Here is a 55,271-nt window from a genome sequence, read left to right on the forward strand (position 1 = left end):
CGAAAAACGAAAAGGCCGCGCCTCGGTGAGGAGACGCGGCCTTCGATCCGGAGCGGTCGCCCGCCTACCAGAAGAGGTCGTAATAGACGCTCAGCACCTGGCCCGACCAGACGTCCACGAGGACGGCGTCGCCGCCGACCCGCACCCATTCGCAGCCGATCGGCGGCATGGGCAGGCCATAGCGGAACCAGTCGAGGTAGTACGAGCTGCCGTACCAGCCGCCCGGCAGGTAGTCGCCGAAGCTCCAGCGGTTCACGTACCAACCGCGCGGATAGCGATAGGCCGGGGCGCGGTAGCGCTGGGGCGCGCGGTAGCTGGGCCGCCAGCGACGCTGGTCGTACTGGGGCCGGCCGTTGTCCCGGTCGCGCCAGCGCTGGTCGCCGGGACGCGGGCCGGGTCGATCCCAGTCGCGATCGCCGCCCTGCCAGCCGCCGCCGGGACGGCCGCGGTCGGGACCACGATCCCCGCGGTCGCCTTGCCAACCGCCATTGGGACGGTCGGGGCGGTCGCCGCCGGGACGGTTGGGACGGTCATTGCGGTCGGGGCCGCGATCACCGCGATCCTGACCGCCCTGCCAGCCGCCGCTGGGACGGTCGGGCCTGTCGCCACCGTTCGGACGGTCGCCACGATCGGGACGGGCGCCGCCCGGGTTGCGATCCTGGCCGCCTTGCCAGCCGCCGCCGGTGGGACGGTCGGGGCGCTCGCCCCTGCCCTGCCAGCCGCCGCGATCTCCACGATCGCCGCGATCGGCCTGCGGAACCGAAGGCGCTTGCGGCGCCGGACGGGCTTCTGGGGCGCGCGGCGCCTGGGGCGCGGAATCGTTCACGCGGCCGCCGCCGCCGCGCCAGCCGCCTTCCTGGCGGTCGCCGCGGTCGGCGCGCGGGCCACGATCCGGGCGGTCGCCGCGATCACCGCGGTCGCCGCGGTCGTTCTGCTGCTGCATCGCCAGGACCGTCGCGGCGGAGCCGGCCTGGGCCGCCGCGCCGCCCGTCAGCGACAGGATCATCGCGACGGTGATCAGACGTTTCATCTCTTGCTCCAAGGGGCCTTGCGCCGGCCCGTAGCTCATCCCTTGATCACAGTGTCGCGCTTGGCGCATGAACCGCAATTGAACGAAACCCGCAGGAGAAGGCCATGGCCGCCCGACCGCAGGACATTCTGGGCTTCTGGAGCGAAGCCGGCCCCAAGAAGTGGTACGAGAAGAACTGGGCGTTCGACGAGGCCATCCGCCTGAAGTACGAGCCCACCCACCACGCCGCCGCCCGCGGCGACTACGACGCCTGGGTCGAGACCGCCGAGGGCTCGCTGGCGCTGATCATCGTGCTCGACCAGTTCCCCCGCAATCTCTACCGCCGCAGCGGCCATGCCTTCGCCACTGACGGGAAGGCCCGCGCCGTGGCCCGCGCCGCCATCGCCAAGGGTCACGACACCGCCGTCGCCCCCGAGTTGCGCTATTTCTTCTACCTGCCGTTCGAGCACTCCGAATCCCTGGCCGACCAGGAGCTGTGCATCGAGCTGTGCGCCGGCATGCAGGCCGACACCGGCGACGAGGACGCCATGAAGTGGGCCATCATCCATCGTGACATCATCGCCAGGTTCGGCCGTTTCCCGCACCGCAACGTAGCGTTGGGCCGTGAAACCACTCCGGCCGAGCAGGCCTTTCTCGACGAAGGCGGGTTCGCCGGCTAGGCGAGCTTGGCTTGCGTGCAATCGATACTGTAGTGTCCGCCCGAAATTCGAAGGGGCCTGGAGGGCGCTGTCTATGTCGATGAAGAAACTCATGCTCGCGGCGAGCGCGATGATTTGCGTCGCCGTCCCGGTCGAGGCGTTCGCTCAAGCCAAGCCGACCAAGGCCCAGCAGATGCAGGCCCAGGCGCAGGCCGAGGTGCCGCGCTGCACCCGCAAGCTCGGCACCCTGTCGATCATCGACGGCGACGATCCGCGCGGCTGGACCCAGTATAACCTGGCCTCGCCGCAAAAGCTGCTGCGCGCCATCGTCCAGAAGTCGGGCTGCTTCAACCTGGTCGACCGGGGCGCGGGCCTGAACGCCGCCCAGATCGAGCGCAACATCGGCGGCAACCTTGGCCTGCAGCGCGGCTCCAACGTCGGCCAGGGCCAGATCAAGGCGGCCGACTACGTGCTGGTGGCCGAAGTGCAGGCCAGCGACAGCAACGCCGGCGGCGGCGCGGTGGCCGGCGCCATCGGCGGCCTGATCGGCGGTCGCGCCGGCGGCCTGATCGGCGGCATCAAGACCAAGAAGCTGGAAGCCAACACCGTCCTGTCGCTGACCAACGTCCGCACCACCGAGACCGTGGCCGTGCAGGAAGGCTACGCCGTGAAGAACGACATCGGCTGGGGCGCGGGCGGCGGCATCGGCTTCGCCGGCGCGGTCGGCGGCGGCTACGAAGACACCGAGATCGGTCGCATCATCACCCTGGCCTTCATCAACAGCTACTCCAAGATGGTCGGCGAACTGGGCCTGGTGGGCGACAGCGCCCAGGCCGCCCAGGCGGCTCCGACCAAGTCCTTCGTGGCCACCCGCGTCGTCAACATGCGCGCCACCCCGGTCGCCGCCGGCAAGCTGATCCGCGCCCTGCCCGCCGGCTCGATCGTCTACCCGACCGGCAAGAAGCAAGAGCTGTGGTGGGAAGTGGCCGACGAGAACGACAACGTCGGCTGGGTGCTGAACACCGGCCTCGAGCCGGGCAAGTAAGGCGCTCCGCCACTTGAACGAGAACGCCCCGCCGGCTCGCCGCGCGGGGCGTTTTTCGTTGCGGCCCGACCCGCACGCCGAACCGCGCGCATGGCAGCGGCGTTCTAAGAATCGCCCCACAGTGACTGTTCATAACTCCACAGGAATTGTGGACGGCGAACCGTAACTCGGGGGCTCATCGGCCGCGCCTCTCGCGCGTGCGGAGGGGCTGCGGCAAGTGCATGGAACAGCCGTCCTTGGTGCGCCCATGAACATCCACGTCCCGACCAACGTCCATCCGACCGACCACGCCGAGTGGCAGTACCTGGATCTCCTGCAGGACATCCTCGACAACGGCGTCGAGCGCGGCGACCGTACGGGCACCGGGACCAAGGGCGTGTTCGGCCGCCAGATCCGCTTCGACCTGGCCAAGGGCTTCCCGGTGCTGACCACCAAGAAGCTGCACCTGCGCTCGATCATCATCGAGCTTCTGTGGTTCCTGAAGGGCGAGACCAACATCGCCTATCTCAAGGACAATGGCGTGCGCATCTGGGACGAGTGGGCCGACGAGAACGGCGAGCTCGGCCCGGTCTACGGCAAGCAATGGCGCTCGTGGGCGGCCCCGAACGGCCAGTCGATCGACCAGATCGTCAATCTGGTCGAGGGGCTGAAGACCAATCCCAACAGCCGCCGGCATATCGTGTCGGCCTGGAACCCGGCCGACGTCGAGGACATGGCCCTGCCGCCCTGCCACTGCCTGTTCCAGTTCTTCGTGGCGGATGGGAAACTCAGCTGCCAGCTCTACCAGCGCAGCGCCGACGTCTTCCTGGGCGTGCCGTTCAACATCGCCAGCTACGCCCTGCTGACCCTGATGGTCGCCAAGGTCGTCGGCCTGGAGCCGGGCGAGTTCGTGCACACCTTCGGCGACGCCCACCTCTACCTGAACCACCTGGACCAGGCCCGCGAGCAGCTGACCCGCGAGCCCAAGCCGTTCCCGACGATGAAGATCGCCGACAAGACCGACCTCTTCGCCTTCGAGTACGAGGACTTCACGCTGGAAGGCTACGAGGCCCACCCGCACATCAAGGCGTCGGTCTCGGTCTGAGCTTCCGCTAGCGACGGCGGGCCGCTAAGACTCGCCGTCATGACCGCCCCCATCCTCACCGTCGGCCCCGTGGCCCGCTCGCTCAACGGCGTCATCGGCCGCGACAACGACCTGCCCTGGCGTCTGAAGTCGGATCTTCAGATGTTCAAGGCCGCCACCCTGGGCAAGCCGGTGATCATGGGCCGCAAGACCTGGGACAGCCTGCCAAGGAAGCCCCTGCCCGGCCGCCTCAACATCGTTTTGACCCGCGACCACAAGTTCGAGGCCGAGGGCGCGGTGGTCTGCGACACCTGGTCCGAAGCCGTGCAGATCGGCAAGGAGCAGGCGGCCGAGGACGGCGTCGAGGAGGTCTGCGTGATCGGCGGCGCAGCCCTGTTCGAGCTCGCCCTGCCGCGCGCCAAGCGGATCTACGTCACCGAGGTGCAAGCCGAAGTTCAGGGCGACGTCGCCTTCCCCGCCTTCGACGAAAGCGCCTGGACCGAGGTGCGCCGCGAGGAGCGCCCAGCCGGCGAAGGCGACGACTTCCCGTTCGTGTTCCGCGTGCTGGAACGCAAGTGAGCGCCCTGCTGGCCGCCCTCGTCCTGGCCCAGGCGGCGTCATCGACGCCGCCTCAGGCCGTTGACGCGCGCCAGCACGCCCGCGACAAGGCCGCCGAGATCGTCGTGCTTCAGGTCAAGCACGTGGGCGTGCCGCGCGGCGTGCGCGGCGCCTGCTTCGTGGCCGCCACCGTGGTCCGCGCCGAGCCGGGCGTGAAGCTGAAGGTCGGCCGCAACCTTCGCCTCTCGGTCCCCTGCGCCGCGCCCGGCGCGAGCGGCTCGGACGTCGAGCACGGCGTCGACCAAGCCGCCCTGCAGCGCTCTAGCTACGGCCGCGCCTTCTTCGACGAGCGCCTGAAGCTGATCGCCTACGACCTCTTCGACCTGAACTGACCGCGGAGCCCCGCATGAGCGCCTGGACCGACCGCCGGCTGATCGACCTGCTGGGGATCGCCGCCCCCGTCCTCCAGGCCCCGATGGCCGGCGCCACCACCCCGGACATGGCCATCGGCGCGGCGCGCGGCGGCGGCCTGGGTTCGCTGGCCTGCGCCCAGTACACGCCCGACCAGGCCCGGGCGGCGATCGCGCAGTTCCGCGCCGCCGTCGACGCGCCCCTGAACCTGAATTTCTTCGCCCACACGCCGCCTAAGGCCGATCCGGCGCGGATGCTGGCCTGGCGGGCGCGGCTGGCGCCCTACTATGTCGAGGCGGGGCTGGATCCGGCCCCGCCGCCGCCAGCGGGTGGTCGCGCGCCCTTCGACGAGGCCTTCTGCGCCCTGGTCGAGGACCTGCGGCCGCAGGTGGTCAGCTTCCACTTCGGCCTGCCGCAGGCGGCTCTGCTCGACCGCGTGCGGGCCACCGGGGCGAAGATCCTGTCCTCGGCCACCACCGTCGCCGAAGCGGTCTGGCTGGAGGCGCACGGCGTCGACGCCGTCATCGCCATGGGCGCCGAGGCCGGCGGCCACCGCGCCACCTTCCTGCCGGGCTACGGCGAGACCATCGACAACCGCCTGGACACCGCCAGCCAGCCGGGCCTCTTTTCCCTGCTGCCGCAGGTGGCGGCCGCCGTCGCCGTTCCGGTGATCGCCGCCGGCGGCATAGCCGAGGCGCTCGGCGTGGCGGCCGCCCGAGCCCTGGGGGCCGCCGGCGTGCAGGTCGGCACGGCCTATCTCTTCACGCCCGAGGCCAAGATCCCGCCGGCCCATCGCGCCGCCCTCGACCAGGCCCGCGACGACAATACCATGATCACCGACGTCTTCACCGGCCGTCCGGCCCGAGGCGTCTCTAACCGCCTGATGCGCGAGGTCGGACCGATCGGCGGCCAGGTGGTGCCGCCCTTTCCGCTGGCGGGCGGCGCGCTCGTTCCCTTGCGCCAGGACGGGGCCAACGGCGACTTCACCAACCTCTGGGCCGGCCAGTCCGCGCGCCTGGCCCCGCGCGGCCTCAACGCCGAAGACCTGACCAGGCTGCTCGCTGACGCCTGAGTAAGTTGCGGACCAGTTCAAACGATCGTTTACTCCACTTCCAGGCGTTCAGAGAGACGCCCATCAAGCGTGACAGCCGAAAGTGTGAGCGGTTTCGGCGCCCGTCACGCGAAAAGAAATGGGAGCGAGACGACATGGACCTGACCCTCGTCGCCGAAGGCCTGCAGTTTCCCGAAGGCCCAGTCGCCATGGCTGACGGCTCGGTGCTGCTGGTCGAGATCCAGCGCCAGACCCTGACGCGGATCGCGCCCGACGGAACCCGAACCACCGTCGCAGACCTGCCCGGCGGCCCCAATGGCGCGGCGATCGGCCCGGACGGCGCGGTCTATGTCACCAACAACGGCGGCAGCTTCCAGTTCTTCGACATGGGTGGGCTGAACATCCCCGGCCCGACGCCCGCCGGCTACGAGGGCGGCTCGATCCAGCGGGTGGACCTGGCAAGCGGCGCCGTGACCACGCTGTACGAAGCCTGCGACGGCAAGCGCCTGGTCGGGCCCAACGACCTCGTCTTCGACCGTCAAGGCGGCTTCTGGTTCACCGATCACGGCTGCTCGACGCCGGACGGCCGCAGGTACGGAGCGCTCTACTACGCCAGGACCGACGGCAGCCATATCGTGCGCCTTCGCGACCACCTGATCTCGCCCAACGGCGTGGGCCTGTCGCCCGCCGAGGACGTCGTCTACGTGGCCGACACCATGCTGGGACGCCTGTGGGCCTTCGACGTCGTCGCGCCCGGCGAACTCGCCCCGCCGGCGCCGCTACAGCCCGGCCGGGTGGTCTGCAACCTCCCGGGCTACCAACTGCTCGACAGCCTGGCGGTCGAGGCCGACGGCCGGGTGTGCGTTGCGACGATCATCAACGGCGGGATCACCGCCTTCTCGCCGAACGGTTCGACGCAGCACGTGGCGGTTCCGGACGTGATCACCACCAACATCTGCTTCGGCGGGACCGACATGCGGGACGTGTGGATCACAGCGTCGGGAACGGGAAAGCTCTGGCGCGGGCGATGGGAGCGGCCGGGGCTGAAGCTGAACTTCGGCGCATGAGACCCTCCCTGAAGGGGGAGGTGTCGCCGAAGGCGACGGAGGGGGAAGCAGGAACACTTCAGCCGGCGAGAAAGCTGAAAACGTCCCCCCTCCGGCCCTCCGGGCCACCTCCCCCAGACGGGGAGGATCTGTCGCCTAGTACAAAACCCCCAGCGCCTCGCGCGAGAAGCTCTTCAATTCGTCGTTCCGTCCCTCGCGGATCTTCACGACCCACTCGGGATCCTGCAGCAGCGCGCGGCCCACGCCGACCAGGTCGAACTCCCCGCGGTCGAGGCGCTCGAGCAGGCCGTCGATCGAGGCCGGCTGGCTGCCCTCGCCGCCGAAGGCCGCGATGAACTCTCCCGACAGGCCGACCGAGCCGACGGTGATGGTCGGCGCGCCGGTCAGCTTCTTGGTCCAGCCGGCGAAGTTCAGGTCGGATCCCTCGAACTCCGGCTCCCAGAACCGGCGCTGCGAGCAGTGGAAGATGTCGGCGCCGGCGTCGGCCAGGGGCTGCAACCAGGCCTCCAGCAGTTGCGGCGTCTCGGCGTTCTTCACCGCATAGTCCTGCTGCTTCCACTGCGACAGGCGGATGATGACCGGATAGTCAGGACCGACGGCGGCCCGGACCGCCTTGAGGATCTCCGCGGCGAAGGCGCTGCGCTCGGCGATGGTCGGACCCCCAAAGCTGTCGCCGCGCAGGTTGGTGCCGTTCCAGAAGAACTGATCGATCAGGTAGCCGTGGGCGCCGTGCAGCTCGATGGCGTCGAAGCCCAGGCGCTTGGCGTCGGCGGCGGCCGTGGCGAAGGCGGCGATGGTGTCGGCGATCTCGGCGTCGGTCATCGGCTCGGTGAACGGCGAGCCGCCGGCCTTGGACACGCCCGAGGGACTGTCGATCTTGCCCAGCACGTCCTTGCCCTTGGCCGAGCCCACATGCCACAGCTGCGGCGCGATCAGGCCTCCGGCGGCGTGGACGTCGTCGACGACCTTCTTCCAGGCCGCCAGTTCCTTTTCGCCATGGAAGCGCGGGATGTTGGCGTCATTCAGCGAAGCGGCCCGGGCCACGCCCGTCCCCTCGGTGACGATCAGGCCGACCTGCCCCGCCGCGCGGCGGGCGTAGTAGGCGGCCACGTCGTCGGTCGCCACGCCGCCGGGCGAGAACGAGCGGGTCATCGGCGCCATCACCACCCGGTTGGGCAGCTTCAGCGACTTGAATTCGAACGGCTTGAAAAGGGCGTCGAGGGCCATGGGGGCGCTCCGAAAGCGATAAGACTTGCGAACAAGTTAAACGGTCGTTTCCAACCTCGCGCCATGCAGAAAAACTGCAACGGTTGCGGTTATCCGGCATAGGCCGGGGGACTTGAAAACGCCCCCTACTCCACCGCGTCGAGATATTCGATCTCGGGACGGCCGGCCAGGAACGGCGCCATGGCCGCGCCGGCGGCCTTGAAATAGTCGGTCCCGCCATGGTGCTTGAGGGCGTCGGCCGAGGCGTAGAGCTCCAGCACCTTGTAGGCGCCAGCCTCGGTTTTCGACCTGGTCAGCTGGTAGACGATCGCGCCGGGTTCGTTGGCCTTCACCTTGGCCGAAAGGTCGAGGAACACCGCCTCGAACTCGGACGTCTTGTCCGGCTGCACCTTCAGGGTCGCCACCACGCCGATCATGCTCATCCTCCCAACATTTGTTTGAACGGAAGGTTGGACGACGACGGCCGGCGAAGGCAAGCGTTTTGACACTCCCTCTTTTCCACCCCTGGGCCAGACCTTAAGCTTGGCCGCATGCTGTGGTTTTTCGATCGCTGGAAGCGCCTGGCCTCAAGGATCGACGAGATCGCCGGCCTGCTGCGCGCATGGAGAGCCGTCCTGGGCCAGCGACTTGCAAGAGATGGCTCAACGCGTGCGAGGACGTGACTATTACGGCCTGGACCGGTTCCTCCGCTGCTTCGGAGGGCCCGGGACGCTGAACGATCTCGTGCTGATGAGGAATGAAAGGACGCTGCCCCGGGCCAACGCGCGGTTGCGGCGACTGATGTCCAAGGCCTCGGCCCGGGCGTCACGCCTCAAGCGCGACATGGACCGGTCTAACGTCCGCTAAGTAGGAAGCCTATCGCCGCTCGTTCCAGCCGTAGGCGACCCAGGAGTGGCCGCCGACGTTGCGGGCCTCGATCAGGTTGGGATCGGCCGACGCCTTGGCGCGGGCCTGGCGACGGCCGCGCAGGGCGAAAGCGGCCAGGCCGAGAAGCGCAGTGGCCATGAAACCCACGACCACCAGGGTCGCGGCGAACACCACCGCCACGATGGCGGCCACCGAGACCGCGATCGCCGTGGCCACGCCGCCGACCACCGCGGCCAGACCGCGCCAAGCCGAAGAGTGCGTCGCGCCGATGTTCGCGCCCAGGGTCATGGTCATCGTCGTCCTCGATCGGCGCCGGGGCGCCCAGAATCTCCGTCCTCGCCCCTTAAGTTGGCTCTGGAGGTCTGAACGTCAACTGAACACCCATTGGGTTCAATCACAAAGACTTTTCCGTTCAACCCGCGGCGGCCAGTCCCAGTTCCCGGCGCTCGCGCATGACGGTGCTGAAAGCCGCGTTGATCGCGGCCGCCTTGGCCTCGGCCACCTCGATGAACTCGGCAGGCAGGCCGCGGGCCCGGGCGCGGTCGGGGTGGGCGTCCGACAGGGCCGACTTCCAGGCCTTGCGCACCACCTCGTCCTCGGCGTCGGCCGGCACGTCGAGGATCACATAGGGGTCGTCCGCGCCCGCGCCCAGATGGGTGGCGCTGAGACGGCGGAAGGCCAGCGGCGACAGGCCGAACAGCTCGGCCACCCGATCCAGATAGTCGAGCTCGTCCTGGGTCACCGCGCCGTCGGCCTTGGCGATGTGGAACAGGCCGTCGAGCACGTCCTCCAGCAGCTGAGGGCACGAGCGATAGCGCTTGGCCAGCCGCTTGGCGTAGCTCTCGAAGCCGTGCGTGGTCTGGCGGGCCAGGTCGTACAGGCGATGGATGTTCTGCTCGGAGGCCGGGTCCGGATGGAAGACCTGCGAGAAGGCCTCGAACTCGTGACCGTCGGCGCTGCCGTCGGCCTTGGCGAGCTTGGCGCCCAGGGCCGTGACGGCGGTCGAGAACGCGGGATCCTGCCCCGGCGGGCCCGGGGGACATTCAGCGCATTCCGCCAGGTCCAGCCGACGGGCCGCGATGCTTGCGATGTTGCGCCAGAAGGTCATGCGGGAATTCTAATGTCGGCGGGTCTCGGAAGATACGGATCCGGACAGCGCCAGGATGCCGCACCGGAAGGGCCTTCTAGCATACGCATCGCACGCGACCCACCCGGCGAATGCTGCATCGCACATGTAAACTTGTTCAGAATTGCCGCCATCTTCGGAGCCATCCGGGGTCTGCGTCGTTATGGCTGAGCTTGGCGCGGGACTTTGACCATTCGGCGCCATGCTGAGGTCCCAATGCGGCCCGAAATGATCTAGTCAGCTCTACTGACGCTACCGAAAAGGATTCCCGGCCGTATGGCGACCGCCCTTCTCTTCGCTCTCGCCCTGATGGCGCAGGACGCGCCCGTGACCACCGCCGCACCTCCCCCGCGCACCCAACCGGCCGCCACGCCGCCCAGCGACGAGTACGGCTACATCGCCTGGTGCTACGGCGCGCTCAGCGGCTATGTCGACCTCTACGACAAGGTCATGCCCGAGGTGACGCGGATCGAGAAGGCCTTCCCCGGCCCCGACGGCGCGGCCGCCGCGCTGAAGGAATATCCGGCGATGCGCATCCAGGCGCGCACGGACCTGAAGGCCTACGCCTCGGCCATCACCGCCGCCGAAAAGGCCAGCCCGCGCCCGATCTCGGAATACGGCGCCGGCGCCATGAAGAAAGGCCGCTCGATCTGGGGCGGCTCGGAAGCCATCGACAAGGCCCGCCTGGCGCAGGTGTGGATGAGCTGGTCGCCGCCCGGCGACTGCGAGACCCGCGCCAAAACCCTCGAGACCAAGTCCAACCTGCTGGGCCAGGCCCTGAACTACAACGTCAAGAGCGCCCTGCCGGTCGAGCCGGAAGCCGCGCCGGCGCCCGAGCCGGAAGCCCCTCCGCCTCCGCCGCCCGTCGAGACGCCCGCCCCGGCCAAGATCGAGACCTCGGCCCCGACCGCTCCCGCGCCCAAGCCGGCCGTGCAGAAGCCGGTCGCCAAGCCGGCGGCGAAGCCCGCCTCCACGGCCGCCAAGCCGCTCGCGCCGATCGGCTCGACCCCGGCCAAGCTACCGGCCAGCCGCGAGATCATCATCGATCCGGCCAATCCCCAGGCCTGCGCCGGCAGCCTCGTCCCCGCCAAGCGCGGCGGCAAGGACGTGCTGATCTGCAAGCCGGACTGACCCCCTCAGCACCCAATCTCCCGTCATTCCCGCCCTTGTGGCGGGAACCCCTCTCTCGGCCGCAGGTGCGGATGGGGCGGATCGCTGGCGATCCGCTTTCGCCTCACGTGCAAGCGGATCGCCAGCGGTTCCCGCCACAAGGGCGGGAATGACGGGAGGATAATGGCTTCGTCTACGGCGCCGTCGGCAGGACCCCGCTGCGGGCCAGGCCCGCATACCAGCCGTACGAGGCCTTGGGCCTGCGCTCGCCGCTCGTGCGGTCGTGGCTGACCAGGCCGAACTTCGAGCGATAGCCCAGCGCCCATTCCCAGTTGTCGACCAGGCACCAGGCGAAGAAGCCCTTCACCGGCGAGCCGGCCTCCATGGCGCCCTTCACAGCCTGCAGGTGGCGGCGCAGGAACGCGATGCGGAAGGTGTCGGCCTGGATCGCCCTGCCGTCGCCGAACGGATCCGAGCAGCCGTTCTCGGTGACGAACACCGGCGGATTGCCGTACTCGGTGCGCAAGCGAGCCAACACCTCCAGCAGACCCGACGGATCGATGTGCCGCCCGAAAGCGTCCAGTTCCACGCCGCGCGGCGGATCGGCCGGCTTGATCCGCCCCGGCGACAGCGGCGCCAGGCGCATATAGGCCGGCGCGTAGTAGTTCACGCCCATGAAATCGACCCGCTGGCGGATCGTGGAGAGGTCCTCCGAGCGCACCCGGTCGCCCAGGAACTCGTCCATCTGGTCGGGATACTCGCCCTTCAGCAGCGGATCGAGCCAGGCGCGGTTCCACAGGGCGTCGAGACCATCCGAGGCCAGCCGGTTCCAGAACGCCAGGCCGCCGCCGGCCGGCCGGCAGGGCTGCAACGCCAGGGTCGTACCGATCGACAGGTCGCTGTGCGCGGCGCGCAGGGCCTGGATCGCCATCCCCTGTCCCAGGTTCATGTGATGGGTCACGGGGCCCAGCAGGGCCACGTCCTTCAGTCCCGGCGCGTGCTCGCCGGTGACATGGCCGAACACCGTGTGCACGGCCGGCTCGTTCAGCACGATGATCTTCTTGAGCCGGTCGCCCAGCCGCTCGCCGATCAGGGCGGCGTAGTCGGCGAAGGCCTTGGCGCTGTCGCGCGCCGCCCAGCCGCCGCGGTCTTGGATCGCCTGCGGCAGGTCCCAGTGGAACAGCGTGGCGTAGGGCGCGAGGCCCTTCTCCAGCAGCCGGTCGACCAGGCGGCTGTAGTGGTCGACTCCCGCCTGGGCGACGGCCCCCGCCCCGGTCGGCAGCACCCGCGACCACGAGATCGAGAAGCGATAGGCCCCCATCCCCGCCCCGGCCACCAGGTCGACATCCTCGGCCCAGCGACGATAGCTGTCGGTGGCGACCTTGGCGTTGGAGCCGTCGATGATCTTGCCGGGCTGGTCCTGGAACACGTCCCAGACGCTGGGCCCGCGCCCGTCGGCGGTCGGCGAGCCCTCGGTCTGGAAGGCCGCGCTGGCCGTGCCCCAGACGAAATCCTTTGGAAAGTCCCGCGACCGGGGCCGCACCTCGCCGCCCTTGGGTCCGGCGCACCCCGCCAGCCCCGCCGCCGCTCCCCCGACCGCCAGCGCGCCCAGCGCACGGCGGCTGATGCCGCTCCCGTTCATCGCCCACTCCCCCAGGCTCTTTTCTTGAGTGGAGGATGACCTGAAAGCGAAGGACTTGGCCAGAGTCGCCAGATCCTCCCCCTTCAGGGGGAGGATCTCAGGCTCAAGCCGCCTCGCCTCGCGCCCGGGCCAGCGGGTCGTAGTTGAGGATCGGCGACAGCCAGCGCTCGGTCGTGGCCAGGTCCCAGCCCTTGCGGCGGGCGTAGTCCTCGACCTGGTCGAAGTCGATCTTGCCGACCCCGAAATAGTGGCTCTGCGGGTGGCTGAAATAGAGGCCCGACACGGCCGCGCCGGGACTCATGGCGAAGCTCTCGGTCAGGGCCATGCCGGTGGCGGCCTCGGCGTCGAGCAGCCTGAACAGCGTGCCCTTCTCGGTGTGATCGGGCTGGGCCGGATAGCCGGGCGCCGGACGGATGCCCTGGTACTTCTCGGCGATCAGGCGATCGGCGTCGAAGCCCTCTTCCGGCGCGTAGCCCCACAGTTCCACGCGCGCCTTGTGGTGCAGCCACTCGGCGAAGGCTTCGGCCAGGCGGTCGGCCAGGGCCGAGGCCATGATCGCGCTGTAGTCGTCGCCGGCGTCCTTGAACTTCTTGACGATCTCGTCTTCGCCATGGCCGGCGGTGACGGCGAAGCCGCCGACATAGTCGGCCGGGCCGCCCATGGGCGCGACGAAGTCCGAAAGGGCCAGGTTGGCCTTGCCCTCGCCCGGCCCCTTGTCGATCTGCTGGCGCAGGGTGTGAAGACGGGCGATCTCGACGTTACGAGTCTCGTCCGAATACAGCACCACGTCGTCCTCGACGGCCTGGGCCGGCCAGAAGCCGATCACGCCCTTGGCCCCGAACCAATTCTCGGCGATGACCTTGTCGAGCATGGCCCGGGCGTCGCGATAGAGATCGCGGGCGGCCTCGCCGACCACGTCGTCTTCCAGGATCTGCGGATAGCGGCCGATCAGCTCCCAGCTGGCGAAGAACGGCGACCAGTCGATGAACGGCACCAGCTCGGCCAGGCTCGGCTCGAAGGTCCGCGCGCCGGTGAACAGCGGCTTGGGCGGCGTATAACCCTTCCAGTCGATGGCGTACTTGCGCTTGCGAGCCTCGCCGATGGCGGTGCGGGCCTTGACCGTCTGGCCGCGCGCGTACTGCTCGCGCACCTTGACGTACTCGGCGCGGGTGTCGGTCACCACGCGCTCCTTCTCGGTCGGCGACAGCAGCGAGGAGACCACGCCCACCGCCCGGCTGGCGTCGACGACATAGGTCGTCGGGCCACGGCGATAGGCCGGCTCGATCTTCACCGCCGTGTGGGTGCGGCTGGTGGTGGCGCCGCCGATGAGCAGCGGGATGTCGAAGCCCTGGCGCTCCATCTCGGCGGCCACGAACACCATCTCGTCCAGCGACGGGGTGATCAGGCCCGATAGGCCGATCATGTCGACCTCGTGCTTCTTGGCCTCGTCGAGGATGCGGTCGGCGGGCACCATGACGCCCAGGTCGACGACCTCGTAGTTGTTGCACTGAAGCACGACGCCGACGATGTTCTTGCCGATGTCGTGGACGTCGCCCTTGACGGTGGCCATCAGCACCTTGCCGGCGGCCTTGCGCTCCTGGCCTTCCTTCTCGGCCTCCATGAACGGCATCAGCCAGGCCACGGCCTGCTTCATGACGCGGGCCGACTTCACCACCTGGGGCAGGAACATCTTGCCCGCGCCGAACAGGTCGCCGACGACGTTCATGCCATCCATCAGCGGGCCTTCGATCACGTGCAGCGGACGTTCGGCCGCCAGGCGCGCCTCCTCGGTGTCGGCCTCGATGAACTCGGTGACGCCGTTGACCAGGGCGTGGGTGATGCGCTCGCCCACCGTGCCCTCGCGCCAGGCCAGGTTGATCTGCTGGGCCGCGCCCTTCTCGCCCTTGTAGCCGGGCGCCATGTCGACCAGGCGCTCGGTGTTGGACACGTTGGTCCGCTGCGGACGATTGAGGATCACATCCTCGACGGCCTCGCGCAGCACCGGGTCGATGTCGTCATAGACCGGCAGGTCGCCGGCGTTGACGATGCCCATGTCCATGCCGGCGTTGATGGCGTGGTATAGGAACACCGAGTGGATGGCCCGGCGCACCGGCTCGTTGCCGCGGAAGCTGAACGAGACGTTCGAGACCCCGCCCGAGATCCGGGCGTGGGGGCAGCGAGCCTTGATCTCGCGCGTGCCCTCGATGAAGTCGACGGCGTAGTTGTCGTGCTCCTCGATCCCCGTCGCCACGGCGAAGATGTTGGGGTCGAAGATGATGTCCTCGGGCGGGAAGCCGACCTTGTTCACCAGGATGTCGTAGGCCTTGGTGCAGATCTCGATCTTGCGGGCGGCGGTGTCGGCTTGGCCGACCTCGTCGAAGGCCATGACCACCACAGCCGCGCCGTAGCGCAGGCACAACTTGGCCTGCTCGATGAACTTGGCCTCGCCTTCCTTCATCGAGATCGAGTTGACGATCGCCTTGCCCTGCACGCACTTCAGGCCGGCCTCGATCACCTCCCACTTGGAGCTGTCGATCATCACCGGCACCCGGGCGATGTCGGGCTCGGCGGCCATCAGGTTCAGGAAGGTGATCATCGCCTGCTCGCTGTCGAGCAGGCCTTCGTCCATGTTGACGTCGATGACCTGGGCGCCGGCCTCGACCTGCTGGCGGGCGACCGACAGGGCTTCGCTGAAGTTCCCCTCGACGATCAGCTTCTTGAACTTGGCCGAACCGGTGACGTTGGTCCGCTCGCCGATGTTGACGAAGACAGGTCTCATTGGGATGCGCTCAGGATATTTTGCAGGCTGGCGATGTGGGTCAGCCACGCATCGTGCGCGTCGCCCTCCTGCCAGAGTTCGTCGATTTCGGAAGCGGGGGCGACCACGCGGGCCAGGGCCGCGCGCGCCAGGCGCACGGCGCCTTCGGGCGGCGCGCCCAGGGCGTCCTTGAGGCCCAACTGGTCCTCGGGCAGCACGGCGACGTCGCCGACGCAGGCCGCGACGATGGCCGCGGCGGCCACGGCCATCTCGCCCTCGGGCGCTTCCAGATAGCCCGCGGCCTTGGTCACGTGCTCGAGGATGCGCACCACGGTGCGCCAGTCCGGCGCCTGCGCCAGGTCCTCGATGAAGTCGGCCGCCTCGTCGTTGTCGAACGGTCCGTTGTCCCAGGCGCTCATAGTCAGGCCGCCGTCACGGTTTGTTTGGCGCGAGCCTGCGCCAAGGCCAGCTGGCCGCGCAGGAACTCGCCGAACTCGATCCCCTGCGCCTTCAGCGCCTTGGGATACAGCGACGAGGCCGTCAGGCCCGGCAGGGTGTTGGTTTCCAGATAGACGAGGCCATGCTCGGAAACGATGAAGTCCGAGCGCGAATAGCCGCGGCAGCCCAGGGCCTTGTGGGCCTTCAGGGCCTGGTCCTGGAGAGCGGCGTTGACCTCCGGCGCGAAGGTGGCCGGGCAGATCTCGACCGTGTCCTTGGCCAGGTACTTGGACTTGTAGTCGAACTTGCCGGCCGACGGACGGATCTCCACCGGCGGCAGGGCGATCAGCTCGCCGCTGGCCAGTTCCAGCACGCCGCAGGTCGATTCCAGCCCCTGCACGAAAGGCTCGATGACATAGGCCTGCTCGGCCGCGGCCTTGCGCGCCGCATCCAGGTCAGCCGGCGTATCGACGAAGATCAAGCCGTAGCTGGAGCCGTCCTCGGAAGGCTTGGCGATCAGGCGGCCGTACTTGGCGAAGGCCGCTTCGGCCTCGTCGAGGCCGATGTTCTGCGGAACCGAGACGCCGGCCTGCTCGACCACGTCCTTGGCGCGCGTCTTGCTGAACGCCAGCCAGCTGGCGTGCGAGCCCGAACCGGTGAAGGCCACGCCGCGCGCTTCGCACAGGGTTTGCAGGCTCCCGTCCTCGGCGAAACCGCCGTGCAGGCCCAGCAGCAGCACGCGCTCCTCGCGGGCGGCGACGTCCAGGGCCGTCTCGATGTCGCCGATCGGCTCGCCCTCGGTGGGCAAATCGAGCTCGAACGGATGGTCATGGCCCAGCAGCACGGCCTGGCTGGCGGCATAGACCTGGCCGTCCGGCGCCCAGAACCACAGCTCGGCCTCGGGCAGCACGCGGATCAGGCTCTGGGCGCTGGCCACGGCCACGAGACGCTCGCGGCTGGGGCCGCCGAAAAGGATGGTGGTGCGCATCGTCTCGTACTCGATCAGGCCAGTTCGAAAGGTTCCAGGCCCGCCAGGCGCATGGCCTTCGGGCGTTCAGGAATAGCGCGAGGTTGAACGCCGCGCACCTCGTCCGCCACGTGGCGGATGTGGTCGGGGGTGGTGCCGCAGCAGCCGCCCAGGATGTTCACGAGGCCATCCTTGGCCCATTCGTGCAGGGCGTGGCCGGTCTCGTGCGGCTCCTCGTCATACTCGCCCATGGCGTTGGGCAGGCCGGCGTTGGGATAGGCCGCGACGAGCGTGTCGGCGATGCGGGCCATCTCGGCGATGTGCGGGCGCATCAGATCAGCGCCCAGGGCGCAGTTGAACCCGACGGCGAAGGGCTTGCAGTGCTTGATCGAGTTCCAGAACGCCTCGGCCGTCTGGCCCGACAGGGTGCGGCCCGAACGGTCGGTGATCGTGCCGCTGATCCAGATCGGCAGTTCCTCGTGGCCCTCGTCGCGCCAGTCGAGGATCGCCTTGATGGCGGCCTTGCAGTTGAGGGTGTCGGTGATGGTCTCGATCAGGAAGAGGTCGACCCCGCCCTGGTACAGCGCGTCCACCTGCTGGCGATAGGCCTGGTAGACCTGGTCGAAGGTGACCTTGCGCGCGCCCGGATCGTTCACGTCCGACGACATCGACAGCATGACGTTCAGCGGACCGATCGAGCCGGCGATGAACTTCGGGCGGTCGGGGTTCTGCGCGTTCCAGCGGTCGGCGACCTGGCGGCCGATCCTCGCGCCTTCCAGGTTGATGTCCCAGACGTCCTGTTCGCCCAGGCGATAGTCGGCCTGGGCGATGGTGGTGCCCGAGAAGGTGTTGGTCTCGGAGATGTCGGCGCCGGCAGCGAAATAGGCGTCGTGAAGCTCGGCCACGAGATCCGGCCGCGTCAGGCACAGGATGTCGTTGTTGCCCTTCATCTGGCCGTCGAAATCGGCGAAGCGCTCGGCGCGATAGTCGGCCTCGGTCAGCTTCTTCTTCTGGAACATCACGCCCCAGGAGCCGTCGAGAATGAGGATGCGTTCCTTGGCGGCGGCCTTGAGGGCGGCCACGCGGTTGGCGCGAATGGAAAGGTCGGTCATTTGGCGGCTCCCTGCTGACGCGCCAGTTCCTGGTTGAACCGGGTCTCGTAGCCGTCGACGAAACGGGTCAGCTCGGTGGGGTCGATGAAGGCGTCGGCGTCGCCGCGCAGCTGCTTCTGGCGCTTGGCCAACAGGTCGCCCTGCTCCTCGTGGCTGGGCAGCATGACGTCGGTCGGGATGGCCCGCAGCGCCGCGAAGCTGGCCCGATAGTCGGCGACGATCGACTTGTGGGTCTTGTTGCCGACCAGCACGTTGCCGGCCACCGACAGCGAGCACGGGAAGGTCACGTTCAGCAGCCGCCCCCTCTCGACCACCTGGGTGGTCCAGCTGGTGCAGCCGATGGTGTGGCCGGGCGTCAGGTGGGCGACCAGGGTCGCGCCGCCCATCTTCAGCTTCTGCTCGTCGCCGAAGGTCTTGTCGACCTTCACGGCGGGAAAGGGCGTCAGACCGTTGGCGTTGTCGCCGAAGTGCTGGCCCTTCTCCAGGGCCGGCTTGTCGGCGCGCGAGGCCCAGACCTTGGCGCCGGTGTCGGCCTTCAGCTGGGCCAGGCCCCCGGCGTGGTCGTAATGGGCGTGGGTGTTGATCAGCACCTTCACGTCCGACAGCTTGAAGCCCAGCGACTGGATGCTGCGCTCGATCAGCTTGCCGCCTTCCGCCGACGGACCGCCGTCCAGCAGGACATGGCCTTCCGAGGTCGTGATCAGCCAGGCCGACAGCCCCTCGGAGCCGACGTAGTAGATGTTGCCCGCCACCCGGTACGGCTTGGTCGGCCGCGTCCAGTTGGCGTTGTCGTCGGCCTGGGCGACGACGCTGGTCGAGGCCAGGCCCAGCGCCAGGGCGAGGACGAGGGCCTTCATGCGGCGGCCTCGTGGGCCGGCGCGGTCTCGCGCACGCCCAACACCCGGCAGATGGCGTAGACGAGGTCGGCGCGGTTCAGCGTGTAGAAGTGGAAGTCGTTGAAGCCCTGCTCCTGCAGCTTGGCGCACATCTCGGCGGCCACCGAGCAGGCGATCAGGCGGCGGGTCTCCGGATCCTCGTCCAACCCCTCGAACAGGTTGGCCAGCCACGACGGCACCGAGGTCTGGCACGCGGCCGACATCGTCTTGAGGCCCTTGAAGTTGGTCACCGGCATGACGCCCGGCACGATCGGGATGGTGATCCCGGCGGCGCGCGCCTTGTCGACGAAGCGCAGGAAGGCGTCGATGTCGAAGAAGAACTGGCTGATGCCCAGGGTCGCGCCAGCGTCGACCTTGGCCTTCAGCACGTCGATGTCATGGTCCAGCGACGGGCTTTCGGGGTGCCTTTCGGGATATACCCCGACCAGCACCTCGAATGGCGCGATCCCGCGCAGCGCAGCCGTCAGTTCGGTGGCGTTCTTGTAGCCGTCCTCGCGCGGCACGTAGACGCCGCCGATGCCGCCCTCGCCCGGAGGCGGGTCGCCACGCAGCGACACGATGTGGCGCACGCCGATGTTCCAGTAGTCGTGGATCACCTCATCGACCTCGGCGCGGCTGGCGCCGACGCAGGTCAGGTGGGCGGCCGGCTTCAGGCTGGTCTCGTCGAGGATCCGCTTGACGGTGCGGTGCGTGCGCTCGCGGGTCGAACCGCCGGCGCCGTAGGTCACCGAGACGAAGGCCGGATCCAGAGGGGCCAGGCGGGTGATCGCCTCCCACAGGCTGGCTTCCATCTTCTCGGTCTTGGGCGGGAAGAACTCGAACGACACGCGCGGCCGGGCGGCGCCGACGGGACGCTCGCCGGCGCGGGCCACCGGCCCGATCACGCGGCGGGTGGGCGGCAGGGTCATGCGGCGGTCCTTTCGGCGAGGGCCGCGCCGGGGCGCCGGGCGGTCCAGATCTTGACGGTCAGGCCCTCGGCCGTGGTCGGCGGCAGGGCGATGTTGGTTTCGGGGACCAAGCCCGCGGCCTCGATCCACGGCAGGATTTCGTCGTCGGCGAAGCCCAGGCGGCGATGCTGGTGGGCCTCGCGCAGGAACTCGTGGTCGTGGGGGGCGAAGTCGGCGATCAGCAGCAGGCCGCCCTTGCCCACCAGGCGCGCGGCCTCGGCCACGGCCGCGGCGGGGTCGCCCAGATAATGCAGCACCTGGTGCACGGTGACGAGGTCGGCGCAGCCGCCCGGCAGGCCGGTGTCGAAGATGTCGCCGTGGCGCAGCTCGCAGGCCGTCAGTCCGGCCTTGGCCACCTCGTCGCGGGCGATGTTCAGCATCTGCTGCGACAGGTCCAGGCCCAGGGCGTTGACCGCCCGTCCGCCAAGAAGCGTCAGCATCCGGCCCGCGCCCGCGCCCAGGTCGACCATCTCGTCGAAGGGGCCCTCGCCGGTCGCGCGCAGGATGGCCGTCTCGACCTCCTTCTCGTCGACATAGAGCGAGCGGATCTCGTTCCAGCGCGCGGCGTTGCGCGCGAAATAGGCCTGGGCCCCGGCCGAGCGCTCGGCCCGCACGGCCGCCAGTTGGCTCGCATCGCCCTGCACCACCTCGTCGTCGGCGCCGATCAACGCCAGGGCAGCGGCGACCACCGCCCCGCCGCCCGAGGTTCCGGCCAGGCGATAGAACACCCAGGCCCCATCGGGAAAGCGTTCGACCAGCCCGGCCTCGGCCAGAAGCTTCAGATGGCGGGAAACACGCGGCTGGCTCTGGTCGAGGATCCGGCACAGCTCGAGCACCGAAAGCTCCTCGACAGCCAGCAGCGCGAGGATGCGCAGACGGGTGCTTTCGCCCGCCGCGCGCAGTACGTCGACAACCTGTTCGCTCGCTAGCGCCATAGGGATATAAAGATATCTTTATGTCCGATTTGGCAAGCGAATTCTGTGACGGTGGGCCGCTCCATACCCCGCCGCCCAGAGATCAAAAAGCCCCTCGATGCGACCCTGGTGATGGGATCGGGGATAAATCTTCCAATCCTCAGCCTTCGGCGGCCGGCTGCCACAGCTCGACCTTGAAACCGGCGGGATCCACCAGCCAGGCGAAGCGGCCGTACTCCTCGTCCTGACGCCCCGTCGGCTCGACGCCCTCGGCCGCGGCCCTGGCCAGCACGCCGTCCAGATCATCGACGATCAGATTGATCATGAACGGCGCGGTCGAAGGCTCGAAATAACGGGTGTCGGCCGGGAACGGCGACCAGTTGGTCATGCCGACCTTCGGGTGCGGGAACATCGCCCCGCCCCAGTCCTCGACCTTCATCCCCAGCACCCGCGCGTACCAGGCGGCCAGCCCCTTGGGGTCCTCCGCCTTGAAGAACACGCCGCCCAGACCCAGCACCTTGGCCATGCGATCCCCTTCCCTCTCCCCGAGAACCGAGCGTCAGGCCGCCACGGGGCTGGCCAGCGGTTCGCCGTGGAAGTAGCGGCGCAGGTTCTCCAGGGTCAGGTTGACCATGGCCGGGATGCTGTCCAGCGTCGCGCCGGCCATGTGCGGGGTCAGCACGGTATGGGGCACGTCGACCCAGCGCGCCGGCGGGGTGGGCTCCTGCTCGAACACGTCCAGGGCGGCCATGCCCAGGCGACCGTCCTTCAGCGCGGCGACCAGGGCCTCCTCGTCGACCAGCGACCCGCGCGAGACATTGACCAGCAGGCCGTGCGACCCCAGGGCGTCGATCACCCCGGCGTTGACCAGGTGGCGGTTGCTGGCGTCGGGACGCGCGCAGACCACCAGGATGTCGCTGTCGCGCGCCAGGGCCAGCAGGCTTTCGGCGCGCGGCCAGTTGGTCTCCTTGGGGCGCGGCCCCCACCAGGCGACTTTCACGTCGAAGGCTTCGAGACGGCGGGCGACGGCTTCGCCGATGTGGCCAAGGCCGATGATCCCGGCCTTGCGGCCGCGCAGGCCGTGGCGAGCCCCCATACGATCCATCGAGGTCCAGCGCCCGGCGCGCACCCGGCGATCGCCCTCGGCGATGCCGCGCCACGCGCTCAGCAGCAGGCCCAGGGCGTGGTCGGCCACGTCGCCGGCGTTCAGCCCCACCGAATGCGTCACCGCCAGGCCGTGGGCCCGGCACCAGGGCACGTCGACGCCGTCATAGCCGGCGCTGACGCAGGCGATCAGGCCAAGGCGCGGCATTTCCGCCAGCAAGTCGCGCGGCAGCACCATCTCGCCGGCATGGACGATGGCCTGCACCTGCTTGCCCGGCCCCTCCAGGAAGGCCAGGCGATCGGGATAGTCCCACAGGCGATGCACCTCGTATGCGCCCTCGAGCAGCGGCTGCATCGGCAGCAGCATCTCGTGGGACAGGACGATGTGGGGCTTCACGACGGGGGTCTGCGACATACGGCTTCTCCGGTCCCGGCGCGCGGCGGAATGCCTCCGCCGCCGATCCGCGGGACGATCGTTCTTGCTGGGGACAGGCTACTCCTCTGACGCCCGCGCGCCAGCACTCAACACGCGACGCACGAACATCTGAAGCGCCGTTCTCAACCCGTCATGGGCGGCGACGGTTCCGTTCGCAGCGAAGCTGTGAACGCCTTGACCGCGAAGGGGTTTTATCGACTGGCGCCGAGAACGGCGCTTTAGGGAGAGCTCCCATGTTCACGAAAACCCTCCTGGCGGGCGCGACGCTCGCCCTGGTCGCCTCCGGGGCCGTCTGCGGCGCGGCCGTCGCCAACCCGAAGATCAAGGCCTCGGCCGCCGTGGCCAGCCCCAAGCAGCCGATCCCCTACGGCCAGCTCGAAGCCTACTCCAAGGCCTCGGCCAAGCAGCGCGCGACCAAGGACTGGTGGGCCGGCGAGGCCATGGTCGGCACGTCGGCCGACACCTCGGCGACCCTGCCGCCCGCCGCCACGAACGGCTCGATGTCGGGCGACGCGGCCGCCAGCACCGCGGTGAACCCGCCCACCACCGACGCACCGCCCTCGATGCCGGTCACGCCGCCGACCAACACCCCGCCCGACGACATGATGGCCCCGAACCCGGGCTCGAACCTGCCCGGCTCGGATCCCGTCATGCCGCCGAAGGAACCCAAGTAGGCGCACAAGCAAAAGGGGCGGCCCCGATGGAGCCGCCCCTTTCTTTTCGTCTTCGACCGAAGAACTCCGCTTAGCGGGCGAACTTCTGGAACTTGATCCGCTTGGGGATCAGGCTGTCGGCGCCCAGGCGGCGCTTCTTGTCTTCCTCGTACATTTCGAAGTTGCCTTCGAACCATTCGACGTGGCTGTCGCCCTCGAAGGCCAGGATGTGCGTCGCCAGACGGTCCAGGAACCAGCGATCGTGGCTGATGACCACGGCGCAGCCGGCGAACTCTTCGAGCGCCTCTTCCAGGGCCTGCAGGGTTTCGATGTCCAGGTCGTTGGTCGGTTCGTCGAGCAGGATCAGGTTGCCGCCGGTGGCCAGGGTCTTGGCCAGGTGGACGCGGTTGCGCTCACCGCCCGACAGCAGGCCGACCTTCTTCTGCTGGTCGCCGCCCTTGAAGTTGAAGCTGCCGACATAGGCGCGGCTGTTGATCTCGCGCTTGCCGACGACCATCACGTCGGTGCCGCCGCTGACTTCTTCCCAGACCGTCTTGTTCGGGTCGAGGGCGTCGCGCGACTGGTCGACATAGGCCAGCTTCACGGTCTCGCCGACCTTGACGGTGCCCTGGTCGGGGGTCTCGCGGCCGGTGATCAGCTTGAACAGGGTCGACTTGCCGGCGCCGTTGGGGCCGATGACGCCGACGATGCCGTTCGGCGGCAGGCGGAACGACAGGTCCTTGAACAGCACCTTGTCGCCGTACTCCTTCTCCAGGCCGTTGACCTCGAGCACCAGGTTGCCCAGGCGCGGGCCGGGCGGGATCTGGATGTGGGCCTGGGTCTGGGCGGCGCGGGCGTTTTCCTGCGCGGCGACCATTTCCTCGTACGAGGCCAGGCGGGCCTTCGACTTGGACTGACGGGCCTTGGGCGAGCTGCGCACCCATTCCAGTTCGCGGGTGAGCGCGCGCTGGCGGGCTTCCGATTCCGACTGCTCCTGGACGACGCGCTTCTGCTTCTGCTCGAGCCAGCCCGAGTAGTTGCCCTCGTAGGGGACGCCCTTGCCGCGATCCAGTTCCAGGGTCCACTTGGTGACCTGATCCAGGAAGTAGCGGTCGTGGGTGACAAGGATCACGCAGCCCGGGAACTCTTCCAGGTGGTGCTGCAGCCAGGCCACCGACTCGGCGTCCAGGTGGTTGGTCGGTTCGTCGAGCAGCAGCATGTCGGGCTTGCTGAGCAGCAGGCGGGCCAGCGCGATGCGGCGCTTTTCACCGCCCGACAGGCTTTCGATGTTGGCGTCGTTGGGCGGGCAGCGCAGGGCGTCGATCGCCATCTCGATCTTGGAATCGATATCCCACAGATCCTTGGCGTCGATGATCTCCTGGAGCTTGGTCATCTCCTCCATCAGCTCGTCGGTGTATTCCTCACCGAGCTGGGCCGCGAGTTCGTTGTACTTGTCGAAGACCTTCTTGTCCTCGCAGTCGGCGATGACGTTGCCCCAGACGTCCAGGGTCGGGTCCAACTGCGGCTCCTGCGGGAGATAGCCGCGCTTGACGCCGTCGGCGGCCTTGGCCTCGCCCGAGAATTCCTTGTCCAGGCCGGCCATCACCTTCAGCAGGGTCGACTTACCCGAGCCGTTGACGCCGACGACGCCGATCTTGGCGTCGGAATAGAACGACAGCCAGATGTTCTCGAAGACCTTCTTGCCGCCGGGATAGGCCTTGGTCAGGCCCTGCATCTGGAAAATGTATTGCTGCGCCATGAGGGGCTTTTCGTCTCTCGGGTCGGGTTCGGGGATCGGCCGCTCAAATAGCGGCTGGGGCGGGTTTGCGCAATCTCGGCCCCTTCACAGGTTCGTCGCCGGACTGTCGGCGAGGCGACAAATAACCGTCGCAGCCACGTCGCCGATCCACGTTAGGCGAACAGCCCCAGACGCGCCCGGCGGCCTCCCCGCCCTCGGCGCACTAAGGGATAGTCCAATGAAGTCCGCCCTCCTGCTCAGCGCCGCCCTCGGCGCCCTCCTGTTCGCCGCGCCCGTCATGGCCGCCGAAAACCCCGCGCCGGAACCCGCGCCCGACGCCGCCGCCGAAGTCGAGGCCGTCGTCGTCATCGGCCAGGGCCAGAGCCGCCAGGTCCAGGTCCTCAACGAGGAAAGCATCGCCACCCAGGCCGCCGGCACGAGCCCGCTGAAGGCCATCGACAAGCTGCCGGGCGTCTCGTTCCAGTCGGCCGACCCGTTCGGCGCCTACGAATGGTCGACCAGCCTGTCGATCCGCGGCTTCAACCAGAACCAGCTGGGCTTCACCCGCGACGGCGTGCCGCTGGGCGACATGAGCTACGGCAACCACAACGGCCTGCACATCAGCCGGGCCATCGCCAGCGAGAACATCGGCAAGGTCGAACTGGCCCAGGGTGCCGGCTCGCTGGGCACCGCCTCGACGTCCAACCTCGGCGGCACGCTGCAATTCTATTCGCGCGATCCGTCGGAAATGATGGGCGGCCAGGTCAACCTGACCGGCGGCTCGCAGAACATGCACCGCGTGTTCGCCCGTTTCGAAACGGGCGCCCTGGAACAGCTGGGCGGCCTGCGCGCCTTCGTCTCGGTCGCCGACCAGAAGACCGACAAGTGGAAGGGCGGCAGCGAGCAGAAGCAGCGCCAGTACGACGCCAAGGCCGTCCTGCCGCTGGGCGAGGGCTCGCTGACCGGCTTCTACACCCGCTCGGAACGCCGCGAGCAGGACTACCAGGACATGTCGTTCGAGATGATCAAGCGTCTCGGCCGCGACTGGGACAACCTGATCCCCAACTGGAACCTGGCCGTCGCCGCGGCCCGCGCCTATCAGACCGGCACGGCCCTGCCCGCCCCGTTCGCCACGGTCGACGACGCCTACTACGCCGGCGCCGGCGTGCGTGACGACGACCTCTACGGCGCGACCCTGGCCCTGCCCTTCGGCGACCGCGTCGACTTCAAGGCCACCGCCTACCAGCACAAGAACAAGGGCCAGGGCCTGTGGTACACGCCCTACCTCGCCAGCCCCGGCTTCGGGACGGCCGGCTCCGACGCCGCCCCGCTGTCGATCCGGACCACCGAGTACGACATCGACCGCGGCGGCCTGACCGCCAGCCTGTCGGTCGACCTGGGCGCCCACAAGCTGAGCGGCGGCTTCTGGACCGAGACCAACCACTTCAACCAGGCCCGCCGCTTCTACGCCGAGACGATCTCCCGTCCGTCGCGCGATCCGCTGGACTTCCAGCAGAACCCCTTCGCCACCCAGTGGCAGTACCGGTTCAAGACGCAGACCCTGACCGGCTACATCGAGGACAGCTGGGCGATCACCGACGCCTTCAAGGTCAATTTCGGCTTCAAGGCCCTGAAGGTCGAGAACAGCGTCGAGACCGTGGTCGGCAACCCGCTGGCCGGCACGATCAAGAGTGAGGAAACCTTTCTGCCGCAGGTCGGCGCGGTCTACGCCTTCGACGGCGGCCTGGAAGTCTTCGGCGGCTACACCGAGAACATGGCCGCCTATGTCTCGGCCGCCACCGCCGGTCCGTTCGCCTCGCAGAGCCAGACGGTGGTCAACTACGTCGCCAAGACCCTGGAGCCGGAAAGCTCCAAGACCTGGGAAGGCGGCGTGCGCTATCGCAACGGCCGCTTCCAGGGCGTTGCGGCGCTGTATGACGTGACCTTCGAGAACCGCCTGCTCAGCGCCTCGACCGCTTCGCCGATCCTGGGCCTGCCCGCCGTGCTGTCGAACGTCGGCTCGGTGAAAACCCAAGGCGTTGAGCTGGCCGGCGAGTTCCGCCTCACCGACGCCTGGTCGGTCTACGGCTCGTACACCTACAACAACTCCGAATACGAAGACGACGTCATGAACGGCGACGGCACCATCGCCGCCCGCACCGCCGGCAAGACGGTCGTCAACACGCCCAAGAACCTGTTCAAGGGCGAGGTGAAGTTCGAGCAGGGCGGCTTCTTCGCCCGCCTCGGCGTCAGCTACACCGGCGAGCGCTACTACACCTACGAGAACGTCGGCGGCGAGGTCGACGGCTACACCGTGGCCGACCTGACCTTCGGCTACCGCTTCGACGGCGAGGGCTGGAGCAAGGGCCTGGAGATCCAGGCCAATATCACCAACCTGACCGACGAGGACTACATCTCGACCGTCGGCTCGGGCGGCTTCGTCAACCGCGACACCGCCGGCACAACCATGACCCTGCTGCCGGCCCCGCCGCGCCAGGGCTTCGTGACCATCAAGAAGGCGTTCTGATCAAGCCTCCTCCCTTCCCCCTCGATGGGGCAAGGGCCGGGGTTGGGGGTGACGCGGCGCTGGACAACAAGCGCTGCTTCACCCTCTCCTTCCGCAGGACACCCCCATCCCAACCCTTCCCCCATCGAGGGGAAGGGCTTTTTCGTGGAGGTTCACGCCCGTGACCGACCTCTCCCGCCGCTCGGCGCTCGGCCTGTCGGCCGCCGCCCTGGCCGTCGCGCCGGCCGCCGCCCAGACCCCCAAGGTCCTTGGCGTGGACGCGCCCCACCCGGCCCTCGACAAGCCGCTGACCCGCATCGCCTTCGGCTCCTGCGCCAAGCAGGACAAGGACCAGCCGATCTGGGAGGCGATCTTCGCCACCAAGCCCGACCTCTTCATGTTCCTGGGCGACAACATCTACGCCGACACCCGCGATCCCAAGGTGATGGCCGCCAAGTACGCCATGCTGGCCGCCAAGCCGCACTTCAGGCGCCTGCGCGACGAGATCCCCGTCGTGGCCATCTGGGACGACCACGACTTCGGCGAGAACGACGCCGGCGGCGACTATCCGATGAAGGCCGAGAGCCGCCGCCAGTTCTGCGACTTCTGGGGCGAGCCGGAAAACTCCCCCCGCCGCACGCGCGACGGCGTCCATGCGGCCTATGTCTTCGGTCCCGAGGGCCGGCGCGTGCAGATTCTGCTGCCCGACCTGCGCTGGAACCGCACGCCGCTGGCCGAAAAGACCTTCAAGGGCGGCTACAAGGCCTGGGCCGTGGCTCGCGGCCTGCAAGGCAAGGAGACGCCCGGCCCCTACGACCGCATCGCCGACCAGGACGCCACCATGATCGGCGAGCCGCAGTGGGCGTGGCTGGAGGCCCAGCTGGCCCAGCCTGCCGACCTGCGGATCTTCGGCTCCAGCCTTCAGGTGCTGGCCGACTTCGCCGGCTGGGAAAGCTGGATCAACTACGCCCGCGACCACCAACGCCTGTTCGAGGCCATCCGCCGCCAGCGCGCCGAGCGCCTGTTCTTCGTCAGCGGCGACACCCATTACGCCGAGGTCTCAAGGCTCGACCTCAACGTCCCCTATCCGATGTGGGACGTCACTTCGTCGGGCCTGACCGAGGTGTGGCCGGTCACCCCGCCCAACGCCCTGCGCGCCTCGGCCGTGCTGCGCGAACGCAACTTCGGCCTGATCACCATCGACTGGTCGCCGTCCGCGCCCAAGGTCACGGTCGAGATCCGCGACGAAAAGGGCCAGGTGAGGATCAGCCAGGCGATCGACGCGGGCACGCTGCGGATGGGGTGAGCGGCTCTTCGTCCCCTCTTCCATAGGGAGAGGGAGGGGCCCGCCGCGAAGCGGTGGGAGGGTGAGGGGTTTCACCGTCTGCAAGTAAATCGGAAAAGGGCGACCACCCGCGAAGCGCCGTTGCTCGAACGCCGCGCTTCCTGCCGCGAGTCTGTTACCTCTCACCCTCCCACGCCTGCGGCGCGGGCCCCTCACTCTCTCAAAGAGAGAGGGTTTTCACTACTGCGGCCGCTGCATCAGCCGTTCAGCGCGCCTGCGCATGGCGGCGGCCAGTTGCAGCAGGGCCAGGGCCGAGGCCTCGTCGCGCTCGGCCGCCCGCATCGAATAGACCCGGGCCAGCACCAGCAGGGCCTCGGCGCGGTCCAGACCCTCGGCGCCGAACATCTCGGCGATGGAGTTGTCGAGCTCGGCCAGCTGATCGTCGGTCAGCAGGTTCAAGAGGTCGTCGTCGGTCAGGTCTTCGGGCGTGGTGCTCATGCGCACGCACCATAACGGGAATCGTGGCCTCTAGGCGACCTCGACGGGACGGGCCTTGGCCAGCAGCGGGTTCAGGAGGCGCGCGAAGCTGTCGTACGAGAAGGCGCCGGCCTTGGCGTGGCGCACCACGCCTTTGCGGTCGATGACGAAATTGGTCGGCACGGCGTTGTCGATCTTGCCGTAGCCCTTGCCCGCCAGGCGCCGTCCGACCGGGAACGACAGCGCGCCCGAAAGGTCGCGCATGGCCTTCTCCGGCGGCGAACTCTCGATGTTGACGGCGTAGATCCGCAAGCCCTTGCCGGCCTTCTCGCGCATGAACTGGTCCAGGGCCAGCATCTCGGCCCGGCACGGCGCGCACCACGACGCCCAGTAGTTGATGACCACGACGTCCCCGCGCATGTCGGCCAGGCGATGGACGCCGCTATTGACCGTGGAGATCGAGAACTCCGGAGCGACGTCGCCGGCGACCGCGTGCTTGGGCTTGGCCAGCACAAGGCTCGGCGCCGCCAGCCCCGCGACCAGTCCGCCCGCCATCAGTTCCCGCCGCCGCATGCCGCTCGCCCCCGAATTCTAGCCCTTCAGCGCGTTATCGCCCAGGTTGCCGTCGGTCAAGCTTGCTCACGGCCTTCCGCCGACGAACAAAGCGCCGTTCACACGGACAAGCAAAACGCCTAGGCTCGCGCCATGGACCGTCACGCTTCACTCGCAGCCATGTCCTCCATCGGCCGTCGCGGCCTCTATCGCGAGGTCGAGCCGTTCTCCTTCGGCTGGCTGCCCACCGGAAGCGCCCACGAGATCTATTACGAGGAATGCGGCGCGCCGCGCGGCAAGCCGGCGGTGATCCTGCACGGCGGCCCCGGCGGGGCGATCAACCCGACCATGCGGCGGTTCTTCGATCCGTCGCGTTGGCGCATGACCCTGTTCGACCAGCGCGGCTGCGGCCGCTCGCGGCCCAACGCCAGTCTCGACGACAACACCACCTGGAGCCTGATCGCCGACATCGAGCGGCTGCGCGAGCACCTGGGGATCGAGAAGTGGACCGTGTTCGGCGGCTCCTGGGGCTCGACCCTCGCCCTCGCCTACGCCATCAAGCACCCCGACCGGGTCGAGGGCCTGGTGCTGCGCGGCGTCTTCCTGCTGACCGACAAGGAACTGGCCTGGTTCTATCAGGACGGGGCCTCGATGCTGTTCCCCGACGCCTGGGAACGGTTCCTGGCCCCGATCCCGCCCGAAGAGCGCGGCGACCTGATGGCCGCCTACCACAAGCGCCTCGTCCACCCCGACCGTCGCGTCCAGGCCGAGGCCGCCAACGCCTGGAGCCAGTGGGAGGGCGACACCATTTCACTGCGCGGCCCCGAGGCCCGGCCGCCGAAGTTCAACGAGGAAGACTTCGCCATCGCCTTCGCGCGGATCGAGAGCCACTTCTTCGTCAATCGCGGTTTCTTTCCCGAAGACGGCTGGATCCTCAACAACATCGAGACGATCCGGCACATCCCTGCCTGGATCGTCCAGGGGCGCTTCGACGTCGTCACGCCCCTGGCCAGCGCCTGGGCCCTGCACCGCGCCTGGCCCTCGGCCCATTTCGAGATCGTCTGGGACGCCGGCCACGCCTCGACCGAACCCGGCGTCATCGACGGCCTGATCCGCGCGACAGAGGCGGCGTACGGGCGGTAGACGCCCCTCAACCGCCCGCGCGGTCCTCGTCCTTCGACAGGCTCAGGAAGAGGACCATTGAAAGCCTCGGATCTAGAAAAACCTCATCCTGAGCTTGTCGAAGGACGAGGTTTTCGCCCCAACGCGGGGTGTCGCACGCCCCCTAAACCGCCTCCTCCATCAGCTCGCGCACGTCGATCGCCTTGCAGCCGGCCGCCGCGGCCGCCTGCAGGCCCTGGATGCTGTCCTCGAACACCAGGCAGTCGCCCGGCGCCACGCCCAGCCGGCGAGCGGCTTCCAGGAAGAGGTCGGGGGCCGGCTTGGCCGCCGCCACGTCCTCGACCGTGACGATGGCGTCGAACAGGACGTCCAGACCCCGCGACTTCAGGCTCAGCCGCACGAAGTCGGACGGACCGCTGGAGGCCACCGCCATGGGCAGGCGGCCGTGGAAGGCGCGGGCGATGGCGGTGACGGCCGTGATCTCGGTCAGGCTGTCGATCCCGGCGCTGTAGGTCGCCCATACCGCCTTCATCACCTGCGCCCGGTCCAGCGTCTGGCCGACCTCCTGCTCGAAGGCGTCCATCAGCATGTCGCCGGAAAAGCCGCCGCGCTCCAGGTACCAGGACGCCTCCATCGCATGGCCCGTGGACCGCAAGCCGGCCGGCCATGCGACGGCATAGAGGCCCAGGCTGTCGACCAGGGTGCCGTCGCAGTCGAAGATCAGGGCCCTGGTGTCGGGGAAACGCTCTTTGATCACTGGAAGTCCCGGTTGCGGCCGCGCGGGGAGGAAGGCGGCGCCTATGGCGCGACCCTATAGACGAGTCTTGCGGCGCCGTTGCGGCGTCATGTCAGCCGCGCAGCTGATGCCCGCGCCACCGTATCGCCAGGCTCTCCCAGGCCCCGACCAGCACCAGCACGCCCGTGGTCAGCAGCGACAGCACCAGGGGCGAGACCAGAGGCGAAACGGGGATCAGCAGCAGCAGCGCCGCCATGCCAGCGCCGCGCGACGGCGACCAGATGCGGAACACCGCCCGCTTGAACAGCACCCCGCCTAGCAGGAACAGCAGCGGCCCGCCGATCAGGGCGGCCGAGATCTTCGGATCGGCGTGGCCCACCGGATGGTGGATCACCCACTCGTCGCCGACGGCGGCCACGATGATCCCCGCCACCGGCAGGAGGTGGCTGTAGGTGTAGGCGATGCGCGCCACCCGGCCCGGATCGTCCGAATGGCTGATCGCCTCGCTGGCCGCCTCAGCCGTGAACGAGAAGTAGATCCACCACATGGCGATGCTGGCCACGAAGGCCGAGGCGAACGAGGCCGCCACCACCGGCGTCCAGGCCATGCCGGCCGCGGTCGCGCCCATCACCAGGATCGACTCGCCCAGGGCGATGATCGTGAACAGGGCGCAGCGCTCGGCCAGGTGCGCCCCCTCCACCGTCCAGTCGGCGGTCCTGCTGCGGCCAAGGCCCGGCGTCCAGAAGCCGGCGGCCGGCGAGGCGTATTCGATGGCGATCGCCGCCGCCCAGCAGGCCAGGCGCGCCTCGTTGTGCAGCAGGCCGCCGCTGATCCACAGCACGCCAGACACCACGAGCCAGGCGGTGATGCGCAGGAAGTTGAGCTTCAGTCCGCTGTCTTGGCGCACGCTCCACGCGGTGAACAGGCTGCGCCCCACCTGGATGCCCACATAGGCCAGGGCGAACAGCAGCCCCCGGCCCTCGAAGGCCGTGGGGATCGACATGGTCATCACCATGCCGGCGGCCATGACCAGGAACAGCATGATCTGGACGGGCGGCCGCTCGGGATCCAGCCAGTTGGTGACCCAGGCGGTGTAGATCCAGGCCCACCAGACGGCCATCAACAGCAGGCCCGTCTCGACCACGCCCAGCAGGCTGGGGTGGCCGATCAGCCCATGCGACAGCTGGGTGATCGCGAACACGAACACCAGGTCGAAGAACAGCTCGATATAGGTCACCCGCGCGTGGCCGCCCTCGCGGATCCGCAGCAGGCCGCCGCCCCTGGTCTTGCTCATGATCGCTCGCGCCCTTCCGCCCGGAATCTGCCCCCAGCCTAGAACGAATCTCCGGCTCGAACGCTATCTGCACATGAAGCCGCTCGACCTCTTGAAGACCCGGGCCGCCATCGTCGGCCTCCCCGTCGCCCTGACCCTCGGCGCGATCGCCGGCGTCGCCATGCAGATCGGCCCGCAGGAGCGCGAGCCCCAGCCCTACGCCGAAGTCCAGGGCAGCCAGTACGCCGAGGCCGCCCCCATGGTCTGGCCCGCCGGCAATGTCCCCGACTACGTCATCGGTCAGGATTTCCTGCACCCGCCGGTCGACGAGACGCCGGTCGTCCTGACCTCGGCGGACATGGCGCAGATGGGCCTGATCGAGCCCGCCAGCTATGAGCCCGATCCCGCGGACGCCGACATCGTCTCGGCCTCGGGCGCGACGACCGTGGCGCTGGACGACCAGCCGGCCGTGCCCACCGAACCCGCCGACGCCCCGCCCCGCAGCTTCGCCTCGACCAGCGGCGACATCCTCGACACCCGCCTGCCCGAGGAGCTGGTCGCCGGCCCGCCGGCTCAAGCCCCCGTCCCGACCGAAGTGGCGCTGCGGTACTAGCGATCCTCCCCCTCTGGGGGAGGTGGCCCAAAGGGCCGGAGGGGGGCCGTTATCAGCTTCCGCGGCATCGGCCGATTTTCTCAAAACTCCCCACCGATCGCTGACGCGATCGCCTCGCCCAGAGGGGAGGTTCCCTGATTTCCGGCCTCCCCCTTGCAGCCTCCCGCCAATGCGACCGGTAACTGTGCCGTTTCGCGCCACACGGGAACGCGCATGGACGCTGCGGCGCCAGACAGGATCGAGGAGGAAGGCGGGCTCTTGCGCACGCTGGAGGCCTGGGCCTGCGGCTTCGTGCTGTTCATGCTGTCCAACGCCCTGATCGGGCCGTTTCTCGATCCGGAACAGGCCGGCGGCGAGGACATGCCGATCCTTCGCCTGATGTGGCTGCCGGTCTATGCGCTGATCCTGGCCCTGGTGCTGTGGCGCGCGCCCCGGCTGATGAAGTTCTGGCTGCCCGCCAGCCTGCTGAGCCTCTTGGTATTCTGGGTGTTCGCCTCGGCCTCGTGGTCGTTCGACCCGGGCACCACCAACCGTCGCGCCCTGGCCGCGGCCTTCACCACCCTGTTCGGCTTCTACTTCGCCGCCAGCTTCGACGGCCGCCGCATGGCCGAGATCCTGGCGACCACCTTCCTGGTGCTCGGCGCCGGCGGCCTGCTGGCCGCGATCGCCTATCCGAAGATGGGCGTGCAGCACGACATCAACGCCGGCGACTGGCGCGGCCTGTGGTTCGAGAAGAACCAGATGGGCGCGATGATGGTCTACGGCGCCCTGGGCGCCATGGCCGCCATCCTGGCCGGCACGAAGCACCGTAAGCTGTTCATCGGGGCCATCGTGCTGTGCGCCTTCATGATCGTGATGAGCAGGTCCAAGACCTCGCTGATGGTCCTGCTGATCGGCCTGGTCGGTTCGGGCCTGCTGGGCATGATGCGGCGCGGACCGGCCACGGCGACCACCATGGTCTGGCTGGGCGTCACGGTGATCGGCGGCGCGGCCATCGTCATGTGGCTGGCCCCCGAACTGCTGTTCAAGGCGCTCGGCAAGGACCCTACCCTCACCGGCCGCACCGAGATCTGGGACGCCCTGATGCGCCAGTCGGCCAAGGCCCCGCTGACCGGCTACGGCTATGCGGTGTTCTGGCGCGACGACTCCGTGCCGGCCCTGTTCATCCGCAAGGAGACCGGCTGGAACGTGCCTACCGCCCACAACGGCTGGCTGGACGTGCTGGCCCAGCTGGGCTGGATCGGCGTGGGGCTGTCGGCCCTGGTGCTGGGCCTGCCGCTGCTGGTCGCCCTGTTCCGGTTCGACAAGGTGCGCGACGGCTACTGGGCGACCCTGTTCCTGGTCATCTTCCTGATCACCACCTTCTCGGAAAGCTTCATTCTGGAGCGCAACGGCATCGCCTGGGCCCTGGCCTGCGCGGCCGCCACGCGCCTGCTGGGACCCGCCCTCGGCGCTGCTCGAAACGCACTGCCGGCCCGCCAACGGCGCCCGCGCGAGGAGCCGCCGCTGACCTGGCGACTGGCGCCGCCCGACCCCGCGCCCGAAATTTGGAGCCCCGCCCCCGCTTTCGGACGCCGGACGGTCTCGCCTTTGGCCGCGCGTCCGACTATTGGAGCGGCATGACCGACTACACCCACCAGCAGATCGTCGCCCGCGGCGCGCGCGCAGACGCCGAAGCCGCCGCCGACGCCATCGACAACATGCCCGGCCTGGAAGGCGCCACCTACTCGATCCTGGAAGAGGACGAGGACAAGGGCATCTGGCGCATCGACGCCTTCCCGACCACCGAGGACGAGGACGCGGCCCTGCTGGAGCTGCTGGGCGGCTATCCGCTGAAGGTCGAGCGCGAGGCCCTGGCCGACGCCGACTGGCTGGCCATGGCGCTGTCGGGCCTGCCGCCCGTGCGCGCCGGCCGCTTCTTCGTCTACGGCATGCACGATCGCGGTCGCCTGCCGGCCAGCACGGTCAACCTGCGCATCGAGGCCGGCGCGGCCTTCGGCACCGGCCACCACGGCACCACCGTCGGCTGCCTCCAGGCCTATGACCGCCTGATCAAGGCCAGGAAGTTCAACAAGGTGCTCGACGTCGGCGCCGGCACGGGCCTGCTGGCCATCGCCGCCGCCCGCACGGGCAGCAAGCTGGCCGTCGGCACCGACATCGACAAGCCCAGCGTGCGGATCTCCAAGGAGAACGCCAAGGTCAACATGGCCAACGCCCGCTTCGTCCACGCCTCGGGCCTGTCCAACAAGCTGGTGGCGCAAAACGCCCCCTACGACCTGGTCTTCGCCAACATCCTGGCCCGCCCGCTGATTAGCCTGGCCCAGGACATCAAGCGCGCGCTCGTCCCCGGCGGCACGGTCATCCTTTCGGGCCTGCTGCGCACCCAGGAGCGGATGGTCAAGGCCGCCTACCTGTCGCGCGGCTTCAAGGTGGTCAGCCGCATCCACCGCGACGCCTGGGCGACCCTGGTCCTGCAACGCCCGTAGAACCTCCGGCGCCGCCCCTCGATCGCGAGGGGCGGAACGCCTGTGCTTGGCTCCACGTTTTCCCGGACAACATCGTTCGAGGAAACGACCATGACCTACACCGATCCTTCGCTTCACCCCGAGGCCCCGCGACAGCCCGAGCGCGTGGTCGAGGTCCGGCGCGAGTCCAGCCCGCTGGGTTGGCTGGTCGCCGGCGTCGTGGCCATCGTGGCGGTGATCGCCGTGGCCTTCATGCTGACCTCGCGCCCGATGGCCGCCAGCTCCGACCAGCTCGCCCAGGCCCAGGAACAAGGCCGCGCCGCCGGCCTGGTCGAGGGCGCTCAAGTGGGCCTGCAAACCGGCGCCGACCAGGCCCGCCAGGCCGCCGAAGCCTCGGCCCGGGAAGCCGCCTCCGCCGCCGAGAGCGTGCGTCGGCAGACCGAGATCCAGGCCCAGACCGCCGCCGACGCGGCGCAGGACGCCGCCGCCACCGCTCCGGCTGCGACCGACGGCACGGGTACGTCGCCCCAGGCCGACCAGCCGCGATAACTCCCCTTCCAAGTCTGGCGCATGCGGCATACATCGGTCGTCATGCGCCAGACCTTCGATGAATCCACCGATCCGGGCTTTGGCCCGCGCCACGTTCCGCTGATCCGCGAGGCCATGGCCCGCCAGGGTCTGGACGGCTTCCTCGTGCCGCACGAGGACGAGCACCAGAACGAATACCTGCCCGCCGCCAACGACCGCCTGGCCTGGGCCAGCGGCTTCACCGGCTCGGCCGGGGCCGGCGTCATCATGAGCGACCGCGCCGCCGTCTTCGTCGACGGCCGCTATACGCTTCAGGTCCGAGAGCAGGTCGACCAGGGCGTGTTCGAGATCCGCGACCTCGTCGAGGGCGGCGTGCCGGCCTATCTCGAGACCGCTCACAAGGGTGCGGTGATCGGCTACGACGCCCGCCTGCACAGCCCCGCCGCGCTCGACGTGCTGAAAGCCGCCGCCGCCCGCGCCGGCGCGACGCTCAAGCCCGTCGCCGCCAACCCGCTGGACCAGGCCTGGGGCGCTCAGCGTCCGGCCCAGCCGCAGGCGCCGGTCGTGCCACATCCGGTGCAGTACGCCGGCGAGGAAAGCTCGGCCAAGCGCGCCCGCGTCGGTTCGGGCCTCGGCGCCGACGCCGCCGTCATCACCGCCCCGTCCTCGATTGCCTGGCTGTTCAACATCCGCGGCGGCGACGTCATCCGCACGCCCCTGCCGCTGGCCCAGGCAGTCCTGCGCGCCGACGGCAGCGCCCGCCTGTTCCTCGACCCGGCCAAGGTCACCGAGGACCTGCCCGCCTGGCTCGGCAACGAGGTCTCGCTCGAGGCGCCCGAGGCCCTCGAAGGCGCCCTGGCCGAACTGTCGGGCAAGTCGGTGCTGGTCGATCCGGCCCAGTCCTCGGCCTGGTACTTCGACACCCTGGTCGCCGCCGGCGCCAAGGTCGTGCGCGGCATGGACCCCTGCACGATGCCCCGCGCCTGCAAGAACGGCGTCGAGCTGGACGGCACGCGTGAGGCCCACCGCCGCGACGGCGCCGCCCTGACCCGCTTCCTGCACTGGCTGGCCACCGAGGGCCAGGTGAGCCCGCCGGACGAGAAAGAGGCCGTCGCCAAGCTGGAAAGCTTCCGCGAGGCCACGGGCGTGCTGAAGGACCTGTCGTTCGACACCATCGGCGCGGCCAACGGCCATGGCGCCCTGCCCCACTACCGCCCGACCGAGCGCTCCAACGAGCGCGCCGCGCGGGGCTCGCTGCTGCTGGTCGACAGCGGCGGCCAGTACCTGGACGGCACCACCGACGTCACCCGCACCGTAGCCATCGGCGAGCCCTCGGCCGAGATGGTCACGCGCAACACGCTGGTCCTGAAGGGCCACCTGGCCATCGCCCGCCTGCGCTTCCCGGCCGGGACCACCGGCTCGGCCATCGACGCCCTGGCCAGAATGGCGCTTTGGGCCCACGGGCTGGATTACGACCACGGCACCGGCCACGGCGTCGGGGTCTATCTGGGCGTCCACGAGGGTCCGCAACGGATCAGCAAGGCGCCCAACACCATCGCGCTGCAGCCCGGCATGATCGTCTCCAACGAGCCCGGCTACTACAAGGACGGCGAATACGGCATCCGCATCGAGAACCTGGAAGTGGTCATGCCCGCCGAACCGGTGGCCGGCGGCGATCGCCCGATGCACCGCTTCGAAGCCCTGACGCTGGCCCCCATCGACCGCCGCCTGGTCGACAAGGCGCTGCTGACGGCCGAGGAGGTCGCCCAGTTCGACGCCTACCACGCCCGCGTGCTCAAGGAGATCGGCCCGCGCGTCGAGCCGGAGATCCGCGCCTGGCTGGAAGAGGTGTGCGCGCCGCTCTGAGCGCAAAGACCCTCTCCCTGAAGGGAGAGGTGTCGGCCCGAAGGGACGACGGAGAAGGAAGTTTCAGCGGCCCCGCCGCGACCACTTCCCTCTCCGGCGCTTCGCGCCACTTCCCCCTTCAGGGGGAGGGTCCTGGATACTACTTCACCCGCGTCCAGGTCTGGGTCTTGCACAGCGGCGCGACCACGCAGCCCTTCAGCTTCAGGGTGTCGGCGTTGGTCATGGTGATGGTGCCCGAATAGGTCTTGCCGTCGTCGGCCTTGTATACCTTGCCGCCGGTCCATTCGGTCGGACCGCCGCTGAAGCCCCACAGCAGCTGCAGGCCCTTCAGCGGGCGCGTGCGCAGCGACGGGTCCTTGTTCTTCTCGTCCTTGAGGGCGGGGTTCTTCTTGATGTTGTCCGAGGTCAAGAGCTTGCCGCACAGGCTGTTGCCGCAGCGGCTGATCTCGACCTGGCCGCCGTTGGTCTCGGTCTGCCACAGACCCGAGATGTCGGCGGCCATGGCCGGCGCGACGAAGGCGGCGCTGGCGACGGCGGCGAGGATGGCGGTCCTGAGCATTGGTAGTTCGACTCCCTAGAGCAGCGTTTTGAACGCGCGTTTCATCCCTCGTCGCCTATCTCGCCGCGAACGGCAAGGCGATTTCAGGGCGCGCCATTCAAGGCAAGGGCGTAACCATCGCTTGCGCCGCCTGGTTCCGCTCGCGCTTGCCGCCCCAGCCGGCCGTGGCCTTCTCCAGGCGCGGCTTGAGCCAGTCCTGCAGCGGCGCGTCGACCAGGCGCTCGAACAGCCAGGCGAACACCAGGGCGGCCGGGAAGGCCATGGCCCAGATCGCCCAGTGGGCGGCCTCGGGCAGCGCGACCTTCTGGTCCAGCAGGCGCTGCATGGCGAACCACACCGCGCCGACGAACTGGTTGGTCAGGTAGAGCGAGAACGACAGGCGCCCGCCGGTCTTGGCCCAGCCCCAGCCGTTCTGGGCCGAGCCGCTGGCGGCGAAGATCAAGAGGCCCAGCAAGGCCAGGCTCGGATAGGCGAACTCGCCGACGACGTTCAGCACCACGAACCCGACCACCGCGAACACGGCCAGGGCGTCGGCCAGCTTCGGGCCGATGACGACCTCGCGGGCCAGGCGGGCGATCAGCACGCCCATCAGGAACAGCGGGATGGCGCGGTAGAGGCCGTTCTTCAGGTGCAGGTGGAACGACGGCAGGCCGAACACCTGGCGCGAGAAGACGTCAACAGCCACGAACACGGCTGCGCCGACCAGCAGCGCCATCCACGGCGAGCCGATCCTGCCGAAAGCCCGCCACATGGTCGGGAACAGGGCGTAGCAGACCAGCAGGGCCGACAGCGTCCAGGTCGGCATGTTCCAGCCCGACGGCCCCTGGAAGCCCCACGTTTGAATGAGGAACACCTGCTGGGGCAACTGGTCCCACTGGTACCATTGCGGATTGCGCGGCTGCATGCCCAGCGCCGTGGTGCCCAGCACCAGGGCCACGAAGGCGGCGATCATCACCAGGTGAGCGGGCCACACCCGGCCGATGCGCTTGACCAGGAAGGCGCCGTCATGGATCTGGCCGGCCGCGACCCGCGAGCCATAGGCCCGGCCCAGCACATAGCCCGACAGCAGCAGGAAGAAGTCGGTGGCCAGGTAGCCGCGCCCGAACGCCGGATGGATCGCAAACAGCGAGACCGGCGCCTGCTCGGCGTAGTGATAGACCACGATGAAGAAGGCCGCGAAGAACCGCAGCGCGTCCAGCGGCCCGCCGCGGGACAGCGGACGCGCGACCTTGGCCGTGTTTGCACCAGTATCGGACATGGCGGACTCCTTCGGGAAAGAAGGAGCAAGAGCCGGGCCAGGGTCAAGATCCTCCCCCTGAAGGGGGAGGCGCCCCGAAGGGCCGGAGGGGGAAGCTCCTGATGAGGTCGGTAGATCCGCCACCGCCGCAGCCCCTTCCCCCTCAGTCGCTCCGCGACAGCTCCCCCTTTCAGGGAGAGCGTCTGTGACGAAGATCCTCCCCCTCTGGGGGAGGCGGCCGAAGGCCGGTGGGGGGACGTTTTCAGCTTTCGGGGCGATGGGAAGTCAGCCCCCCCACCGATCGCTTCGCGATCACCTCCCCCACAGGGGGAGGTTCTCCGACCCTAAGGATCAATCCCCTCGGTCGCCCTTCATCAGGCGCGCCTTGTCGCGCGCCCAGTCGCGGGCGGCTTCGGTCTCGCGCTTGTCGTGGTTCTTCTTGCCCTTGGCCAGGCCGATCTCCAGCTTGGCCAGGCCCTTCTCGTTCCAGTAGAGCTTGAGCGGGATCAGCGTGCGGCCGTCGCGCTGCACCGCGCCGATCAGCTTCTCGATCTGCTTGCGATGCAGCAGCAGCTTCCGGTGGCGGCGCGGCTCGTGGTTGAAGCGGTTGGCGTGGCCGTAGGGCGGGATGTCGGCGTTGATCAGCTTGATCTCGCGCCCTTCGACCGAAGCATAGGACTCGGCGATGTTGGCCCGGCCGACGCGCAGCGACTTCACCTCGGTGCCGGTCAGCATGATGCCGGCCTCGAAGGTCTCCTCGATGAAGTAGTCGTACCGGGCGCGCCGGTTTTCCGCGATCGGCTTGGTCATCAGACCAGACCCGCCTCGCGCATGGCCTCGACGATCGCCGGACGCACGGCCTCGCTGCACGGGGTGATCGGCAGGCGCACGTCCTCGGTCGACAGGCCAAGCTGGGCCAGGGCGAACTTGGTCGGGCCCGGCGACGAGTCGAGGAACAGGGCCTTGTGCAGCTTGATCAGGCGGTCCTGCCAGTAGCGGGCCGTCTCCCAGTCGTTGCTGACGCAGGCGTTCATGAAGGTGGCGCAGGCGTCCGGCGCGACGTTCGAGGTGACCGAGATCACCCCGTGCCCGCCGTGGGCCATGTAGCCCAGGGCGGTCGGATCATCGCCCGACAGCATGACCCAGTCGGGCCCGCAGGTGATGCGCTGCATGCTGATGCGCGTCAGGTCGCCGGTGGCGTCCTTGATGCCGACGATGTTGGGCAGCTTCGACAGACGCACGAGGGTGTCGTTGGAGATGTCGACGCCGCTGCGGCCCGGCACGTTGTAGACGAACACCGGCAGCTCCACGGCGTCGTTGATCGCCTTGTAGTGCTGGTACATGCCCTCTTGGCTGGGGCGGTTGTAGTACGGCGTGACCACCAGGGCCGCGTCGGCGCCGACGGTCTTGGCGTGGCGCGCCAGATCGATGGCCTCGTCGGTCGAGTTCGACCCCGCGCCGGCGATCACCGGCACGCGGCCGCGGGCGGTCTTCACGCACAGCTCGACGACGCGCTTGTGCTCGTCATGCGACAGGGTCGAGGTCTCGCCCGTCGTGCCGACCGGCACCAGGCCGTGCACGCCGCCGGCGATCTGGCGCTCGACCAGGGCGACGAACCCTTTCTCGTCGACCTCGCCGTTCAGGAACGGGGTGACCAGGGCCGGGATGACGCCCTTGAAAGGGGAATGGACCATGACTTGCAATTTGCCGTGAGCAGACGCCGCGAGAGTTGCGGCTGAAACGTGGGGGCGGACAATATGTCTCCGCCCCCGTCGACCGCAACTGGTCGTTCCGACCTTTTCGTCACTCTGCGGTGTTGAAAGGCGGGTCGATCAAGCGGCGAACCGGGCTATACGGCTCGTGCGGCCCAAAATCGGCCGCCAGACGCCCCCATCAAGGGCATGGACCACCGCCTCGGCACTGAAGGAGACCGCGTTTTGGCTTTTGGGATTCGTCGGCTTCTTCTCGGTTGCGTCAGCCTGACCCTGTTTGCGAGCGTCGCCGACGCCCAGACAGAGCAGCTGGACGACGAGGGCCTGCCGAGCGCGCCCCAGCCCTATACCGGCAGCGCCCGCCCCGGCCTCGTCAGCACCCCGCCCACCGCTTACGCCGGCACGCTGTCGGACACCGACGCGGCCAACCTGCGCGCGGCGGTGATGGGCCAGCGCTCGGCCTCGACCGTGCGCGCGGCGATGATGGGCATCTCCGATCCCCTGGCCCGCAAGATCGCCCTGTGGGCCCTGGCCGATGTCGGCGCCGAGAGCATGAGCTTCTTCGAGCTGGACCAGGCGCGTCGCGACCTCAACGGCTGGCCGCGCAGCTCGCGCCGCGACCTGCCCGCCGAGAAGGCGCTGTCCACCTCCGGCCTCACCCCGGCCCAGACCATCGCCTGGTTCGGCGGCTCCGAACCGCAGACCGCCGAAGGCGCCATGGCGCTGGCCGGCGCCTACCAAGCCAGCGGCCGGGCCCAGGACGCCACGAACCTGATCCGCCGCTTCTGGCGCGGCAAGACCTTCGAGGCCGACGCCCAGCGCGCCATGCAGGCCCGCTTCGGCGCGATGCTCACCGCCGACGACTACGCCCAGCGCGCCGACATGCTGCTGTACGGACCGCAAGGCCCGGCCGCGCGCGACATGGTCGCCATGCTGCCCTACGACCAGCAGGCCACCGCCCAGGCCCGCATCGCCCTGCGCTCCAACGCCTCCAACGCCAACGACCTGGTGGCCGCCCTCACCCCGGCCCAGCAGGTCTCGCCGGGCGTCGCCTTCGAGCGCGCGTCCTATATGCGCCGCAAGGGCATGGACGTGATGGCGCTCGACCTGGTGCGCTACTTCCCCGCCGCCCCGCCGTCCGACGACACCGCCGGCCCCATCTGGCGCGAGCGCAAGCAACTGGTCATGTCGGCCATCAAGAACGGCGACAGCCGCGGCGCCTACGCCGCCGCCAACGCCGGCCTGCCCGGCGGCGCCGACGCGGCCGAGGCCGAGTTCTTCGCCGGCTGGATCGCGCTGTCGCGCCTGAAGGACGCCAACGCCGCGGCCGCCCACTTCGGCCGCATCAACGAGATCGGCGCCTCGCCGATCACCCGCGGCCGCGCCCTCTACTGGCAGGGCCGCGCGGCCGAGGCGCAGGGCGACGTCATCGCCGCCCAGGCCTTCTACGCCGAGGGCGCGCGCCACATCACCACCTTCTACGGCCAGCTAGCCGCCGAGAAGGCGGGGATCAAGGAGATCCGCCTCGACAAGGATCCGGTGATCACGCAGGCCGACCGCGCCCGCTTCGAGAGCCGCGAGCTGATCCGCGCCGCCAAACTTCTGCGCGACGTCGGCGCCAACGACGCCTTCCGCGCCCTGGTTCTCTATATCGACGACCAGCTGCCGACCGCCCAGGAACAGGCCCTGCTGGTCGACTTCGCCCGCAACACCGGCGACCAGGACCTGGCCATGCGCGCGGTCCGCACCGCCGCCCAGCGCGGTTTCATCCTGCCCGAGCGCGGCTATCCCCTGCTCGACCACCACTTCACGCCCATTCCGGGCGCGGCCGAGACCGCCTTCGTCTATTCGATCTCGCGCCAGGAAAGCAATTTCGACCCCCGCGCCCGCTCGGGCGTCGGCGCGCGCGGCATGATGCAGCTGATGCCGCCCACCGCCGCCGGCGTCGCCCGCAAGCTGGGCGAGAGCCACAGCGTCGATCGCCTGTTCGAGCCCGACTACAACATGCGCCTGGGCTCGGTGTACCTGGGCGACATGATCAACCGCTTCAGCGGCTCCTACATCATGGCCGCGGCAGCCTACAACGCCGGCCCCGGCCGTCCGCCGCAGTGGACCGCCCTGTGCGGCGACCCGCGCGGCGCCAGCACCGACCCGCTCGACTTCATCGAGTGCATCCCGTTCAGCGAGACCCGCAACTACGTGATGCGCACGCTGGAAACGACCATGGTCTACCGCGCCCGCCTCAACGGCGGCGTCGCCCCCCTCACCCTCTCGGCCGACCTCAAGCGCGGCGGCTACAGCTACGCGCCAGCCTCGGGGACCATGGCGCCGATCGGGGGAAGGTAGGGGCAAAGCGTCCGACGCCCTCCCCCTCTCAGATCCCCTTCTTCTTGGCGTACGCCTCGAACAGCGACGGCCAGGCCTCCACCGGCTTGCCGGCGATCGAGCGCAGGCCGAAACCGTGGCCGCCTTCCTCGAAGACGTGCAGTTCGGCGGGGATCGCCTTGGCCTTCAGGGCGGCGAACATCATCAGGCTGTTCTCGACCGGCACGGCCTTGTCGTCGGCGGCATGGACCAGGAACACCGGCGGCGTGCGCCCGCCGACGCCGGTCTCGGCCGAATAAGCCTGCACCGCCTCGAACGAGGGCGCGGCGCCCAGCAGCTGCTTGCGCGAGCCGGCGTGGGTGGTCCCGGCCACCATGGTGATCACCGGATAGATCAGGGCCGACAGGTCCGGGCGCGCCGACAGATCATCGGCGGCGTCGACGCGGTCATAGACCTGGGCCTCGAAGCGGGTGGTCAGGCTGGCCGCCAGGTGCCCGCCGGCCGAGAAGCCCATGATGGCGATGCGGTTCTGCGCGAACTTCATGCCCGGCGCCCACGAGCGCACCAGGCGCAGGGCCCGCTGGGCGTCCTGAAGCGGCGCATCCGGCCCCGCGCCCCAGCCGTCGCCCGGCAGGCGATAGAGCAGTACGAAGCAGGTGTAGCCGCGGTCGGCCAGCCACTGGGCGGTCTCGAAGCCCTCCTTGTCCATCACGACGCGCTCATAGCCGCCGCCGGGGATCAGGATCACCGCCGCGCCGTTGGGCTTGCGGGGACGGAACAGGCTGAGCGTCGGCTTGCGGGTGTGGGTCACCGCCCGGTCGCGCGGCCCCTTGCCGTCGCTGCGCTCGATCACCGTCTCCTGCGCCGTCACGCCGGCCGAGCCTGGCGGATCATTGGGCCACAGCGGCCGCACCTCGCTCGGCTCGGGCACGGCCGGCTTGCGCGCAGCGTTGGCCATGCTCGCGCTCGACAGGGCGGTGATCCCTGCCAGCAGGGCGAAGGCGCTCCGGCGGTTCAGTTGCGGCATGACGTTTCTCCCGAACTCTACTGCAAGCGTGATAGCCGAAAGTGTCAGCGGTTTCGGCGGCTATCACGCGCCAACTTAAGTTTGGCGCGGACCTTAAGGCCCTCGGTAACCGGTGGACAAGCTCAGCGACCGCCGAACCTCAGGTGATGCAGCACGATCCCGCTGGTGGTCGCCACGTTCAGCGAGTCGAAGCCATTGGCCATCGGAATGCCGATCCCCTGCGCCCGCGCGATGACGTCGGCCGATAACCCTGGCCCTTCCGCGCCCAGCAGGGCCGCCGCGCGGGCCGGCGGCTCCATCTCGGCTAGCGTCCGCTCCGCCGACGGCGTCAGGGCCAGCGGCGTGAAGCTCGCGCCGCGCAGCAGGTCGACGGCGTCCTCGCCCCGGCCGATGTATCCGGTCGGCACGCTCAGCGTCGCTCCTACCGAGACGCGGATGGCCTTGCGGTAGAACGGATCGCAGCAGTCGGCGTCCAGCAGCACCGCATCGGCCCCGAAGGCGGCGGCGTTGCGGAAGATGCCGCCCAGATTGTCGTGGTTGGCGATGCCGAACAGCGCCAGCACCACCGCCCGCTCGGGCAGGCCCGCCAAGAGGTCGGCGGCCGGGATCGCATCGGGCTTGCGGCCCACCGCCAGCACCCCGCGATGCAGGTGGAAGCCGGCCAGCGCGTCCAGCACCGCCTGCTCGACCAGGTAGACCGGCGTCGCCTGGGGCAGGCCGTCGAACACCTCCGACAGCTTGTCGCGACGCTTGGGATCGATCAGCAGCGACTCCACCCGCTGGGGCGCGTCGCGTACGAAGGCCCGCAGCACCGTCTCGCCCTCGGCGATGAACCGCCCTTCCCGGCCCACCAGGTCGCGTTCCTTGATGTCGCGATAGGCGGCCACGCGCGGGTCGGCGGGATCGGTGATGGTGAGGAATTCGGGCACGGCGGATCCGATGACGAGCGGGACCGAAGACCTCGCCCTTCGACAAGCTCAGGGTGAGGTCTTCTACCGAATTCGCACGCCGGCAATAGCCCTCATCCTGAGCCTGTCGAAGGACGAGGGCGCCCCCACAGAGTTTAGCGCACGCCCCGTATCGGAAGGATCGCCAGACCGCCAGCCATGGCCAGCCCCGCCGCCACCAGGAACAGCGCGTGATAGTCCGTGCGGCTGGGCCCCAGGAACCACACCGCCAGCACCGGGGCCAGGGCCTGGGGCAGCGTGTTGGCCAGGTTGATGACCCCCAGGTCCTTGCCCGCGTCGTCCTGCGAGGGCAGCACCTGGCTGACCAGGGCGATGTCGACGGCGTAGTAGCAGCCCGCCCCGCAGCCGAAGACCACGAAGCCGGCCAGCACCACGCCCCAGCCCGGCGTCAGCGAAAAGGTGACCATGGCCGCCGCCAGGATCATCGCCGCGCCCGCCGCGAACAGCTTTCGCCGTCCCAGCCGGTCGCTGAGCATGCCGAACAGCATCGCGCAGGCCACGTTGGCCACGGTCGCCACGGTGGTCAGCAAGGCCAGGCCCTGCTCGGCCCGCCGGCCGGGGAACAGCGCCGGATAGTTCAGCGCGTCCTGGAGGTAATACAGCATGTAGCACTGGGTCAGGGTGATCGCGACCAGCACCATGAACCGGCTGACCCAGGCCAGGGCGAAGTCGGGATGCTTGCGCGGGTCGACCCACAGCCCTTTCAGGAACCCGACCAGGCTGAAGCGCTCGGTCGCGTCGGCGGTGATCGGCGGGTCCTTCAGGCGCAGGGCGAAGGGCGCGATGGCCAGCACCAGCACCACGCTGATGGCCGCATAGCGCGAGGCCTCCGAAGCCAGCAGGCCGCCGACCAGCACCGCGCCCGCCACCGCTCCGATGGGATGGCCGAGACTCAGGAACGCCGCCACCCGGCCCTTCTGGGCGTCGGGCACGCGGTCGGGCAGCAGGGCCAGCAGCGCGGCGAACAGCATGTTGAAGGCCAGCTGGAAGACGATGACGCCGAGGATCAGCTCCAGCCGGCTGTCGGCCAGCATGATCGCGCCATAGGCCAGCACGGTGCCCACCAGGCCGATCAGCAGCCAGGGCCGCCGGCGGCCGAAGCGCGAGGTCGTCCGGTCGCTGATCGCGCCGGCCAGCAGGTTGGCGATGCTGGCGGTCAGCGCGCCCCAGAACGCCGTCTGGCTCAGCACCAGGGCCTTCAGGGCGGGATCCAGCGCGGCGGCCTTCAGCGGCAGCAGCACCTGGATCAACGGCATGAAGCTGATGAACGCGCCGATCTGGGCGAAGGTGAAGGCGGCGATGAAACTGGGCCGAACCGGTTGCACCGGCCGGCTGGCGCCGCTCCGCGACATGGCTGCTCCCTGTAACCGACGCGGTCATTTAAAGCCGCCGCGTTCGCCTGCCCGGCGACCTTCGCCGCGCCGCCAGCGCCCGGCAAGGGGCCTTCAGGCCTGTCCGCGAGTTTTTTCATCGCTGGCGGGGTCGCCCTAGGCACGACAAATGCTCTAGGCTCGGACAAAGGGTTGAGTCCGCTAGCGGGGGAAACGGCAGACCGATGGCCTCGGTGACCATCTACGACGTGGCGGCGCGCGCCGAGGTTTCGATCAAGACCGTCTCGCGGGTCATGAACAACGAGCCGAACGTGCGGCCGATGATGCGCGAGCGCGTGGTCGAGGCCGCTCAGGCGCTCGGCTACAGCCCCAACCTGTCGGCCCGCAGCCTGGCCGGCTCCAAGAGCTTCGTCATCGCCGTGTTCGTCGACGCGGCCCTGACCATCGACCACTGGCGCAGCGAGCGCGGCGCCGACTACCTGTCGCGCATCCAGTTGGGCGCCACGTTGCAATGCCGCGACGCCGGCTACCACCTGCTGGTCGAGCTGATCGACCACGAGGCCCCGCAGATTCGCCAGGAGGTCGGCGCCCTGCTCGCGGCCCTCAAGCCCGACGGCGTCATCCTGACCCCGCCCAGCTCCGACAACGAGATCGTGCTGGAGCTGCTGAACAAGGCCGGTACGCCCTATGTGCGCCTGGGCCCGGAAGAGGCCGACGGCCCCGGCCCGCGCGTCCACATGGACAATTTCGCCGCCGCCCGCGATGTCACCGAGCACCTGGCCGGCCTTGGCCACAAGCGCATCGGCTTCGTGGTCGGCGAGCCGCGCCACGGCGCCAGCCAGGCCCGCCGAGCCGGCTACCTCGCCGCGATGGAAGCCCGCGGCCTTTCCGTCGACGAGGCCTGGATCCGCCAAGGCGACTTCACCTTCCAGTCGGGACACGACGCGGCCAAGGCCCTGCTGGCCCTGCCCGACCGCCCCACGGCGATCTTCGCCTCCAACGACGACATGGCGCTGGGCGTCCTGGCCGCCGCCGCCGAGGCGGGCGTGCTGGTGCCGGGCGAGGTCTCGGTCGCCGGCTTCGACGACAGCCCCAGCGCCCGCTTCTCGCGCCCGCAGCTGACCACCGTGCGCCAGCCCGTGGTCGAGATGGCCGAACTGGCCACGCGCCTGCTCATCAAGGGCCAGGTCAAGGGCGGCGCGGCCGGGGCGATGGCCGCCCCGATCGACGAACTGCTGCCGTTCGAGCTGATCCACCGCGCCTCGACGGCCCCGCCGCCGGCCCCCTAGAGCCCTAAAGACCTATGTAGCCTCGGCGCACGGCGGCGACGACCGCCTGGGTGCGATCGCCGACGTCGAGCTTGAGGTAGATGGTCTTGAGGCAGGCCTTGATCGTATCGGGCGACACCGACATGCGCCGGGCGATCTCCTTGTTGGCCCTTCCTTCGGCCACCTGCAGCAGGATCACCCGCTCGCGGTCGGTCAGCGGCTCTTCCAGCGCGTGCAGGGCGATCTCCTGGGCGATCTCCGGCGCCAGCACCCGCCGCCCGGCATGGACGTTGCGGATGGTTTCCAGGAGCTCCTTGCGGATGCAGTTCTTCAGCAGGTAGCCGCTGGCTCCCGCCCTCAGGGCGCGCAGGGCCAGGGTGTCGCCGGGATAGGTGGTCAGGACGATCACCGCCGCCCGGGGATCCAGGCCCCGGATCCGCTCGATCGCCGCCACGCCGTCCATGCCCGGCATCTGGATGTCCATCAGGGTGAGGTCGGGACGCAGGGCCGCGAAGGCCTCCAGCGCCTGGACGCCGTCGGCCGCTTCGCCCACCACCTGCATGTCTGCCTGCCGGTCGATCAGCCCGACGATGCCGTCCCGCAGCATCGGGTGGTCGTCGGCCACCAGGATCCGGATGAGGCCGGTGGGGGCGCTCGGGTCATCCATGCCAGGGTCTCCAGGAGAGCAGCGCGCGCCACGACGGCCAAGGCCTGGGACTATAGGCCGTCCGCGCCGGGATGGTGACGACAATGCGCGTCCCGCCGCCCGGCGGACTGTCGATGACCAGCCCGCCGCTGAGGGTTCGGGCCCGCTCGCGCATGCCGGCCAGGCCGAAATGACGATGGCGGCCGCCCTCGCGCAGCATATCGGGCGCCATGCCCTTGCCGTCGTCGACCACCGACACGGTCAGGCGGCGCGATCCGAACGCCACGCGAACCTCGATGCAGCCGGCGCCGGCGTGGGCCCGGGCATTGGCCACCCCCTCGCCGACGATCGCCAGCACCTCGTCGGCGGCGATCTCGTCCAGCGCCCGGGGCGTTCCCTCGACGAAGACGCCCACCGCCGGCCCGGTCTCGCCGCCCTGCGCCTGGATCAGCTTGGAGAGCGCTGCTTCCAGGTCTTCGGCGCGGTCGGCCCCGCGCAGGTCCAGAACCCGGTCGCGGGCCTGGCCCAAAGCCTCGTCGGCGGCGTCGAGCGCCCGCTCCAGCGGCGCCCGCTGGGGCTGGTCGCGCGGCAGGTCCTCGACGATCAGCTGGAAGCGCAGGATCAGGCCCTGCACGCCCTGCAACAGGGTGTCGTGCAGCTCGCGGGCGATGCGCTCACGCTCGGCGATCCGTTCGTTCATCCGCGTACGGATTCGAGCCGTCACCGCCCGCAGCCGAACGCGGTAGAGCCCCCAGACCATGGCCGCGAAAGCCAGCAGGCACAGCACCAGGAACAGTCGCGACTGCCAGAAGGTCGGCGGCGCGCTCACGTCGAGCGACGCGCCCGTGGCGTTCCAGACCCCGTCGTCGTTGGCGGCCACGACCGTGAAGCGATACTGGCCCGGCGGCAGGTTGTTATAGAAGGCGGTGCGGCGTGAACCGGCTTCGACCCAGGCCTCGTCGACCCCCGCCAGCCGATAGCGGAAACGTACCCGGCTGGGCGTGCGCAGGCTCAGCGCGGCATAGTCGATCTGCAACCTTGAGGTCCCGACCGGCAGCGACACCGCTCCCGTGGGCGAGAACGACCGCTCGCCAGCCCTCACCGCCCTGATCAGCACCGGCGGCGGCGCATCGTTGCGCACCAGGCCGCCGGGCGTGATGCGCATGACGCCCGCCGTGCCCAGGAACCACAGGCGTCCATCCCCGCCCCGCGCGGCGCGTACGCCGTCGTAGCGCGCCGACCCGCTGGTCAGGCCGTCCAGTTCGTCGAACACCCGGTGCGGGATCGGCGCGTCGGGATTGGCGAAGGCGCGGGCCAGGTCGGCCGCCGACAGCCGCACGATGCTCGAGAAGGTGAACAGCCAGACCTCGCCGTCGGGCGTCTCCAGCATGTAGCGCACGTTGCGCAGCCAGGGATGGCGACGCAGGTCGATGTGCTCGATACGGCCGGAAGACAGCCGCGCCAGGCCCGCCGCCCCGCCCACGACCAGGCCGGCCGCGCCGTCGTTGACGAAGGTCAGGCGCCCCAGCCGCAGTTGCGCGGCGCTCCAGGCCGCGGTCTTGTCGCCGTCGATGCGGGTCAGGCTGGAAAAGCCGCTGATGACGATCGGCCGTCCTCGCCGGTCGACCGCGAACTGCTCGTCGACGCCGCTGGTCAGCGTCCGCCGGTCATGCCAGCCGGTCGCGTCGTGCATGGCCAGCCTGTGGTCATTGGACGAGACCCACAGCCGCCCGCCGGTCCCGACCGCGCAACGGAACAGGGTCCGAGGCTTGTCCATCGCGAAGGACCGGACCGTGCGGCCGTCCCGGATCTCGTCCACGACGCCGTCGTGCAGCAGGAAGACGGCGCCTTCACCACCGCACAGGACGATGTCGCGCGTCAGCCCCTGGCGGATCCGGACGGGCGGCTTGTAGGGGCGGATCACGAAGAGGCCGGCGCTGTCGCTGACATAGACGAGGCCCCGGCCGTCCTCGGCGACGTAGTATTCGTCCGCCCCGGCCGGGATCGCCGCCTCCTCGACGATGCTGGGCGCCACGAAGGCGTTGAGGCCCCGGTCGCCGCCGGTCCAAACCGTGCCCTCGCGGTCGACGAAGATCGACGCCGTCTGGTCGTCGGTCAGGCCGTCCTTCACGCCGTAGGTCGTCATCACGCCGGGGCCGTCGGGATGGGTGATACGGAACAGGCCGGCCGAACCGGTCGCACCCCACAGGCTGCCGTCGGGCGCGAAGACGATCTTGGTGCGCAGCCGCCGCCCCGGCGCCGGATAGTTGGGCAGGCCCCGCGCGCTGGTCTGGCCCGCGGCGTAGTCCGGCAGTCGGCGGGTTCCCGCCTGGTCGGAAATCCAGATGTGGCCGGCGCCGTCCTCGGCCAGCCCGGCGCCCCTCTCGACCCTGGCGTTGGCCGTCTCGAAGCGGCGCGCGCCCCGTCGCAGGAAGAACAGCTTGTCCATCGTGGCCACCCACAGCACGCCGTCGCGCGCCGCCGCCATCGACATGATCCACCCGTCCGGCGCGTCCCAGCCCGCCCCCAGCGTCTCCCAGCGCCCGCCGACGAACCGCGAAAGCGAGTTCGTGGCCCTGGCGTTGACCGCCCAGATGACGCCGTCCTGGTCCTGCAGCAGTTCGGTGATCTGGCGCGAGGGATCGGGCATGCCGGTCGAGGCGAACCGACCGTCCCGGAAGATCGACACCCCCTCGCCCTGGAACCGCCCGACCCACAGTTCGCCGGCGCGGGTCTCCAGCATCTGGGCGACGCCATAGAAGACGGTGGGATCATCGCTCGCCGGCGAGTAGGTGTCGAAGGTCACGCCGTCGAACCGCGCCAGGCCGTCCGAACCGGAAATCCACAGATAACCGTCCCGCGTCTGGGTGATGTCGTTGATCCGCCCTGGCGCCGAGGCAGCGCCCCGCCAGGCCGTATGGCGAAACTGCGTGATCGACAGGGCGTCGGACTGCGCCGGCGCCGCTGTCGGGGCCAACAGGAGCGCGGCCAGCAGCGCCAACGCGAGGGCGGCCCGCGAACCTCGACAGTCGATCATCGCGTCCCCCTGAAGCCGGACTGAAGCCAGGCCCCACAGTGCGCCGAACCTCGCCGCGCCCGCATACCCATCCGGGTAAACCCTCGCTCCCCGGTTGGCCTTGAGGGCTGAAGCACACCAGAAGAACAGTGTCATCGGAAATCGCGGGGGCGTCGACGAACGCCGGCCGCACGCCTCCGGAGAGACACCGATGACCCGTACATTCCTCGGCGCCGCAGCGGCCGCCGTCCTCGCCGCCGGCCTGGCCTCGGCCTCGCCGAGCCTCGCCCAGCCGCCGCCCTTCCCCGCCGCCTTCAAGACCAGCCAGATCACCACCAACGGCGCGACGATCCACGTGCGGGTCGGCGGCAAGGGTCCGGCGGTCGTGCTGCTGCACGGCTATGGCGAGACCGGGGACATGTGGGCGCCGCTGGCGGCCGACCTGGCCCGCGACCACACGGTCATCGTGCCCGACCTGCGCGGCCTTGGCCTGTCGTCGCGCCCGGCCGGCGGCTACGACAAGAAGACCCAGGCCGGCGACGTGGCCGGGGTGCTGGACGCCCTGAAGGTCGACAAGGCCGACCTCGTCACCCACGACATCGGCAACATGGTCGGCTACGCCTTCGCCATGCGCAGCCCCGAGCGGGTGGGCCGCTTCGTGCTGATCGACGCCCCCGTGCCCGGGATCGGCCCCTGGGAGGAGATCCTCAAGAACCCGCTGCTCTGGCACTTCCGCTTCGGCGGGCCGGACATGGAGCGGCTGGTGGCGGGCCGCGAGCGGATCTATCTCGACCGCTTCTGGAACGAGTTCTCGGCCGACCCGGCCAAGTTCTCGGAGGGCGCCCGCGTCCACTACGCCAAGCTCTACGCCCAGCCCGGCGCCATGCACGCCGGCTTCGCCCAGTTCGCCGCCTTCGACCAGGACGCCATCGACGACAAGGCCATCCTCGCCGAGAAGGGCAAGCTTCCGATGCCGGTCCTGGCCCTAGGCGGCGAGAAGTCGTTCGGCCTGACCATGGCGGCGGTGATGCGCTACACCGCCAGCGACGTCACCGAGGGCGTGATCCCCGCCTCCGGCCACTGGATCATGGAAGAGAACCCGGTCGCGACGGTGAAGATCGTCCACGACTTCCTCGACGCCAAGCCGGCGGTCAGGCCGTGAGCCCGCGCCTCGCCGCCATCCTTGGCCTGACCCTGGCGAGCGTCGCCTCGGCCGGCCCCCTCCACGCCCAGGACCTGCGCCTGACCCCGCCCGAGATCGCGGCCCTGGCCAAGGGCGGCGCGGGGGCCGGCACCTCCGGCGTCGCCGGGATCCGTACGACGACCCTCTACGGCGATCCGACCAAGGCCGGTCCCTACACGATCGAGATCCGGGTGCCGCCCCATACGCGCATCGCCGCCCACAGCCACAAGGACGACCGCACGGCCGTGGTGGTCTCCGGCGCCTGGTTCTTCGGCTACGGAAAGAAGAACGAGGACCCGCTGGTCAAGGAGCTGCCGCCGGGCAGCTTCTACACCGAGCCGGCGGGCGTGGATCACTTCGCCCAGACGCATGACCAGCCGGCCAGCGTCTACATCTTCGGCTACGGCCCCACGAGCACCGACTACGTCGTGGCCGCGGACACACCCAAGCCCTGACCACAACGAGAAAGGGGCGCGGCCCTGCCGGACCGCGCCCCTTCTGATCTCTAACGCCTAAAACTCTTAGCGGCCCGGACGAGCGAACGCGGCGACCTTGGCGCGGGCCGCGTGCACCGGATGCTCCGGCTCGGCGTAGCGCTGGGCCGGCGCGGTCGAGCCGATCCGGAAGCCGCCGACGTGGTTGGCGAGGTCCGCTGCTTCGGCCCGCAGCGCGCGGGTGGCGTCGGTGGAGCGCTGGGCCATGGCGGTGTTGCGCTGGGTGACCTGGTCGAGCTGGCCGACGGCGCTGTTGACCTCGGTCAGGGCGCTGGCCTGCTCGTTGGCCGAGGCGGCGATCTCGTTGACCAGGCTGTCGATGGCGCCGACCTTGTCGACGATGCCGCGCAGGGCGTCGCCCGTCTGGCGCACCAGCTCGACGCCCTCGCCGACCTGGCGGCTGGAGTCGGAGATCAGGCTCTTGATCTCCTTGGCGGCTTCGGCCGAGCGCTGGGCCAGGGCCCGCACTTCCTGGGCCACGACCGCAAAGCCCTTGCCGGCGTCGCCCGCCCGCGCGGCCTCGACCCCGGCGTTCAGGGCCAGAAGGTTGGTCTGGAAGGCGATCTCGTCGATCACGCCCAGGATGTGGTTGACCTGGTTGGACGAGCTTTCGATCTGGCTCATGGCCTCGGCGGCGCGGGTCACGACCGCGCCCGAACGCTGGGCCTCGGTGGCGGCCTCGCCGACGCGGGACGAGACCTCCCGGGCGCTCTGGGCGGTCTTGGCGACGGTCGAGGTCAGCTGCTCGACGGCGGCGGCGGTCTGTTCCAGGGTGGCGGCCTGCTGCTCGCTGCGCATGGCCAGGTCGTCGGCGGCCGAGGCGATCTCGTCGGCGCCCGAGCGGATGCCGCGGGTGGCGCGGTCGACCGCGCCCATGGCTTCGGCGAGGGCCGCGGCGGCCTGGTCGAAGTCGGACTTCAGGCTGACGAACTCGGGAGACAGGGCCCCGTCGACCCGGGCCGACAGGTCGCCGGCCGCCAGGCGCGACAGGGCGTCGCCCACGGCGCGCACGGCGTCGGCCTGGCGCTGCTCGGCGCTGGCGCGCTCGGCTTCCAGTTGGTCGCGCTCGTCTTGCAACAGTTCCAGATAGGTCGAGATGGCCAGGTCCATGTCCAGCATCACGGCCTTGTTCAGCGCCACCAGGCCGTCGGCCAGGTCGGCGTCGTTCTTGGCGTTGGCGAACAGGCCCTTGGCGCGCTTTTCGACCATGGCGCGGATCAGCTTCTCGGCCACCAGGGCATAGCCGCCGATGTACCAGCGCGGCTCAAGCCCGATGACGGCGTG

52 protein-coding genes (1 of these 52 only partly in view) are annotated in these 55,271 nt (G+C 69.5%); 22 read left to right on the forward strand and 30 right to left on the reverse strand.

What is annotated here, in order from left to right:
* Positions 1-64: 64 nt before the first annotated feature.
* Positions 65-1,030 (reverse strand): RcnB family protein, encoded by a 966-nt coding sequence (locus tag SGCZBJ_RS03080; RefSeq protein ID WP_101716559.1) that lies wholly within the window; start codon positions 1,028-1,030, stop codon positions 65-67.
* Between the two features lie 104 nt (positions 1,031-1,134).
* On the opposite strand from SGCZBJ_RS03080, the gene SGCZBJ_RS03085 reads away from it, so the two are divergent.
* From SGCZBJ_RS03085 to SGCZBJ_RS03115, 7 genes are all read left to right on the forward strand, one after another.
* A complete protein-coding gene (locus tag SGCZBJ_RS03085; protein ID WP_101716560.1) occupies positions 1,135-1,689 on the forward strand; it encodes a DUF924 family protein in 555 nt (184 codons plus the stop codon).
* Positions 1,690-1,768: 79 nt separating this feature from the next.
* The gene (locus SGCZBJ_RS03090) at positions 1,769-2,713 is read left to right on the forward strand and encodes an SH3 domain-containing protein (RefSeq protein ID WP_101716626.1); all 945 of its coding nucleotides are present in this window, start codon (positions 1,769-1,771) and stop codon (positions 2,711-2,713) included.
* A 247-nt stretch (positions 2,714-2,960) separates the two neighbouring features.
* Positions 2,961-3,797, forward strand: a complete 837-nt coding sequence (locus tag SGCZBJ_RS03095) for a thymidylate synthase (protein WP_101716561.1) — start codon at positions 2,961-2,963, stop codon at positions 3,795-3,797.
* 39 nt (positions 3,798-3,836) lie between these two features.
* Positions 3,837-4,355 (forward strand): dihydrofolate reductase, encoded by a 519-nt coding sequence (locus SGCZBJ_RS03100; RefSeq protein ID WP_101716562.1) that lies wholly within the window; start codon positions 3,837-3,839, stop codon positions 4,353-4,355.
* Positions 4,352-4,726 (forward strand): hypothetical protein, encoded by a 375-nt coding sequence (locus SGCZBJ_RS03105; RefSeq protein ID WP_101716563.1) that lies wholly within the window; start codon positions 4,352-4,354, stop codon positions 4,724-4,726. Before SGCZBJ_RS03100 ends, SGCZBJ_RS03105 begins: the two co-directional genes overlap by 4 nt.
* A gap of 14 nt (positions 4,727-4,740) precedes the next feature.
* Entirely contained in the window at positions 4,741-5,817 is a 1,077-nt protein-coding gene (locus SGCZBJ_RS03110) for an NAD(P)H-dependent flavin oxidoreductase (RefSeq protein ID WP_101716564.1), read from the forward strand.
* Between the two features lie 134 nt (positions 5,818-5,951).
* Positions 5,952-6,863, forward strand: a complete 912-nt coding sequence (locus tag SGCZBJ_RS03115; protein WP_101716565.1) for an SMP-30/gluconolactonase/LRE family protein — start codon at positions 5,952-5,954, stop codon at positions 6,861-6,863.
* Positions 6,864-6,998: 135 nt separating this feature from the next.
* On the opposite strand, the gene SGCZBJ_RS03120 is transcribed toward SGCZBJ_RS03115, so the two are convergent.
* On the reverse strand, positions 6,999-8,090 hold the full coding sequence (locus SGCZBJ_RS03120) for an NADH:flavin oxidoreductase (protein WP_101716566.1): 1,092 nt from the start codon (positions 8,088-8,090) through the stop codon (positions 6,999-7,001).
* Between the two features lie 125 nt (positions 8,091-8,215).
* Positions 8,216-8,506: a putative quinol monooxygenase gene (locus SGCZBJ_RS03125; protein ID WP_101716567.1), complete on the reverse strand. Its 291-nt coding sequence runs from the start codon at positions 8,504-8,506 to the stop codon at positions 8,216-8,218.
* Between the two features lie 106 nt (positions 8,507-8,612).
* Between SGCZBJ_RS03125 and SGCZBJ_RS26445 the strand changes: the two genes are divergently transcribed.
* Complete coding sequence (locus SGCZBJ_RS26445; protein WP_420808145.1) at positions 8,613-8,936, forward strand: DUF6966 domain-containing protein; 324 nt, start codon at positions 8,613-8,615, stop codon at positions 8,934-8,936.
* 9 nt (positions 8,937-8,945) lie between these two features.
* On the opposite strand, the gene SGCZBJ_RS03135 is transcribed toward SGCZBJ_RS26445, so the two are convergent.
* A complete protein-coding gene (locus SGCZBJ_RS03135) occupies positions 8,946-9,245 on the reverse strand; it encodes a hypothetical protein (protein ID WP_101716627.1) in 300 nt (99 codons plus the stop codon).
* A gap of 124 nt (positions 9,246-9,369) precedes the next feature.
* Entirely contained in the window at positions 9,370-10,065 is a 696-nt protein-coding gene (locus tag SGCZBJ_RS03140) for a J domain-containing protein (protein ID WP_101716569.1), read from the reverse strand.
* Positions 10,066-10,359: 294 nt separating this feature from the next.
* Here SGCZBJ_RS03140 and SGCZBJ_RS03145 point away from each other — a divergent pair, with 294 nt between their 5' ends.
* Entirely contained in the window at positions 10,360-11,214 is an 855-nt protein-coding gene (locus tag SGCZBJ_RS03145) for a hypothetical protein (RefSeq protein ID WP_101716570.1), read from the forward strand.
* A gap of 172 nt (positions 11,215-11,386) precedes the next feature.
* Here SGCZBJ_RS03145 and SGCZBJ_RS03150 read toward each other — a convergent pair whose 3' ends face one another.
* The 10 genes from SGCZBJ_RS03150 to SGCZBJ_RS03195 form a co-directional block, all read right to left on the reverse strand.
* Positions 11,387-12,835 carry a GH1 family beta-glucosidase gene (locus SGCZBJ_RS03150; protein ID WP_101716571.1) on the reverse strand — a complete coding sequence of 483 codons (1,449 nt, stop codon included), beginning with the start codon at positions 12,833-12,835 and terminating at the stop codon, positions 11,387-11,389.
* Positions 12,836-12,938: 103 nt separating this feature from the next.
* Positions 12,939-15,614 (reverse strand): methionine synthase, encoded by a 2,676-nt coding sequence (metH, locus tag SGCZBJ_RS03155; protein ID WP_101716572.1) that lies wholly within the window; start codon positions 15,612-15,614, stop codon positions 12,939-12,941.
* Positions 15,611-16,012 carry a DUF4259 domain-containing protein gene (locus SGCZBJ_RS03160; RefSeq protein ID WP_101716573.1) on the reverse strand — a complete coding sequence of 134 codons (402 nt, stop codon included), beginning with the start codon at positions 16,010-16,012 and terminating at the stop codon, positions 15,611-15,613. The genes metH and SGCZBJ_RS03160 overlap by 4 nt, the downstream gene beginning before the upstream one ends.
* Positions 16,013-16,014: 2 nt before the next feature.
* On the reverse strand, positions 16,015-17,019 hold the full coding sequence (locus SGCZBJ_RS03165; protein WP_101716574.1) for a D-alanine--D-alanine ligase family protein: 1,005 nt from the start codon (positions 17,017-17,019) through the stop codon (positions 16,015-16,017).
* A gap of 14 nt (positions 17,020-17,033) precedes the next feature.
* Positions 17,034-18,110, reverse strand: a complete 1,077-nt coding sequence (locus tag SGCZBJ_RS03170) for a homocysteine S-methyltransferase family protein (protein WP_101716575.1) — start codon at positions 18,108-18,110, stop codon at positions 17,034-17,036.
* Positions 18,107-18,967, reverse strand: coding sequence for a CAU/MBL1b family subclass B3 metallo-beta-lactamase (gene blaCAU, locus SGCZBJ_RS03175; RefSeq protein ID WP_101716576.1), 861 nt, complete (start codon positions 18,965-18,967; stop codon positions 18,107-18,109). The genes SGCZBJ_RS03170 and blaCAU overlap by 4 nt, the downstream gene beginning before the upstream one ends.
* Positions 18,964-19,914, reverse strand: a complete 951-nt coding sequence (gene metF / locus SGCZBJ_RS03180; protein WP_101716577.1) for a methylenetetrahydrofolate reductase [NAD(P)H] — start codon at positions 19,912-19,914, stop codon at positions 18,964-18,966. The genes blaCAU and metF overlap by 4 nt, the downstream gene beginning before the upstream one ends.
* Entirely contained in the window at positions 19,911-20,888 is a 978-nt protein-coding gene (locus tag SGCZBJ_RS03185) for an ArsR/SmtB family transcription factor (RefSeq protein WP_101716578.1), read from the reverse strand. The genes metF and SGCZBJ_RS03185 overlap by 4 nt, the downstream gene beginning before the upstream one ends.
* A 139-nt stretch (positions 20,889-21,027) precedes the next feature.
* Entirely contained in the window at positions 21,028-21,393 is a 366-nt protein-coding gene (locus tag SGCZBJ_RS03190) for a VOC family protein (RefSeq protein ID WP_101716579.1), read from the reverse strand.
* Positions 21,394-21,426: 33 nt separating this feature from the next.
* Positions 21,427-22,386 carry a 2-hydroxyacid dehydrogenase gene (locus SGCZBJ_RS03195; protein WP_101716580.1) on the reverse strand — a complete coding sequence of 320 codons (960 nt, stop codon included), beginning with the start codon at positions 22,384-22,386 and terminating at the stop codon, positions 21,427-21,429.
* 254 nt (positions 22,387-22,640) lie between these two features.
* On the opposite strand from SGCZBJ_RS03195, the gene SGCZBJ_RS03200 reads away from it, so the two are divergent.
* A complete protein-coding gene (locus tag SGCZBJ_RS03200) occupies positions 22,641-23,081 on the forward strand; it encodes a hypothetical protein (protein ID WP_101716581.1) in 441 nt (146 codons plus the stop codon).
* Positions 23,082-23,151: 70 nt separating this feature from the next.
* On the opposite strand, the gene ettA is transcribed toward SGCZBJ_RS03200, so the two are convergent.
* On the reverse strand, positions 23,152-24,819 hold the full coding sequence (gene ettA, locus SGCZBJ_RS03205; protein WP_101716582.1) for an energy-dependent translational throttle protein EttA: 1,668 nt from the start codon (positions 24,817-24,819) through the stop codon (positions 23,152-23,154).
* 217 nt (positions 24,820-25,036) lie between these two features.
* Here ettA and SGCZBJ_RS03210 point away from each other — a divergent pair, with 217 nt between their 5' ends.
* Both SGCZBJ_RS03210 and SGCZBJ_RS03215 read left to right on the forward strand, forming a co-directional pair.
* On the forward strand, positions 25,037-27,325 hold the full coding sequence (locus SGCZBJ_RS03210) for a TonB-dependent receptor (RefSeq protein ID WP_101716583.1): 2,289 nt from the start codon (positions 25,037-25,039) through the stop codon (positions 27,323-27,325).
* Positions 27,326-27,485: 160 nt separating this feature from the next.
* Positions 27,486-28,610, forward strand: a complete 1,125-nt coding sequence (locus SGCZBJ_RS03215) for an alkaline phosphatase D family protein (protein ID WP_101716584.1) — start codon at positions 27,486-27,488, stop codon at positions 28,608-28,610.
* A 219-nt stretch (positions 28,611-28,829) separates the two neighbouring features.
* Here the strand turns inward: SGCZBJ_RS03215 and SGCZBJ_RS03220 are convergent, their stop codons facing one another.
* Positions 28,830-29,087, reverse strand: a complete 258-nt coding sequence (locus tag SGCZBJ_RS03220; RefSeq protein WP_101716585.1) for a low temperature requirement protein A — start codon at positions 29,085-29,087, stop codon at positions 28,830-28,832.
* Between the two features lie 30 nt (positions 29,088-29,117).
* Complete coding sequence (locus SGCZBJ_RS03225) at positions 29,118-29,639, reverse strand: TlpA family protein disulfide reductase (RefSeq protein WP_101716586.1); 522 nt, start codon at positions 29,637-29,639, stop codon at positions 29,118-29,120.
* Positions 29,640-29,771: 132 nt separating this feature from the next.
* On the opposite strand from SGCZBJ_RS03225, the gene pip reads away from it, so the two are divergent.
* Positions 29,772-30,761 carry a prolyl aminopeptidase gene (gene pip, locus SGCZBJ_RS03230; protein WP_101716587.1) on the forward strand — a complete coding sequence of 330 codons (990 nt, stop codon included), beginning with the start codon at positions 29,772-29,774 and terminating at the stop codon, positions 30,759-30,761.
* Positions 30,762-30,903: 142 nt separating this feature from the next.
* Here pip and SGCZBJ_RS03235 read toward each other — a convergent pair whose 3' ends face one another.
* On the reverse strand, positions 30,904-31,497 hold the full coding sequence (locus tag SGCZBJ_RS03235) for an HAD family hydrolase (protein WP_205685309.1): 594 nt from the start codon (positions 31,495-31,497) through the stop codon (positions 30,904-30,906).
* Positions 31,498-31,588: 91 nt separating this feature from the next.
* On the reverse strand, positions 31,589-32,770 hold the full coding sequence (locus tag SGCZBJ_RS03240; RefSeq protein ID WP_101716588.1) for a low temperature requirement protein A: 1,182 nt from the start codon (positions 32,768-32,770) through the stop codon (positions 31,589-31,591).
* A 73-nt stretch (positions 32,771-32,843) separates the two neighbouring features.
* Here SGCZBJ_RS03240 and SGCZBJ_RS03245 point away from each other — a divergent pair, with 73 nt between their 5' ends.
* The 5 genes from SGCZBJ_RS03245 to SGCZBJ_RS03265 all read left to right on the forward strand — a co-directional run bounded on the left by SGCZBJ_RS03245 (position 32,844) and on the right by SGCZBJ_RS03265 (position 38,221).
* Complete coding sequence (locus SGCZBJ_RS03245) at positions 32,844-33,362, forward strand: hypothetical protein (RefSeq protein WP_101716589.1); 519 nt, start codon at positions 32,844-32,846, stop codon at positions 33,360-33,362.
* A 213-nt stretch (positions 33,363-33,575) separates the two neighbouring features.
* Complete coding sequence (locus SGCZBJ_RS03250) at positions 33,576-34,985, forward strand: O-antigen ligase family protein (protein WP_101716590.1); 1,410 nt, start codon at positions 33,576-33,578, stop codon at positions 34,983-34,985.
* A complete protein-coding gene (locus tag SGCZBJ_RS03255; protein WP_101716591.1) occupies positions 34,982-35,848 on the forward strand; it encodes a 50S ribosomal protein L11 methyltransferase in 867 nt (288 codons plus the stop codon). The genes SGCZBJ_RS03250 and SGCZBJ_RS03255 overlap by 4 nt, the downstream gene beginning before the upstream one ends.
* Before the next feature lie 90 nt (positions 35,849-35,938).
* Positions 35,939-36,376 carry a hypothetical protein gene (locus SGCZBJ_RS03260; RefSeq protein ID WP_101716592.1) on the forward strand — a complete coding sequence of 146 codons (438 nt, stop codon included), beginning with the start codon at positions 35,939-35,941 and terminating at the stop codon, positions 36,374-36,376.
* Between the two features lie 42 nt (positions 36,377-36,418).
* The gene (locus SGCZBJ_RS03265) at positions 36,419-38,221 is read left to right on the forward strand and encodes an aminopeptidase P family protein (protein WP_101716593.1); all 1,803 of its coding nucleotides are present in this window, start codon (positions 36,419-36,421) and stop codon (positions 38,219-38,221) included.
* Positions 38,222-38,360: 139 nt separating this feature from the next.
* On the opposite strand, the gene SGCZBJ_RS03270 is transcribed toward SGCZBJ_RS03265, so the two are convergent.
* The 4 genes from SGCZBJ_RS03270 to dapA form a co-directional block, all read right to left on the reverse strand.
* On the reverse strand, positions 38,361-38,780 hold the full coding sequence (locus SGCZBJ_RS03270; protein ID WP_101713653.1) for a DUF2147 domain-containing protein: 420 nt from the start codon (positions 38,778-38,780) through the stop codon (positions 38,361-38,363).
* Positions 38,781-38,877: 97 nt separating this feature from the next.
* Positions 38,878-40,038, reverse strand: coding sequence for an acyltransferase family protein (locus tag SGCZBJ_RS03275; RefSeq protein ID WP_101716594.1), 1,161 nt, complete (start codon positions 40,036-40,038; stop codon positions 38,878-38,880).
* 330 nt (positions 40,039-40,368) lie between these two features.
* Positions 40,369-40,827 carry an SsrA-binding protein SmpB gene (gene smpB, locus SGCZBJ_RS03280; RefSeq protein ID WP_058349779.1) on the reverse strand — a complete coding sequence of 153 codons (459 nt, stop codon included), beginning with the start codon at positions 40,825-40,827 and terminating at the stop codon, positions 40,369-40,371.
* Positions 40,827-41,711, reverse strand: a complete 885-nt coding sequence (gene dapA / locus SGCZBJ_RS03285) for a 4-hydroxy-tetrahydrodipicolinate synthase (RefSeq protein WP_101716595.1) — start codon at positions 41,709-41,711, stop codon at positions 40,827-40,829. The genes smpB and dapA overlap by 1 nt, the downstream gene beginning before the upstream one ends.
* A 243-nt stretch (positions 41,712-41,954) precedes the next feature.
* Between dapA and SGCZBJ_RS03290 the strand changes: the two genes are divergently transcribed.
* Positions 41,955-44,075 carry a lytic transglycosylase domain-containing protein gene (locus tag SGCZBJ_RS03290; RefSeq protein WP_420808146.1) on the forward strand — a complete coding sequence of 707 codons (2,121 nt, stop codon included), beginning with the start codon at positions 41,955-41,957 and terminating at the stop codon, positions 44,073-44,075.
* 28 nt (positions 44,076-44,103) lie between these two features.
* Here SGCZBJ_RS03290 and SGCZBJ_RS03295 read toward each other — a convergent pair whose 3' ends face one another.
* The 3 genes from SGCZBJ_RS03295 to SGCZBJ_RS03305 all read right to left on the reverse strand — a co-directional run bounded on the left by SGCZBJ_RS03295 (position 44,104) and on the right by SGCZBJ_RS03305 (position 47,401).
* Complete coding sequence (locus tag SGCZBJ_RS03295; protein ID WP_101716597.1) at positions 44,104-45,081, reverse strand: alpha/beta hydrolase; 978 nt, start codon at positions 45,079-45,081, stop codon at positions 44,104-44,106.
* 122 nt (positions 45,082-45,203) lie between these two features.
* Positions 45,204-46,010 (reverse strand): TrmH family RNA methyltransferase, encoded by an 807-nt coding sequence (locus SGCZBJ_RS03300; protein ID WP_101716598.1) that lies wholly within the window; start codon positions 46,008-46,010, stop codon positions 45,204-45,206.
* Between the two features lie 134 nt (positions 46,011-46,144).
* A complete protein-coding gene (locus tag SGCZBJ_RS03305) occupies positions 46,145-47,401 on the reverse strand; it encodes an MFS transporter (protein WP_101716599.1) in 1,257 nt (418 codons plus the stop codon).
* Positions 47,402-47,604: 203 nt separating this feature from the next.
* On the opposite strand from SGCZBJ_RS03305, the gene SGCZBJ_RS03310 reads away from it, so the two are divergent.
* Entirely contained in the window at positions 47,605-48,669 is a 1,065-nt protein-coding gene (locus SGCZBJ_RS03310; protein WP_101716600.1) for a LacI family DNA-binding transcriptional regulator, read from the forward strand.
* A gap of 4 nt (positions 48,670-48,673) precedes the next feature.
* Here the strand turns inward: SGCZBJ_RS03310 and SGCZBJ_RS03315 are convergent, their stop codons facing one another.
* Both SGCZBJ_RS03315 and SGCZBJ_RS03320 read right to left on the reverse strand, forming a co-directional pair.
* Positions 48,674-49,315 (reverse strand): response regulator, encoded by a 642-nt coding sequence (locus SGCZBJ_RS03315; protein WP_101716601.1) that lies wholly within the window; start codon positions 49,313-49,315, stop codon positions 48,674-48,676.
* Positions 49,308-52,331 (reverse strand): sensor histidine kinase, encoded by a 3,024-nt coding sequence (locus SGCZBJ_RS03320; protein WP_133149171.1) that lies wholly within the window; start codon positions 52,329-52,331, stop codon positions 49,308-49,310. The genes SGCZBJ_RS03315 and SGCZBJ_RS03320 overlap by 8 nt, the downstream gene beginning before the upstream one ends.
* A 190-nt stretch (positions 52,332-52,521) precedes the next feature.
* Between SGCZBJ_RS03320 and SGCZBJ_RS03325 the strand changes: the two genes are divergently transcribed.
* On the forward strand, positions 52,522-53,472 hold the full coding sequence (locus SGCZBJ_RS03325) for an alpha/beta fold hydrolase (protein WP_101716603.1): 951 nt from the start codon (positions 52,522-52,524) through the stop codon (positions 53,470-53,472).
* A complete protein-coding gene (locus SGCZBJ_RS03330; protein ID WP_101716604.1) occupies positions 53,469-53,948 on the forward strand; it encodes a cupin domain-containing protein in 480 nt (159 codons plus the stop codon). Before SGCZBJ_RS03325 ends, SGCZBJ_RS03330 begins: the two co-directional genes overlap by 4 nt.
* Before the next feature lie 66 nt (positions 53,949-54,014).
* On the opposite strand, the gene SGCZBJ_RS03335 is transcribed toward SGCZBJ_RS03330, so the two are convergent.
* Positions 54,015-55,271, reverse strand: the 3' portion of a protein-coding gene (locus SGCZBJ_RS03335; protein WP_101716605.1) for a globin-coupled sensor protein. Its footprint extends 285 nt past the window's final position; 1,257 of the gene's 1,542 nt are visible here — the last part of the coding sequence; its start codon lies off the right edge, out of view; it ends in the stop codon at positions 54,015-54,017.

The sequence above is a fragment of the Caulobacter zeae genome (assembly GCF_002858925.1).
Lineage (GTDB): Bacteria > Pseudomonadota > Alphaproteobacteria > Caulobacterales > Caulobacteraceae > Caulobacter > Caulobacter zeae.

What these genes read in the sequence shown, in the direction of transcription:
- SGCZBJ_RS03080 (WP_101716559.1), bottom strand. Translation starts at nt 1,030, where the DNA reads ATGAAACGTCTGATCACCGTCGCGATGATCCTGTCGCTGACGGGCGGC.
- SGCZBJ_RS03085 (WP_101716560.1), top strand. Translation starts at nt 1,135, where the DNA reads ATGGCCGCCCGACCGCAGGACATTCTGGGCTTCTGGAGCGAAGCCGGC.
- SGCZBJ_RS03090 (WP_101716626.1), top strand. Translation starts at nt 1,769, where the DNA reads ATGAAGAAACTCATGCTCGCGGCGAGCGCGATGATTTGCGTCGCCGTC.
- SGCZBJ_RS03095 (WP_101716561.1), top strand. Translation starts at nt 2,961, where the DNA reads ATGAACATCCACGTCCCGACCAACGTCCATCCGACCGACCACGCCGAG.
- SGCZBJ_RS03100 (WP_101716562.1), top strand. Translation starts at nt 3,837, where the DNA reads ATGACCGCCCCCATCCTCACCGTCGGCCCCGTGGCCCGCTCGCTCAAC.
- SGCZBJ_RS03110 (WP_101716564.1), top strand. Translation starts at nt 4,741, where the DNA reads ATGAGCGCCTGGACCGACCGCCGGCTGATCGACCTGCTGGGGATCGCC.
- SGCZBJ_RS03115 (WP_101716565.1), top strand. Translation starts at nt 5,952, where the DNA reads ATGGACCTGACCCTCGTCGCCGAAGGCCTGCAGTTTCCCGAAGGCCCA.
- SGCZBJ_RS03120 (WP_101716566.1), bottom strand. Translation starts at nt 8,090, where the DNA reads ATGGCCCTCGACGCCCTTTTCAAGCCGTTCGAATTCAAGTCGCTGAAG.
- SGCZBJ_RS03125 (WP_101716567.1), bottom strand. Translation starts at nt 8,506, where the DNA reads ATGATCGGCGTGGTGGCGACCCTGAAGGTGCAGCCGGACAAGACGTCC.
- SGCZBJ_RS03135 (WP_101716627.1), bottom strand. Translation starts at nt 9,245, where the DNA reads ATGACCCTGGGCGCGAACATCGGCGCGACGCACTCTTCGGCTTGGCGC.
- SGCZBJ_RS03140 (WP_101716569.1), bottom strand. Translation starts at nt 10,065, where the DNA reads ATGACCTTCTGGCGCAACATCGCAAGCATCGCGGCCCGTCGGCTGGAC.
- SGCZBJ_RS03145 (WP_101716570.1), top strand. Translation starts at nt 10,360, where the DNA reads ATGGCGACCGCCCTTCTCTTCGCTCTCGCCCTGATGGCGCAGGACGCG.
- SGCZBJ_RS03150 (WP_101716571.1), bottom strand. Translation starts at nt 12,835, where the DNA reads ATGAACGGGAGCGGCATCAGCCGCCGTGCGCTGGGCGCGCTGGCGGTC.
- metH (WP_101716572.1), bottom strand. Translation starts at nt 15,614, where the DNA reads ATGAGACCTGTCTTCGTCAACATCGGCGAGCGGACCAACGTCACCGGT.
- SGCZBJ_RS03160 (WP_101716573.1), bottom strand. Translation starts at nt 16,012, where the DNA reads ATGAGCGCCTGGGACAACGGACCGTTCGACAACGACGAGGCGGCCGAC.
- SGCZBJ_RS03165 (WP_101716574.1), bottom strand. Translation starts at nt 17,019, where the DNA reads ATGCGCACCACCATCCTTTTCGGCGGCCCCAGCCGCGAGCGTCTCGTG.
- SGCZBJ_RS03170 (WP_101716575.1), bottom strand. Translation starts at nt 18,110, where the DNA reads ATGACCGACCTTTCCATTCGCGCCAACCGCGTGGCCGCCCTCAAGGCC.
- blaCAU (WP_101716576.1), bottom strand. Translation starts at nt 18,967, where the DNA reads ATGAAGGCCCTCGTCCTCGCCCTGGCGCTGGGCCTGGCCTCGACCAGC.
- metF (WP_101716577.1), bottom strand. Translation starts at nt 19,914, where the DNA reads ATGACCCTGCCGCCCACCCGCCGCGTGATCGGGCCGGTGGCCCGCGCC.
- SGCZBJ_RS03185 (WP_101716578.1), bottom strand. Translation starts at nt 20,888, where the DNA reads ATGGCGCTAGCGAGCGAACAGGTTGTCGACGTACTGCGCGCGGCGGGC.
- SGCZBJ_RS03190 (WP_101716579.1), bottom strand. Translation starts at nt 21,393, where the DNA reads ATGGCCAAGGTGCTGGGTCTGGGCGGCGTGTTCTTCAAGGCGGAGGAC.
- SGCZBJ_RS03195 (WP_101716580.1), bottom strand. Translation starts at nt 22,386, where the DNA reads ATGTCGCAGACCCCCGTCGTGAAGCCCCACATCGTCCTGTCCCACGAG.
- SGCZBJ_RS03200 (WP_101716581.1), top strand. Translation starts at nt 22,641, where the DNA reads ATGTTCACGAAAACCCTCCTGGCGGGCGCGACGCTCGCCCTGGTCGCC.
- ettA (WP_101716582.1), bottom strand. Translation starts at nt 24,819, where the DNA reads ATGGCGCAGCAATACATTTTCCAGATGCAGGGCCTGACCAAGGCCTAT.
- SGCZBJ_RS03210 (WP_101716583.1), top strand. Translation starts at nt 25,037, where the DNA reads ATGAAGTCCGCCCTCCTGCTCAGCGCCGCCCTCGGCGCCCTCCTGTTC.
- SGCZBJ_RS03220 (WP_101716585.1), bottom strand. Translation starts at nt 29,087, where the DNA reads ATGAGCACCACGCCCGAAGACCTGACCGACGACGACCTCTTGAACCTG.
- SGCZBJ_RS03225 (WP_101716586.1), bottom strand. Translation starts at nt 29,639, where the DNA reads ATGCGGCGGCGGGAACTGATGGCGGGCGGACTGGTCGCGGGGCTGGCG.
- pip (WP_101716587.1), top strand. Translation starts at nt 29,772, where the DNA reads ATGGACCGTCACGCTTCACTCGCAGCCATGTCCTCCATCGGCCGTCGC.
- SGCZBJ_RS03240 (WP_101716588.1), bottom strand. Translation starts at nt 32,770, where the DNA reads ATGAGCAAGACCAGGGGCGGCGGCCTGCTGCGGATCCGCGAGGGCGGC.
- SGCZBJ_RS03245 (WP_101716589.1), top strand. Translation starts at nt 32,844, where the DNA reads ATGAAGCCGCTCGACCTCTTGAAGACCCGGGCCGCCATCGTCGGCCTC.
- SGCZBJ_RS03250 (WP_101716590.1), top strand. Translation starts at nt 33,576, where the DNA reads ATGGACGCTGCGGCGCCAGACAGGATCGAGGAGGAAGGCGGGCTCTTG.
- SGCZBJ_RS03255 (WP_101716591.1), top strand. Translation starts at nt 34,982, where the DNA reads ATGACCGACTACACCCACCAGCAGATCGTCGCCCGCGGCGCGCGCGCA.
- SGCZBJ_RS03260 (WP_101716592.1), top strand. Translation starts at nt 35,939, where the DNA reads ATGACCTACACCGATCCTTCGCTTCACCCCGAGGCCCCGCGACAGCCC.
- SGCZBJ_RS03265 (WP_101716593.1), top strand. Translation starts at nt 36,419, where the DNA reads ATGCGCCAGACCTTCGATGAATCCACCGATCCGGGCTTTGGCCCGCGC.
- SGCZBJ_RS03270 (WP_101713653.1), bottom strand. Translation starts at nt 38,780, where the DNA reads ATGCTCAGGACCGCCATCCTCGCCGCCGTCGCCAGCGCCGCCTTCGTC.
- SGCZBJ_RS03275 (WP_101716594.1), bottom strand. Translation starts at nt 40,038, where the DNA reads ATGTCCGATACTGGTGCAAACACGGCCAAGGTCGCGCGTCCGCTGTCC.
- smpB (WP_058349779.1), bottom strand. Translation starts at nt 40,827, where the DNA reads ATGACCAAGCCGATCGCGGAAAACCGGCGCGCCCGGTACGACTACTTC.
- dapA (WP_101716595.1), bottom strand. Translation starts at nt 41,711, where the DNA reads ATGGTCCATTCCCCTTTCAAGGGCGTCATCCCGGCCCTGGTCACCCCG.
- SGCZBJ_RS03295 (WP_101716597.1), bottom strand. Translation starts at nt 45,081, where the DNA reads ATGCCGCAACTGAACCGCCGGAGCGCCTTCGCCCTGCTGGCAGGGATC.
- SGCZBJ_RS03305 (WP_101716599.1), bottom strand. Translation starts at nt 47,401, where the DNA reads ATGTCGCGGAGCGGCGCCAGCCGGCCGGTGCAACCGGTTCGGCCCAGT.
- SGCZBJ_RS03310 (WP_101716600.1), top strand. Translation starts at nt 47,605, where the DNA reads ATGGCCTCGGTGACCATCTACGACGTGGCGGCGCGCGCCGAGGTTTCG.
- SGCZBJ_RS03315 (WP_101716601.1), bottom strand. Translation starts at nt 49,315, where the DNA reads ATGGATGACCCGAGCGCCCCCACCGGCCTCATCCGGATCCTGGTGGCC.
- SGCZBJ_RS03320 (WP_133149171.1), bottom strand. Translation starts at nt 52,331, where the DNA reads ATGATCGACTGTCGAGGTTCGCGGGCCGCCCTCGCGTTGGCGCTGCTG.
- SGCZBJ_RS03325 (WP_101716603.1), top strand. Translation starts at nt 52,522, where the DNA reads ATGACCCGTACATTCCTCGGCGCCGCAGCGGCCGCCGTCCTCGCCGCC.